Origin of the sequence: Curtobacterium sp. Curtsp57 (assembly GCF_047324335.1) — a bacterium.
Classification (GTDB): domain Bacteria; phylum Actinomycetota; class Actinomycetes; order Actinomycetales; family Microbacteriaceae; genus Curtobacterium.
Genome location: NZ_CP168511.1, coordinates 2,609,224 through 2,663,501, shown reverse-complemented (window position 1 = coordinate 2,663,501; position 54,278 = coordinate 2,609,224). Strand labels below are relative to the sequence as shown.

Below are 54,278 nucleotides of genomic sequence, written 5' to 3'. Positions count from 1 at the left end.
GCTCACGGAGGACCGCGATCCCCTGGTCCTCGGTCGTCGAGTGCGAGCGCAGCGGGTCCGAGAACAGCGCCGTCAGCCCGGGGTTGGCGAGCCCGAACGCGATGTGCGCGTCGAACGAGTCGCGGAGGTGCTCGACGGGGTCGACGTCGTCCGGAACCGTCTTGCCGGCGACGTACGCGGCGAAGACCCGGTCGGCGACGGCCTCGAGCAGACCGTCCTTGTCGCCGAACTGTCGGTAGATCGTCGGCGCCTGCACCCCGGCCGCGGCGGCGACGGCTCGGGTGGTGACCCCGGCCGGCCCGACGTCGGCGAGCAGATCGGCGGCGGCGTCGACGATGCGATCACGGACGGAGTCGGTCATGGATCAACGATAACGGGCGCTTGTTAGCGCCGTGTTCACAGTGTTACGCTCGCGGCGTTTCCAACGATAACGAAGGGTTGTCCCCATGATCATCGTCACCGGCGCCACCGGAGCACTCGGCTCCGCCACCGTCCGCGCACTGCTCGACCGCATGCCGGCGGACCAGATCGGCGTCAGCGTCCGCGACACCGCGAAGGCCGCCGACCTCGCCGCGAGGGGCGTGCGCGTCCGTCCGGGTGACTTCGCCGACCCCGCATCGCTGGCCCGCGCCTTCGAGGGCGCCGACCGCGTGCTCGTCGTCTCCGGCTCGACGCTCGGGCCCGACGGCGTCGACATGCACGCGGCAGCCGCTCGGGCTGCGGCGGACGCCGGCGCCGAACGCGTCTTCTACACGGCCCACCAGAACACGAAGGCAGACTCGCCCGTCGCGTTCTCGGTCGACCACGCCCACACCGAGGCCGCACTCGCCGAGATCGGCACGCCGTGGACCTCGCTCCGCAACGGCTTCTACGCGCACACCGTCGGCTGGCTCATCGCCGGCGCCACGGAGACGGGCGAGTTGCTCCTGCCCGAGGACGGCCCGATCTCGTGGACCGCTCGCGAGGACCTGGCCCTCGCGGACGCGGTCCTGCTCATCGACGGCCCGACGTTCGACGGGCCGACACCAGCACTCACGGCGGCCGAGGCCGTGACCTTCGAGGACGTCGCCCGGACCCTGTCCGAGGTCACCGGCACGACCGTCCGCCGCACCGTGATCGCCGACGACGAGTGGCTCGCCCGGCAGACCGCCGCCGGTATGCCCGACGCCGCTGCGCAGATGATGCTCGGCATGTTCCGCGGCGCCCGTGCCGGCGAGTTCGACGAGGTCGATCCACTGCTCGCCGAGCTGCTCGGCCGCGAACCGGTGTCGATCAGGACGATCATCGAGCGCACCCTGGCCTGACGCCGGACCGTCAGCCCTTGTTGTGGCCGGGGGCGTTCTCGGAGTTACCGGGGCCGCTGTTGCTGAGCGGGGTCTGCACCGGGAGCGTCGGCTGCACCGACGGCTCCGGCCCGTTCGAGGGCTCGGTGGGCTGCGACGGTTCGACCGGCTGCGAGGGCTCGGGCTCGACGGGCTCGGACGGCTGAGGCTGCACGGGCTCCTGCGACGGCTGCTCCTCGGGCTGCGACGGCTCGTCGCTCGGCTGCTGCTCGGTCGGCGCCGTCGAGCTCGACTCCGTCGGCGCGGGCGTCTCGTCGCCCCCGCCGAGCGCGAGCACCGCGGCCACGATACCGGCGAGGACGAGCACCCCGACGATCACGAGCGTGATCACCAGGCCGCGGCGGCGCTTCTTCGCCGGGGGCTCCGACGGCACGGGTGGGGCCGACACGGGTGCCCCGCCTCCGCCGGTCGGACCGCCCGATCCGCGTTGTGCGCCGAGCACGGTGGTCGCCACGTCGTCCGGACCAGACGGGCTGGAGGCCGTACTCGCCGGCAGCACGCGCGTCGCGTCGTCCGCGGGCCGGCGCGCGGGCATCGCCTGCGTCGCGACGTCGGCCTGCGCCGCCCGCGCGGTCTCGGCCCCAGCGGCAGCGCCGGCCACTCCGGCGGCCGCAGCCGCCGCCGTCAGGGTGCCAGGGCCTCCAGGCAGGAGCTGGGTGGCGGGCGCTCCGTCGTCGTACGAGAGTGCGCGCAGGCGTTCGGCCGCCTCCGTGGCGGACGGCCGCTCGGCCGGGTCGGTCGCCGTCATGACGTGCAGGAGCACGCGCCAGGCCGTGGGCAGGGCGGGGTCGATCTCCGGCGAGCGCGTGAGCCGCGCGGTGGCTGACTCGACGGCGCTGCCGGGGAAGGGCATGCGGCCCGACAGGCACTCCAGGAGCACGAGGCCGAGCGAGTAGACGTCGGACTTCCCGCTGATCCCCTGGGCGGTCACCTGCTCCGGTGCCAGGTAGGCGGCCGTCCCCATGACGGTGCCGGTCCCGGTGACCCGGGCGGCGTCGCGGAGCAGCGCGATGCCGAAGTCGGCGAGCTTGACGTGCGAGCCGTCGGCTTCGAGGAGCACGTTCGCGGGCTTCACGTCGCGGTGCACGATGCCCTGCGCGTGCACGGCGGCGAGGCCGTCAGCGACCTGGGCGCCGACGCGGGCGGTGGTGGGGCGGTCGAGGGGCCCTTCGCGGAGCCGGGTGGCGAGGTCGCTGCCGGGGACGAGCTCCATCACCAGGTACGAGTCACCGTCGGCGTCGTCGAGGGCCGCGTCGTACAGCGTGACGAGCGCCGGGCTCCTGAGGCCCGCGAGGACCTGGATCTCCGCCTCGGCACGCGCCCGCTCCCCGTGGTCGACGGGGCCCATCCGGAACACCTTGACCGCGACCTCGCGGCCGAGCTGCTCGTCGACCGCGCGGTACACGGACGCCATCCCACCGTGACCGAGCGTGCCCGTGACCCGGTACCTGCCGCCGAAGACCCGTTCTTCCATGCCGGGCAACCTATCGGCTGTTCCTGACGGACGGGGTGACTCCGGCTGCCCGGAGCCCCCCCCCCCCCGACCCTTGATCCTCGCGCGATCCGCGAGCGCTCACGAAGCCCTGTGGACGTCGCCCGACCCCCCGCGGTGGACGGCGGTGAGGTACAGCCGGTGGGCGGTGATCACGAGCGCGAGCCACGCCAACCCGAGGGCCCACGCCGCGAGCACGTCGGTCAGCCAGTGGTGCCCCAGGTACACGCGCGACAGCCCGATCGACACGACGAACACCGCACCGAGGACCACCGTCCAGACCCGGGTCACTCGCCGGGACTCACGGAGCAGCAGCAGGTACACGATCGTGCCGACGACGACCGTCGCGTTCAGGGTGTGCCCGGACGGGAACGACGGCGAGTGCTCGTACGGCGGGACGGCATCGGCGAGCGAGGGACGCGCACGCCCGATGAGGTCCTTGCCCGCGACCGTCATGAGCAGCGATCCGGCGCTCGCAGCGACGAGGAGCACCACAGGGGTCCAGGCCCGGCGCTGGATCGTGAAGCCGACGAGGAACCCGAGCGCGACGATCGGCATCCCGATCGTGCCCGCGACGTTGGTCCACCAGGTCACGGCGGTGTCGAGGCCAGGCGAACGGAGCGTCATCATCCAGTCGAGCACGGGGCGGTCGAGCACGGCGACGTCGTCCGCTTCCCGGACGGCGTCGTAGACCTCGGAGGCGATCCACGTGCACACCGCGGCGATGCCGATCCCGATGACGAGGGTGACGATCAGCAGGGGCAGCGCACCGAAGCGGTCGCCCAGTCGCGTCCACACGGTGGCGGACGCCCGCCCGGCGCGTGTCCGCCAGGTGGTCAGGTCGACGTCGCCCACCGACCGTTCCTCGGTACGTGCTGCTTCGTCCATCGGTCCACCCTGCCCTGCGCGACCGGAGGCTCTCAGCGAACTTCGGCCAGCCGGGACGGAATCGGATGGCTGCGTAGGGCGGCGGAGTCGCCTGGCACCGCGAGCATGTTTCGGAGGATCAGGCTAGCCCACTCATGTTTCTCGACCAGAAACCCCTGTCGAACCCTGTGGACGGCTCTGCGCTTCGGACGGATCGCGCGGACTGCGTCAATCGCAATGTTCAGGAGTTCGTCGTGTTGCCGCCCGGCCTTGTTAAGGTTGGGCCACCGCGGAACTTGCTCCCCATCCACACTGAGCGCTCGTTTCAAAGCTTGCGAGCCTGCGTCGATGATCAGTGACTCGAACATTCGATCCATACACAAAACCTGGACCATGCCGGGCCTCAAACTGCTGATGCCAGGCCTGGCGGCTGGAATCTCTCGGCTCTCCAATTCTTCGAGCCGCGCTTTGGCCACAGACTTCCACGACGCGGCCAAAACGTTAGACTCGGCCAACCCCCGATAGACATCGAGAGTCTCCTGCCAGCGGCAGTATTCCGCTGTGGGGTTCCAGCGAGGGTGCAAGTCCCATGCAACGACGGCCGCGTCAAAGCCAATTTCCGACTGCTTCCGGACGAGCAACTGGTCGAACGACTCGCCGACTCCTGAGAGAGTCTTGTTCCGCGGGTTCATCGCGACGAGGTGCTTCTTGGAGATCCCGACCACGCAATCAAACTCCGGGACACCAGCGATGCCGCAAACGACCTCGTTCCACAAGAGAGCCAGCGGGTCTCGACTTGCGCCTGATGTGCCTGACTGGTCGGTTCCCTCCACGAACAGCGCTACGCGAAGCTTAGTCATGGGCGAGGAAGCGCCAGATTCGCGTACACAGTCCCCGGCGGCAGACTCGGATCGAAGGCCTTGACCTCATCCAGGGACGAAAATCGTTGATATTGCGTCTCACCTTCTGTTCGCCGGACCAACAGGATCGACTGAAACGGCACGTGATCGAGCAACCACGGCGAGTGAGTTGTCATCAAGACCTGCGTTCCCGCGATGGCGCCACCCTGCAATCGCGCTGCGATCTGTTCAGTCGTCCATGGATCCAAACCGTTCTCGATCTCCTCCACGCAGATGATTGACGGGGATGGCTCGCGTTTGAGCAGCGCGAGCAGTGCCGTGATGCGCCGAGTCCCTTCCGACAACATCCACGATGGAATCGGGATTTGGAACCTTCCGGATCGTCCCCGATAGGGCATCCGCTCAAACAAGTTGTAGTTGACACGCTTGTCTTTGCGATCCCCCGATTCAATCACTTCCACGTTCCGGATACTGGGCAAGATCGTGCGGATGTCGTCGGCCAAGTCTGCTCGTTGGTCTGCCGTGAGTTCATACAGGAGGGCCGGGAGTTGCTGGCCCTCTTCGTCGAGGATCGGCTCGAACGAGCGCCGAGCCGCGGGCGACCCCTGGGCGAGGCGGTTGGGGCTGAGCCGGAGGAAGACGGCGCGCGCCCAGAACTCCTGCAGAGCGCGGACGATCGGGTCATCAAGCTGCGTGTCGCCGACAAGAGCGAGCGCCAACCTATCGGGGTCGACGACACGCACGGTCGATGCGCCTGAGCCGATTGTCCTGACACCGTCTTCGGTCCGGATGACCTTCCGCTCGACTCCGTTACTCCGGACGATCAACGACTCCGACTCGACCCGCGGAAGTCCGTTGTCGTCGATCACCTTGATCGCGTACATGACGGCGACGGAATCGTCCTCCAGATCCGTCCACTCCAGATCGATCCGGAAGTACGGTGGCACGCTCTGTGAACGGGCGTTGATGAGATCGCTCATTCCGAAGTACCGATCGCACGCCTCGCGTGCGTCCCGCCGGATCGCAGTGTCGAGCCATTGCAGTGCTTCGAGCAGGGTGCTCTTGCCACTGCCGTTTCGGCCCACCACCACATTAAACGGCTCGAGATCAATCGCCTTGGGCTTGAATGCCGCCTTGAACCTCTCAGGCCGGGCGGACACGAGTTGCAGTGTGAACGTGCGATCCGCTGGATGGGGAGCCCGGGAGTCCTCGGTCATGTTGCCAGTATGGTCGCGGCGCAGCCAGAGCCAGCGCGCTCGCGACGGCGAGCCTTCGGCTCCCACCGGGAGGTCTTGCGGCCCATCGAACACGTCTCCCTCGATCACCGTTGATACATTACATGCTGACTGTCGAGATTACTTCGCGCTGCCGTAGTCGTCGACCACCGCGACGGACAGCGGGAACGTGATCGGGAACGACCCGAACAGGATCCGCCCGGCGTCCGCGGCGGCCGCCTCGACCTGCTCGGCGGCCCACGCCGCGTCGGCTTCCGGCACGTGCAGCACGATCTCGTCGTGCACGAAGAACACGAGGTGCGCGCCGTCCCGGACCGGCCCGGGGTACCGCGCGGCGAGCCGGGTCCGCAGCGACGCCATCCACGACAGGGCCCACTCGGCCGCCGTCCCCTGCACCACGAAGTTCCGGGTGAACCGTCCCCAGCTCCTGGCACGCGACTCCACGGCGCGCTGCATCGCGGGAGTGCCGTCGACCGACCACGCGCGGTTCCGTGCTGCGAACCACGACGACTCCGGGATCGGCGACGTCCGCCCGAGCCGTGTCGTCACCGGTTCGCCGCGCTCCCCCGCTGCCGCCGCACGCGACACCAGGTCCAGCGCGCGCGGGAACGCCCGAGCGAGCCGTGGCACGAGCCGACCGCCCTCACCCTGGGTGGCGCCGTACATCGCGCCGAGCATCGCGCCCTTCGCCTGCTGCCGGGTCTCGACCGCTCCGGACGCGACGACGCCGTCGTAGAGATCGCGACCGTTCCCCGCCGCGGCCATCGCCTGGTCGCCGGCCATCGCCGCGAGCACCCGCGGTTCGAGCTGTGCGGCATCGGCGACGACGAGCTTCCATCCGTCGTCGGCGACCACGGCCGGCCGGACGAGTTTGGGGAGCTGCATCGCCCCGCCACCGTTCGCCGCCCAACGCCCGGTGACGACACCGCCGACCGCGTACTCCGGGTGGAACCGGCCGTCCTGCACCCACTCGTCGAGCCACGACCAGCCGTTCGCGGTGAGCAGCCGGTACAGGCGCTTGTACTCGAGGAGCGGTTCGATCGCCGGGTGTTCCAGGCGCTGGAGCTCCCACTTCCGGGTGCTGTCCACCACCAGCCCCGCGCGGCGGAGGGACCGCAGTACGTCCGCCGGTGAGTCGGGGTTCAGGGCGGGGTCGTCCAGCCGCTGCCGGAGGACCACGGCGATCTCCTCCAGCCGTCGTGGTCGGACGCCGTACGGCACCCGCGGGCCGAGGGCGTCCTGGAGCAGGCGTTCGTGCACGTCGGCGCGCCACGGCAGCCCGGCGAACCGCATCTCGGCGGCGACGAGCGCCCCGGCGGACTCCGCGGCGAGGAGCAGTCGCAGCGCTCCAGGATCGGACGCGCCGGCGACCGCCGCGAGTTGCGCACGGAGTTCCGCGACCGGGTCGGCGGCGTCGGCGGGGCGGGTCCCGTCGAGGAGTGCGTCGTCGAAGAGCTGCGCCTGCGTCGCGCGGACGACGCGTTCCTGCTGCGCGGGCGCGTCCCAACCGCTGACCGGCGCAGCAGCGAGGGCAGAACCGCGCGCGGCCAGCGCCGTGCGGAGGATGCGATGGCACAGCCGCAGGTCGACGCAGCGTGCGACCCGACCACCAGCGCGGAGCACGAGCGGGTACCAGCGCGCGGTGTCGTCCCAGACCCATCGGACGCCTCGTGCTTCCCGCGCGGCGACGAACGCCGGGAGTTCCGGGTCGGGAACCGCGACCGGCTCACCGTCCGGGTCGCCGGAGTCGGTCAGGGGCGTCGCGAGGACGCCGCCGTCGACACGGCTGAGGACGAGGTGCACGGAACGATCATGCCGTGCACCACCGTCCCCGCCGGACAGGTGGTGGCGGCCGTCGGTCGAGTCCGACGTCCTAACGCTCCTGCGTGCGCTCCGTTCCACCGGGTCGCACGGCAGCGGAGTCCGCGACGTCGATGCGCACGGTGCCGTCGGATTCCTCGGAGACCTCGACGCGCGGCGCTTCGTCGTGGGCGTCCGAACCGGACATCCGGCGCAGCGTGTCGTGTCGACGTTCCTCGAAGGACATGTCGACACCGTCGTCGAGGTGGTCGCGATCTGGCTCGGTCATGCCGACGACGGTACGCCCGGCGACCTGGTCCGGCTCACGCGATCGGCGCGGTCCCGGTGCGCTCGGTCCAGTGCCCGCCGCCCGCCCACCGGTCGTGGACCGCCTGTTGCACACGCCCGGCAGGACGTGCGGCACGCGCCGTGGCGAGCCCGGTCCCGAAGACGAACTTCGCCGCGCTGTCGTCGCCCTCGACCGCGTCGTGCGAACCGGGCGGGAGCAACCGGAACCGTCGGGCGAACCGGACGACGTTGGCGTCCGGTCCGAGCGCGGTCGCGAGCCCGGGATCGAGGAGCCACGACCGGCAGGACCACGACGTCGCGCCGTGGCCGGGTGCGAGCCGTCGGAGCAGGTCAGGAGCGTCGGCGAACGCCCGGTCGCAGGCGACCGGGTCGAGCGGCCCGGTCTCCGGGACATGGACACTCCATGTCGGCGTCCCGTCCGGCAGGTGGGCGCCGAGTTCGAACTGGAGGCGCCCCACGGCCACCACGCGTCCGGTCGCGACCGCGCAGAACCAGTCCAGCCCGGTCCCCCGGATCCCGTACCGGTCGCGTTTGCGTGCGACGTCGGCGACGCTCGCGGACGCCTGCTCGGCGGTCGCCCCGTGGGCGGCGAGCCACGTGGCGGTCTGCGGGAGGACCGCGTCCACGGCCGCCATCGCGAGCGCGTCCCGCTCGACCGGCGGGGCGTCGGCGACGCTCGCCGCGAGGTCCGCGGCGAGCGCCCCCGGGTCCTGGAGGCGACCGATCGCGGACGCGAGCAGCGCGACGGAGCCGGGGCGGGCCTCCCGGCTCACTTCAGGCCGGACGAGGCCAGCCCGTCGATCACGCGACGCTGCAGGACGATGAACATGATGAGCACCGGTGCCATCGCCATCAGGCTCGCGGCCATGAGTACCGGGTAGTCGATCGTCCGGTCGCTCGACAGCGTCGCGAGGCCGGCGGCGAGGGGCATGTCCTCGGCGCGGGTCGACACGACCAGCGGCCAGAGCAGCTCGTTCCACGACCACAGCACCGTCGTGATCGCGAGCACGCTGATCGAGGGCCGGGCGAGCGGCAGCATGATCCGCCAGAACACCTGGAACGGGTTCGCGCCGTCCATGCGCGCCGCCTCTTCGAGCTCAGGTGGCATGGTGAGGAACGCGGTCCGCATCAGGAACGTGCCGAACGCACTGAACAGACCGGGCGCGACGATCCCGGCGAGGGTGTCGAGCCAGCCGAGCCCCTGCACGATCTGGTACTGCGAGATCAGGTACACCTGCGACGGCACCAGGAGGATCGACAGGACGATCCCGAGCAGGACCGCGCGACCGCGGAACCGCATCCGGGCGAAGGCGTAACCGGCCAAGGTGCACAGGATGATCTGCGCGATCGTCCGGATGATCGTGACGTACACCGACGTGCCGAGCTGGCTGAGGAACGGCAGCCGCTCGAAGACCTCGGCGAAGTTGTGCCACTGGAGCTCGCCGGGCCAGAACGTCGGGGTGACGGACTGGACCTGCGCGTTCGTGGACAGCGCCATGATGATCTGCCACAGGAACGGGAACGCCATCGCGAACCCGCCGATGCCGAGGACGACGTGGATCCACCAGTGGGAGCCGCCGCGGCGGCCTGGGCGCTTCCCGGTCCTGATCGTGGTGGTGGTCATGACTGCACCCACTTCTTCTGGAAGCGGAACTGCACGAGCGTCACGATGCCGATGAGCACGAAGATGATCATCGCGATCGCGGCCGCGAAGCCCTTGTCGTTGTCGATGAACCCGGCGCTGTAGAAGTAGAAGACGAGTGACATCGTCTTCGGGATCACCGGGTTGGTGCTGCCGAGGATGGCGTAGAGCAGGTCGAACAGCTGGAAGCTGGAGATCGTCGTGACGATGACCACGAAGAAGATGCTCGGCGTCAGGAGCGGCACGGTCACGGAACGGAACTGGCGCCAGCGACTGGCGCCGTCGAGCTCGGCCGCCTCGTACAGCTCTGGTGGGATGTCCTTGAGGCCGGCGCCGAGGATGATCATCGAGAAACCGAGCGACGACCACAGGCCGACGAGGCTCACCGCGACGAGCGCGAAGCCCGGGGTCGAGATCCAGTACGGGCCGTCGATGCCGAACAGCCCGAGGAACCAGTTCACGATCCCGTAGTCGCCGTTGAACATGATCCGCCAGACCAGGGCGATCGCCGCGGGCATCGCGACGTAGGGCAGGAAGAACAGCACACGGTAGAACTGCGCGAACCGCAGACCAGGGGTGTTCAGCAGGCTCGCGAGCCACACCGCGATCGGGATGCCGACGAGCACGATGGCCGTGTAGATCACGGTGTTGAGCAGCGACTGGTACAGCTGCGGGTCGGCCAGCAGGCGACCGTAGTTGGCGAGACCCGAGAACGTCGCGCCGCCGAAGACGCCCCACGTGGTGAACGAGTACCAGAACGTCTGGAGGATCGGCCAGATGTAGAACGTGCCGACGCCGATGAGCAGCGGCAGGACGAACAGCCACGGCCATGCACCGTCGGTCCGGATCAGGCGGCGGGGGGCACCGCCGGGGGCGCCCCGCCCGGACGCGTGCTGCGTCCGGGCGGGGCCGACGGCGGGTGTCGCCGCCGTGTCGGGCTGCTGCTCGGTGTGGATCGTCATCGGGTCACTCCCTGACGCCGGGGCGTCACTTCTCCTTGCCGAGGGCGGCGTCCATCTTCTGGGCGAGGTCCTTCGCGACCTCGTCGACGGGCTTCGACCCGTCGAACGCACTCGGGAGCAGGTTCGTCTCGAGGGTGTTCCACGCGGCGGTGTTCTTCGAGACGGGCAGCGGCTTGGCGTAGTCGACGGCGTCGAGGAAGACCTGCAGGTCGGCGTCGGGCATCGTCTTCGTGAAGGCGTCCTGCGTGCCGGTGTAGGCCGGGATCACGGCGCCCATGTCGCCCTGCTGCTGCTGCGCGGTCTTGCCGGCGAGGTAGACCTGCAGCGCCTGGGCCGCTGCCTTGTTCTTGCTGCCCTCGGCGACCACGTTCGAGACGCCGTGGATGACCGTTGCCTGCTCCTTGCCCTTGGGCAGCGGGTAGACGACGACGTCCTTCTCCATGTCGGTGCCGGTCAGCGCCGAGCGGAACCAGCTGCCGCCCTGGTACATCGCGAGCTTCCCGGACGTGAACCACTGGTCCGCGGTCGTGTCGGTCAGCTGCTTGATCGAGGGCGACGCCCCAGACTTGATGAGGTCCGTCCAGAACTGCAGGCCCTCCTCGGACGCCTTCGACGCGTACTCGGACTTCGTGGCGTCGTCGTTCAGGACGGAGCCGCCGGCCTGGAAGATGGTGTCGTAGTAGGTCGTCTGCCCGTCCATGCCGCCGGCGGCACCGTACGCGCCCTGTGCCTTGAGCTTCTCGGAGAGTTCGGCGCCGGTCTTCTGGAAGTCGTCCCAGGTCCAGTCCTTCGACGGCATCGCGACGCCGGCCTGCTCGAACAGCGCCTTGTTCATCCAGACGCCGATCGTGTCGAAGTCCTTCGGGACGCCGTACTGGGTGCCGTCGTACGTGTACAGGTCGTTGAGCGCCGACGAGTAGTTCTTCGGGTCGATCGCGCCCGCCTTCACCTCGCCGGTGATCGGCGCGATCTTGCCGTTGGCCGCGTACAGCTGGAAGTTCGGGCCGTTCATCCAGAACAGGTCGGGGAGCGTGTTGCTCGAGCCCTGCGTCTGGAGCTTCGTCCAGTAGTTGGCGAACGGGGTGACGTCGACGTTGACCGTGATGTCGGGGTACTCCTCGTTGAAGCCCTTGATGTTGGCCTTGATCGCCTTGACCTGGTTCTCGTCCCAGACGGCGTAGTCGAGGGTCGCCTTGGTGTCCTTCGACACCTTCTCGTAGTCGCCGCCGGAACCCGCGGCGCCCGAGGAGGTCGAGCACCCGGCGAGCAGGGCGGCTGCGCCGAGGGCGGCGACGGCGCCGAGGAGGATGCGTCGGGCTCCTCGGGCGGGGAAGTGTGCGGTCATCGGGTGGTCCTTTCGCACGGCCGTCAGCGCGTGACGGTCTGGGTGGGGAGGGTGAAGTGGGAGATCGTCTCGGCCGGGAGGCTCGGGACGTCGATGGGCACGGAGCCGCCCCGCAGCGAGCGGGTCGCCAGGGCGCCGGCGGCGACCGCGGCTCGCGCCGCGACCGGGGACAGTGAGGTCGGTTCGCCGAGTGCGACGCTGCGCAGGAACTCGGTCATGGTGAGCAGGTCGGCGTCCGCATGGCCGGAGTCGACGCCGTCGATCGGGTACTCGCGGTCGCCCTGGACGTCCCACCCGCGGCGGTGGTTCCAGACCTTGACCACGCCGCCGCCGGTGTCGCCGATGTTCTCGAGACGGCCTTCGGTCCCGATCACGGTGTAGTTCCGCCAGTAGTCCGGCGTGAAGTGGCACTGCTCGTAGCTCGCCTGCACGCCGTTGTCGAGCGTCATCATCACCATCGAGACGTCCTCGACGTCGACGACGGGGTTCAGACCGGTCTGGTCGAGCGGCGGCCAGTTGTCGAGCGAGAACCAGTCCCCCATGAGCTCACCGCTGCGGTCGCGACGATCGGTGACGTCGCCGTAGACGGACAGCGAGCCCATCCCGACGACACGGCTGGTGTAGCCGCCGCCGAGGGCGTGGATGACGTCGAGGTCGTGGCTGGCCTTCTGCAGCAGCAGGGAGTTGACCTTGGTGCGGTCGGCGTGCCAGTCCTTGAAGTAGTAGTCGCCGCCGTTCCCGACGAAGTGGCGGCACCAGACGGCCTTGACCTCGCCGATCTCGCCGCGTTCGACGATCTCGCGCATGAGCCGGACGACGGCGGCGTGCCGGAAGTTGTGGCCGACGTACAGCGGGGTGCCCGTCTCGGCAGCGGTGTTGAGCACGGCGTCCGCGTCCTCCACCGTGATGGCGAGGGGCTTCTCGAGGTAGACCGCGATGCCCGCGCGGAGCAGGTCGATCGCGATCTCGGCGTGCGTCCAGTCCGGGGTCGTGACGATCGCCGCGTCCACCGCGCCGACGAGGTCACGGTGGGACTCCACCACCAGCGCGTCGGGGTACTCGCTGCGTCCGCGCTCCCGCCCGTCGGCGGTGACGTCCGCGACGGCGGTGACCCGGGCCTCCAGATCGGGGCCCGAGGCGACCGCCTCGGCGACGTGGCGGGCGATGGCGGACCGCTGGCCCATGCCGATCACCGCGATGCGGAGTCCTTCGTACGTGTCGACGCTCATCTCGCTCCTTTGCGTGATTGTGACGCCCATGATGCCGAATCGATCATGAATGCACAATAGGCGCTCACGGATCGCTCACGGAAGCGAGATGCGAGGGTTTTACACGCCGGTAACGTCCGGGCGCGACGTCGTGGTGCCGGCGGGCCCGTCAGCCCCGGTCCGGCTCAGTCGGCGACGACGAGCTCCACGCCGGCGGCGGCGAGGTCGGCCGCGAACGTCGGCGGGACGGACTGGTCGGTGACCAGGACGTCGATCCGGTCCAGCGGGCAGATCCGCGCGAACGTCGAGCGCTCGATCTTGGTGGAGTCCGCCACGACGATCACCCGACGCCCGACGGAGGCGAAGTGCCGACTGACCTCGGCCTCTCCCTCGTGCATGGTGGTGGCGCCGTACTGGCCCGTCAGGCCGTCGACGCCGAGCACGACGACGTCGAGCGCGAACTCGTCGAGGGTGTCGCGGACGAGCGGGCCGACGAGTTCGTAGGACTGACGACGTGCGACGCCGCCGGTGACGACGATCTTGACGTTGGCGCGCACCGACAGCTCGTACCCGATGTTCAGCGCGTTGGTGACGATCGTGACGCCGTACTCGCCGTCCGCCCGGATGAAGCGTTCGCTCTTGCCGAGCTCCCTGGCGACCTCGGTGGTGGTGGTCCCGCCGTTCAGCCCGACGGTGTCACCCGGGGCGATGAGCGCCGCCGTCGCACGGGCGATCGCCGTCTTGGCCTCTGCCTGCCTGGCGATCTTGTACTGCAGCGGCAGCTCGTACCCGGCGCCGAGCGCGGCGGCCCCGCCGTGCGTGCGGGTGACCAGCCGCTGGTCGGCGAGGGTCGCGAGGTCGCGGCGAGCGGTGGCCGGGGAGATCCCGAGCATCTCGCCGATCTCGGAGATCGACACGTTGCCCCGTTCGCTCACGAGTTCGAGCAGGGCGTTGAGCCGCTGTTGCGGAGTCATGACGGCCATCCTACGGGCGTGCCACACTCGGCTACTGATCGGAAATGACGTTTTCCTCTCGCATCGAGCACGATCGCTCGCTATGCTTCCGACCATCGATCACCCGGATCGAGACCGGACCGGAAGGCACCCATGACCGACACCTTCGTGAGCGAAGAGCTCGCGTCGCAGCCGGAGACCTGGCGCGCTGCGGCCGCCCTGCTCCCCTCCTTCGTCGACACCCTCCCCCAGCCAGGCGAACGCGTCGCCGTCGTCGGGTGCGGGACCAGCTGGTTCATCGCGATGAGCTACGCCGTGGCCCGCGAGCAGGCCGGCCTCGGCGTCACCGACGCGTTCGCGGGCTCCGAGTACCCGACCGGACGCGAGTACGACCGCGTCGTGACGATCAGCCGGTCCGGCACGACGACCGAGATCGTCTCGCTGCTCTCCGACCTCCCCACGCAGCGCACCGTGCTGATCACCGCCGTGCCGGACAGCCCGGCGGCGGCGGTCGCGGACGACACGATCGCACTGCCGTTCGCCGACGAGCGTTCGGTCGTCCAGACCCGCTTCGCGACGACGGCGCTCGCCCTGCTGCGCGCGTCCATCGGCGATGACGTCGATGCACTGGCCGTCCAGGCGGAAGCGGCGCTCGCGCTGCCCATCGAGGACCTCCTCGACGCCGAGCAGGTGACGTTCGTGGGTCGCGGCGCCGCCGTCGGCCTGACGTTCGAGGCCGCGCTCAAGACCCGCGAAGCCGCGCAGTTCTGGGCCGAGTCGTACCCGGCGATGGACTACCGGCACGGCCCGATCGCGATCGCGCAGCCCGGTCGACTCGTCTGGTCCCTCGGCAGCACGCCCGACGGTCTGCCGGACGAGGTCGCCGCGACCGGCGCCCGGTTCGTCCACCACGACCTCGACCCGATCGCGGGGCTCGTCGTCGTGCACCGTTTCGCGGTCGCGCTGGCCGAGCGTCGTGGGCTCGACCCGGACCACCCGCGTTCCCTGACCCGCTCGGTCATCCTCACCTGATGGCCGGCAGCGGGGCCGTGCTCGGGGTCGACGTCGGCGGCACGGGCATCAAGGCCCGACTGACCGATGCCGACGGGCAGGTCCTCGCCGAGTACCGGGTGCCGACGCCGAAGGACGACCCCGACGCGCAGCGGCTCGCGGAGACCGTCGCGGACCTCGCCGTCGGCGCTGTCCCGCTCGATGCCGACAGCACCGTCTCGCTCGATGCCGACAGCACCGTCTCGCTCGATGCCGTCGGGGTCGTCGTCCCCGGTGTCGTCGACGAGCGGGCCGGCACCTCGGTGCTCTCGGTCAACCTCGGCTGGCGGGACGTCCCGGTGCGTGCACGGGTGCTCGCGGCGTTGCTCGCCCGCGGCGTCGACGTTCCGCTCGCCTTCGGGCACGACGTCCGCGCCGGTGCCCTCGCCGAGGTCCGATCGGGTGGCCTCGACGACGGCTCCGCCGTGTTCCTGCCGATCGGCACCGGGCTCGCGAGTGCGCTCGTCGTCGACGGCACCGTGGTGGACGGCGGCGGATGGGCCGGCGAGGTCGGCCAGGTCCGGCTCGCACACGGGCCGCACGCCGGAGCCCGGGTCGAGGAGATCGCCTCGGCCGGCGCTGTCGCACGCCGGACCGGTGTCGAGAGCGCGCACGCCGCCATGCTCCTCGTGCAGCAGGGCGATGCGACGGCCGTCCGGGTCTGGCACGAGTGCGTCGAGGTCCTCGCTGACGTGATCGGGTGGACCACCGCGGTGGCCGGATGCCACACCGTCGTCGTCGGCGGGGGCCTGGCCCGGTCCGGCCCGCTCCTGCTCGACCCCCTCCGTGCGGCGGTCGCGGACCGGCTGGTCGGGCTCCGTGTCCCCGCGGTCGTGCCGGCCCGTCACGGAGACGCGGCGGGCGCGATCGGGGCCGGCCTGCTCGCACGCGATCTCCTCGAGCGTGGCACCCGCGTCGCCGAGGGCACGCGGTGAGCACGCTGGTCCGCTCCGCGCGGCTCGTCACCCCGACCGGGACGACCGACGGGGGTTGGCTGCTCGTCGAGGACGGGCGGGTGGCTGCCGTGGGTTCCGGGGACGCCCCTCCCCACGAACGCGTGGTCGAGACCGACGGCACGGTCGTGCCCGGTTTCGTCGACCTGCACGCGCACGGTGCGCTCGGTCACGACTTCGCGACCTGCACCACGGACGACGCCCGCGCCGTGGCCGCCTTCCACGCCGACCGCGGGACGACGTCGCTCGTCGCGTCGATCGCGACCGGTACCCCTGCGGACACCCTGTCGGCACTCCGTCGGCTCCGGCCACTGGTCGCGGACGGCACCCTCGTCGGACTGCACCTCGAGGGGCCGTGGCTCTCGCCCGCCCGACGGGGAGCACACGCACCGGACCTGCTGCACGCACCGACGACGGCCGAGGTGGACGAGTACCTCGACGCCGCGGCCGACGCGCTCCGGATCGTCACCCTGGCACCGGAGCTCCCCGGCGCACTCGACGCGGTCCGCCGACTCACGGACGCCGGGATCGTCGTGGCGATCGGGCACACCGACGCGGACGCCGACACGGTCCTGCGCGCCGTCGATGCCGGTGCGCGACTCGTCACCCACGTCTTCAACGGCATGCCCCCGCTGCACCACCGCGATCCCGGCCCGGTCGGCGTCGCCCTGACCGACGACCGTCTGTCCGTCGAAGCGATCGTGGACGGTCACCACCTCGACGCCGTCGCGGTGGACCTGGTTCGCCGCAGCGCCGCCGGCCGGATGGTGCTCGTGTCCGATGCGATGGCCGCGACCGGGTGCCCGGACGGACGCTACCGGATCGCCGGATCGGACGTCGTGGTGTCCGACGGTGTCGCGATGCTCGCGGACGGGTCGTCACTCGCCGGCAGCACGAGCACGATCGCGGACGCCGTCGCCCGCGTGCTCGCGAGCGGTCCGGACGCGATCGCCGAAGCCGTCGCCCTCTCCTCGGGGAACGCCGCGGCGTTGCTCGGTCTCCCGAAGCCGCTCAGCCCCGGGTCACGCGCCGACCTGCTCGTGCTCGACGCCGATCGGCTCCGCGCCCGTCCGCTCACCGAAGGGGTCCTCGCATGATCGTCGTCGTCACGCCGAACCCCGCGGTGGACGTCACCTACCGCGTCGACGAACAGCGTGTCGGCACGACCCAACGCGTCCGGAACGTGGACCGGCGACCCGGCGGCAAGGGGCTCAACGTCGCACGTGTGCTGCACGCCGAGGGTGTCCGGACCCACTCGGTCCTGCCACTCGGCGGCGCCGCAGGGGCCTGGGTGGCCGATGCGGTGGCCGCCCTCGGGCTCGATGCGACCACGGTCCCGGTCCCCGGCGAGACCCGCACCACCGTGACGGTGGTCGACGACCTCGCCCACCCCACGATGTTCGGCGAGCCCGGGCCGTCGGTGCCACCTGGGTCGTGGTCTCGGGTCGACGACGCCGTCCGGGCCGCCCTCGGGACGGCTGCTCCGGGCGGACCCGTCGCGCTCGTGCTCTCGGGCTCGCTCCCCGCCGGTGCCGAGCCGACCGTGGTCGTCCCCTGGGCGACCGACGCCATCGCGGCGGGGGTCCTCGTGGTCGCCGACCTCTCCGGCCCGTCCCTCCTCGCCGCGGCCGACGCCGGTGCCACCGTGTGCAAACCGAACCGCGAGGAACTCGCCGAGGCCACGGGCCTGCCGGACGAACGGGACGGCGCGCTCGACCTGCTCCGGCGCGGTGCCGGGCTGGTCGTGGTCTCACGCGGCGCCGACGGCATCGCGGCACACGCGCTCGACGACGTGGTCGAGGTGCCTGCCGTGCCCGGCGTCACCGGCAACCCCACCGGCGCGGGGGACGCCGCGACCGCCGGCCTGGTCCTCGCACTGTCCCGCGGCGCCGACACCGCCCTCGCACTGCGCACGGCCGCGGCCTTCGGCGCAGCAGCGGTCCTCCGTCCCGTCGCCGGCGAGATCGACCACGACGCCGCACACCGGTTCCTCTCCGCCCTCGACCCCACCAGGAGTCCCGCATGATCACCGACCTGGCCCTCACCGGGCTCCTCGACACCGCCCGATCGACCCGGCACGGCATCGGGGCGTTCAACGTCGTCCTGCTCGAGCACGCCGAGGCGATCGTCGCGGGTGCGGCCGCCGCCGGCCTGCCGGTGATCCTGCAGATCAGCGAGAACTGCGTCCGCTACCACGGCGGGCTCGCACCCATCACGACCGCGACCCAGGCGATCGCGCGCTCGGCCGACGTCGAGGTCCTCGTGCACCTCGACCACGTCGAGGACACCGACCTGGTCGCCGAGGGCATCGCGCTCGGGGTGGACTCGATCATGTACGACGGTTCGCACCTCGACTACGCCGCGAACGTCGCCGCCACCCGTGTCCTGGCGGACCGCTGCCACGCGGCCGGGATCGCGATCGAGGCCGAGCTCGGCGAGGTCGGCGGCAAGGACGGCGTGCACGCACCGGGTGTCCGCACCGACCCGGCCGACGCAGCGGCGTTCGTGGCCGCGACTGGGGTGGACGCCCTCGCGGTCGCCGTCGGGACCTCGCACGCGATGCAGACCCGCGAGGCCGCCGTCGACCGCGACCTGATCGGGCGGCTGCACGACAGCGTGCCGGTGCCCCTCGTGCTGCACGGGTCGTCGGGACTGTCGGACGACGAGCTCCGTGGTGCGGTGGCGGCGGGGATGACGAAGATCAACATCTCGACGCACCTCAACGGGCTCTTCACCCGGGCGCTCCGCGACGTCCTCGACGAGCGGCCGGAACTGGTCGACCCGCGGAAGTACGTCGCCGCCGGCCGCGACGCGATCACGACCGAGACCGCGAGACTCCTGACACTCCTGGCACGCTGACGCGACGAGGCCGTGGCGCTCAGCCCTTCGTCCTGGAGTGCCACCTCATCGTCGTCCCCTGCGCGAGCACCAGGTCACCGTTGGTCTGCATCCGCAACTGCATGTTCTTCCCCCCGTACCGCCACGTCGCGGTCGACCACTTCGCCTTGCCCACCGCGTCGTACAGCACAACGTTGCCGTCCGTCTGCACCCGCAGCGAGCTGCCCCGGCCACCGGAGACGGCGAACACCGTCTTCGATCCGAGGATGATCCGGAGCTGGCCGTCGTCCCGGACGATGAAACGACGGTGTCCGGTGGTGTCCCGGATCTCCTGTCCGGGGACGAGGCTGGCGCCGGGCACCAAGCGGTCGCGCGTACCAGGGACCTGCTGCCACAGGACCGTCGTCCCACGGACGAGCTGGACCACGCCGAGGTCGGTGACCTGCAGCACGGGAGCATCTCCCGCTGAGGGCTTGCCGGCGGCCCAGACGGTCGCACCGGTGGTCGACCGGATCGCGAGCGTGCCGTCGGTGCCGACCGTGAGGGTCGCCCGTGCGGACGCGACGTTCGACGACCACAGCGCCCGTCCGCCGCCCCACTCAACGAGGCGGCCGTCCGACTGCAGGTCGAGCCAGTACAGCCCGTGCGGTGACCGGATCGACGTGCCGGAGGGCACCGGCGTCGACGAACCCGTGATCCCCGTGGCCGTGGCTCCTGCCGCGGCCGGCCCGACAGCGGCAGGAGCACCGGCACCACCGCCCGCGCACCCGCCGGTCGGCAGCAGGGCCCCGAGCACGCCCCAGTTCGGCGTCCCGAGTCCTGTCGCCTGGTCGTACCCGGTGGTCGCCGCCGCAGTGCCGTTCGTCCCCGACGTCACGTCGCGGAACGCCGTCGGGTTCGAGTAGAGCGTCTGGTGCAGGTCCCCGATGCCGACGGTGCACCCGCGGGTCCCGAGTGCCGCGGCGAGCTGGCCGGCGACGACCGGCGACGCGAGACTCGTGCCGCCGCCGAGCGCGAAGCCGTGCGCCGTGCCGAGGTAGATCCCGGGCCCGGCCGCGGGGTCCGCGACCGAGGCGATGTCGGGGACGAGGCGCTTCGTGCCCGTGACACCGGTGCCGGACTGCCACGCCGGGCGGTCGTACGCCGCGGAGACGCCGCCCCCGCCTGCTCCGTACGTGTTCGACCATGCGGACTCCGAGGTGCCCGACGACGTGGTCCGCAGCGAGGTCCCACCGACCGCGACCACGGCGGGCGACGATGCCGGGTAGGTCACCGAGCGGACCGACGAGCGGGGTCCGGTCGGGCACATCGCGCCGTCGTCACCGGAGGCGGCGAACACGGTCGCCCCGGCGGCCACGATGCGGTCGAGCGCGTCGTCGAGCGCCCCGCGGGCTGCCGCGGACGTCAGCGACTCGCAGGAGCCCCACGAGACGCTGACGGCCGTGATGCCGGCACGCTGGACGTCGTCCGCGATGCGGCTGTAGGCGTCGTAGAGCCCCTGGAACGAGTTCGGTGCCACGTAGACGCGCTGCCGCGCCGAGGGCGCCGTGGCGAGGAGGGCCTCCTGGTCGAGCGCGACCTCGGTCTCGCCGCCGGAGCCGTCCGCCTGGTGGACGTCGGCGCCGTCGACGGCGATCTGGTCGAGCGCGGGGACCGGTCGCCCGACGGCCGCCGCGTAGGCGACGAGGTCGTTGCGGTCCCAGCCGGAGAGCTGCACGGTCGCGACGGTGGTGCCGGCTCCGGCGCTCGCCGCACTCGAGGAGCCGTAGGCCCTGGCGAGGTCAGCAGGGGCGTAGCCGCCCGGGAGCGCCGCGTGCGATGCGGCGGGCCGGGCGTCGAGCCCGAACACCGTGGTCACGGAGTCGCCGAAGGACGCCGGGATGACGACGTCGCCGGTGGGGTGCATGCCGTCGCCGCTGCCCACCAGTGTGGTCGCGAAGAGCGCCTCGGCCTGCGCTGCCGTTCCGGTGGCCTCGAGCTCCCAGGTGTCCAGGTCGGTGACCGTGAACCCCGCTGCGGCGAGCGCCGACCGGACCGTTGCGCCGTGCGGCTCCTCGGGCGCCAGGGCGTCGACCGCGTCGCTCCGTTCGTCGGGACCGGCTCCGGCCGTGGTGGCCGGCAGGTCCCGCAGCGCGGTCTGGTCCGTCGGGCGCAGCACGACGGTGAGGTCGACCGGGGTGTCGGCGGGGGTCTTGCCGTCCGTCGGGTCCGAGGACGTCGGCACGGACCCCGAGGACGCGACGGTCGACGGGACGGTCGGCGTGGGGGCCGTCCCGGCCGAGGCGGGTGCGGCGACACCGACGGCGAGCGTCGCCCCGAGGGCGGCCGCCGTCAGGAAGGCGAGGGTGCGGTGGTGCATCGGCGTCACTCCATGACTCTGCGCGGCGCCCGATCCGTGGGCACCGGTCCGCTCGGTGATCGAGCGGACGCGAGCACGCTAACCCGCGGAGGCGCCACTCCGACAGCGGTGACGCCGGAATGCGCGCCCCCAGTTGTGGAGCGTCGTACCCCGCCCGGTCCCCCACGCGTCGAACTGGAGGCCCGGCTCGGCTCCGGTACGCCGGTCACGTCAGCAGAGCGGGACGTTCACCGCCAGACCGCCCATCGCGGTCTCCTTGTACTTGGTCGACATGTCGGCACCGGTCTGCCGCATGGTCTCGACGACCTGGTCCAGCGACACGTGGTGCACGCCGTCCCCGCGGAGCGCCATCCTGGCCGCGTTGACCGCCTTGTTCGCGGCGATCGCGTTGCGCTCGATGCAGGGGATCTGCACGAGCCCCCCGATCGGGTCGCAGGTCAGCCCGAGGTTGTGTTCCATCGCGATCTCTGCGGCGTTCTCGACCTGTTCCGGGGTCCCGCCGAGGACCTCGGCGAGCCCGGCGGCCGCCATCGACGCGGCGGAACCCACCTCGCCCTGGCAGCCGACCTCGGCACCGGAGATCGAGGCGCGCTCCTTGTAGATCGACCCGATCGCGCCCGCGGTGAGGAGGAAGCGGACGATGGCCTCGTCGCGGTCGAGCCCGTCGACGTAGTGCAGTGCGTAGGCCAGGACCGCGGGGATGATGCCCGCCGCACCGTTCGTCGGCGCCGTCACGACGCGTCCGCCCGATGCGTTCTCCTCGTTGACCGCCATCGCCCAGAGGTTCACCCACTCCATCGCGAACAGCGGGTCGTGGTCGGGGTCGTCGCGGGTGAGCTGTCCGAACCAGTCGGCTGCACGTCGCCGGACCTCGAGCCCGCCCGGCAGGGTTCCGGTTCGCCGGACGCTGCGGTCGACGCACGACTCCATCACGCCGTGGATGCGGAGCAGCTCCTCGCGGACGCTGTCCTCGGAGCGGGTCGCGACCTCGTTGGCGAGGGCGATCCCGCTGACCGGGAGACCGGTCTCGGCACAGGCGGCGAGCAGTTCCGCGCCGCTGGAGAACGGGTGCGGCACGGTGTCGTCGACGGGGATCGCAGCTTCGGCGACGGCCGCGGGCTCGTCGTCGCCGTCCCGCGTGATGAACCCGCCGCCGACCGAGTAGTAGGTCTCGACGGCGATCTCGGAGCCGGATTCGTCGAACGCGCGGAGCCGCATGGCGTTCGGGTGTCTGGGCAGCATCGTCAGGGGGTGCTGGACGATGTCGCGGAGCCGGAACGGCACACGCTGCCCGCCGGACATCCGCAGGACGCCGGTCTCCTCGAGCGTGTCGAGCGCCGCCGTCATCGCGTCGGGGTCGACGTCCTCCGGCAGCTCGCCCGTGAGCCCGATCGCGACGGCGCCGAGCGTTCCGTGTCCCTGCCCGGTGGACGCGAGCGAGCCGTAGAGGTCGACGCGGATCGTCACGACGGGCAGTGCCCGGACGCGATCGGCGAACTCGGCTGCGGCGCGCATCGGCCCCACCGTGTGGGAGCTCGACGGGCCGACACCGATGCTGAACAGATCGAAGACGGAGACCGGCACGTCGCCACCCTAACCCGTCCAGACGGACGGAGCCCGTCCAGACGGACGGAGCCCGTCCGGAGGGACGGAGGCTCAGCGGCGGTTGCCCTCGGCGGGCATCAGGAACCACAGCACGACGTAGGCGATCCAGAGCGGACCGGGGAAGAAGCTCAGGATGACCCAGGCGATGCGGACGAAGGTGCGGGACCAGCCGAAGCGGTCGGCGATGCCGGCACAGACGCCGGCGAGGACACGGCCGTTGCGGGGACGGGTGAGTGCGTTCATGTCCATGACGCTACGCACCCGACGACCGCCGCAGAAGGTGGTCTCCCTCCGGATCCGGGGTGGGGAGAACCCCCGGGTCAGGGAACGAGGACGATCTTGCCGCGGGTGTGCCCCTGCTCGAGCTCCTCGACGGCGTCCTGGACCCGGTCGAGCGGGTAGGTCGCCGCGATCGGCACCTCGATCGCGCCCTCTGCCACCATGTTCGCCAGCGTGCCGAGGATCTCGGGGTCGGCGGTGTCCGAGCTGCCGGATGCGTGCGCACCGACCTCGGCCGCCGCCTCGAACGCGATGATCGTCTCGATGCGGTCGGCGGGGATCCCGAGCGCGATGCCGAGGTGGACGTACTCGGCGCCGTGCGTGTCGACGAGCGCGTCGACCCCGTTCGTCGCGAGCTCCTCGATGCGCTGCTGCAGTCCGTCCCCGTAGGCGACCGGACGTGCCTTCTTGGATGCGAGCCACTCGTGGTTCGACTCCGAGGCGACGGCGATGACGTCGATGCCCTCGTTCGTGAGGAGCTGCGTGACGAACCCGCCGACGCCCCCTGCGGCACCGGAGACGACGACGGTCTCCCCCGGCCTCGGGTCCACGGCACGGACGGCGGCCGCCGCGGTCGTCGCGATGACGTCCAGCCCACCGGCCACGGTCCAGTCGAGCAACCGCGGCTTCTGCACGACCTGCTCGGCCGGGACGGACACGTACTCGGCCTGGCTCGACCGGTCCCACGACCAGCCGATGACCTCTTCGGCCTCGTCGACGCCGTCGACACCCTCGCCGACCGCGACGACGATCCCGGCGAAGTCGGTGCCCTGGCCCGACGGCAGGTCCCCGCCGAACACCCCCTGGCGGATGGCGGACTCCCCCGGGTTGATCCCGGCGGCCCGGACACGGACGAGGACGCGCCCCGGCAGGGCGACGGGGACGGGGACCTCGGCGACGCGGAGCACGGTCCGGTCGCCCCACTCGTCGAAACGGACGGCACGCATGGTCTCAGGAAGATCGGTCATCTCCGGAGACGCTACGCCTCGTCGCCACCACGACGCATCCCAAGCGGGGAGTGGACCGCTCCATCCCCGGCAGCAAGCGGACCCGGGAGCATGCGACACTGGCCACATGCCCATCCTCAACAAGGACATGCAGGTGTGCATGTCGCTCGCCGCCCGTCCGAGCAACATCGGCACCCGGTTCCACAACTTCCTCTACGACGAGCTCGGGCTGAACTTCCTCTACAAGGCGTTCACCACCACCGACCTCCCCGGAGCCGTCACCGGCATCCGCGCCCTCGGCATCCGCGGGTGCTCGGTGTCCATGCCGTTCAAGGAGGCGGTCATCCCCCTCGTCGACGTCGTCGAGGAGTCCGCCGCGGCCATCCAGTCCGTGAACACCGTGGTCAACGACGGCGGCGTGCTCACCGCCTCGAACACCGACTACGAGGCCGTTGCAGCACTGCTCGGCACGCACGACGTCGACCCGACGTCCCGCGTGCTGCTCCGCGGGTCCGGCGGCATGGCGAAGGCCGTCACCGCGGCGTTCCGTGGCGCCGGGTTCGACCACCTCACCGTCGTCGCGCGCAACGAGGACACCGGCTCGGCCCTCGCATCGCAGTACGGGTTCGACTGGGTCCGCACCGAGGACGAGGCCGGCGACGCCGACCTGCTGGTCAACGTCACGCCGCTCGGCATGGACGGAGACCAGTCGGACACCGTCGCGTTCGCGGCGGACCGGATCGCCGCGGCCCACACCGTGTTCGACGTGGTCGCCTTCCCCTCCGAGACGCCGCTCGTGCGGGCCGGACGCGCGGCGGACAAGCACGTCATCACCGGCGCCGAGGTCATCGCGCTGCAGGCGGCGCGCCAGTTCGAGCGCTACACGGGCGTCGCCCTCACCGACGACCAGGTGGCCCGGGCAAGCGAGTTCAGTCGCGCCGAGTAGGGCGCGTCAGCCGTTCCGGGCGCGACCCGTCGCGACCCAGCGGAGGCGCCGCAGGGTCTCGCGGTTCCTGATCCACAGCAGCGGCTGCAGCAGGAACCCCGGGACGTACGTGGCCGGGCCGGCCACGGCGTCCTCGACGATGGTGACCTTGCAGCCGCGGGGATGCGGCTCGACGGTCAGTTCCACGCGCGCCTCACCGAGGGGCCAGCCCTTCGGCTGCATGACCATCCGCCGGGGCGCATCCCACACGAGCGACGTCGTCACGTCGTCGATCACGAACGGCCACACCCCGAACGAGTGGTGCAGGCGTTTCCCGACCGCTGGCCAGCCCGGCTCCTCAGCGCGCATCCGGGACGCGCCGACCACCCAGGTCGTGAAGAGCCAGCCGTCGCCGAGCACGTCGAAGACGTCCTCGGGCGTGCAGTGCATGATGCGGACGTTCTTCGCCATGATCAGTCCTCCGGTGTCAGGTCGACGTCGTCCGGCAACCCGAAGGTGTGCCGCAATGCGCTCTTCGCGGCCCGCCAACCGGCCATGCCGTGCACGCCGGGGCCCGGGGCAGCGGCCTCGGAGCAGAGGTACATCCCGCCGCCCATCCGCCACGGGTCGTTCGACAGCAGCGGACGCTTCACGAGCTGCCAGAAGCTCGCCGCACCCGAGGCGATGTCCCCGCCGACGTAGTTCGGGTTGTAGGCAGCCATCTCCGCGGCGGTCCGGGAGCTCGTCGCGAGGATCGTGTCGCGGAACCCCGGCGCGAACCGCTCGATCTGGCGGGTGACCACCTCGGTCTGGTCGACGTCGGACCCGGCGGGGACGTGCGCGTACGCCCAGAACACGTGCCGGCCATCCGGCGCACGCGACGGGTCCACGACGGTGGGCTCCGAACCCAGGACGTACGGGCGTTCGGCGTGCCGTCCACGCGCCACGGCCCCCTCTGCGGCGGCGATCTCGGCGCGCGCGCCGCCCACGTGCACGGTGCCGGCACGTCGCAGGCCCTCGTGCGCCCACGGGACCGGATCCGACAGGGCGAAGTCCACCTTGGCAGCGGCGTTGCCGAACCGGAACCGTCGGAGCGCACCCCGACGCGGCGTCGGGATCTGCGAGCCCGCGATCCGGAGCATCCCCGGCACGCTCGTGTCGAACAGCACCGCCTTGGCCGGGGTGAGGTCCCCGAGCGATCGGACGTCCTGCCCGGTGACGATCCGCCCGCCGTGCGCCAGGAGATCGGCGGCGAGCGCGTCGACGATCGCCTGGCTGCCGCCGATCGGCACCGGCCAGCCGCGTGCGTGCGCGTAGCTGCCGAGCGACAGGGCCGCTGCGGCGGTCGAGAGGGACGGCATGTGCTGGATCGAGTGCGCCGCCACCCCGGAGACCATCGCGGGTGCGACGTCGTGCCGGAAGCGGGCGTTCCAGGCGCTGGTCCCCTGCTCCAGCGCCCGCAGGCCGAACCGCAGGACGGTGAGCGGGTGTCGCGGGACGTTCAGCAGCGCGTTCGTGGCGAAGTCCGACACCTGGTCAGCGTTCCGCGAGAGCGGGGCCATCAGGTTCCGGAACGCGGGGCCGTCGACACCGAGTTCCGCGGCCGTGCGATCGAGGTCCTGGTGGGCGATCCCGGCGCGGCCGCCGTCGAGCGGGTGCCCGTACTGCACTTCGGGGAGTCGCAGCTCGGTCCGTTCGTCGAGCCGGAAGCGACGGAAGAACTCCGACTGCAGCGCCATCGGGTGCACGGCCGAGCAGACGTCGTGGTGGAAGCCGGGCAACGTGAGCTCGGCGGTGCGTGCTCCTCCGCCGATGGTGTCGTTCCGCTCGACGACCTCGACGGACAGGCCGGCCCGCGCCAGGGTCACCGCTGCGGCGAGCCCGTTCGGCCCTGCCCCGACCACCACTGCGTCCACCACGCGTCGAGCCTACGGACGCGCGGTGTCCGCACTCGCAGGGTCGGTGCCCTCGTCGCCGTCGGTGTCGGCATCCGTGGGCTCGTCGGCGTCCACCGCGACCGCACTCGGGCCGGACCCGAGCGGATGCTCCGCGAGCAGCGCAGCGAAGTCCTCGTCGAGCATCTGCTGTACCCGGTCGTCTCGACCGATCTCGTAGCCCTCGGTCGGGCGCTGCGCCCACCCCAGACGCCCGACGACGGTCGTGCCGATGTCGTCCCATGCGCGGGCGCGGGCGGCGAGCACGATGCCGTCGACGAACACCTGGTCGTCCCGGCGGCGATCGAGCATCGCCGCGAGCTCTTCGTAGGTGGCTTCGCGCGTCCGGAGCTTCAGGTCGTCGCCGCGCTTGTAGTCGTGCTGGTGCTTCGACCGGCCCTTCTGCTTGATCGCCTTCGAGCGGATCTCCCGCATGCGCTCGGCGTCGCCGCGCTGCTCCTCCGCCATCCGGTGCAGCTCTTCACGCACGGTCTCGGCAGCGACGGCGTGGTCGAAGAACCCCTGGTCACGGAGCGAGTTGGTGATGATGCGGTTGGCGACGGCGATCGTCACGGCGGCCTTCGAGATGAGGAATCCCTCGTCGACGGCACGGCGGAGTTCCACCTGGCTGACGGGTCGCTCGGTCGAGGTCTTGCTGCGCCGTCCGAACAGAGCCATGGCATCGACGATACCGGCGACGGGTGACCATCAGCCCGCAGGTGGACCCGGATCACCGCCTGGAGGGACGACTCGCCTCCGCAGCGTCCCTAGCGTTGAGCGCATGGTCACCACCACGACATCTCCCAGGACCGGACTGGGCACCGCCAGTCTCGTGCTCGGCATCTGCTCGCTGCTCGCCGGCTGGACGTTCTTCGCGCCGGTCGTCGGGCTCTTCCTCGGCATCGCGTCCCGCAGCCGCGAACCGCTGGCGCGTGGTCGTGCCGGCTGGGGCATCCTCCTGAACGTGGTCGCACTGGCGATCTGGATCGTGCTCGTCGTCGTGTTCATCGCCGCTGGCGCCCTCGCCGCCTGGCAGCACGCGACGCAGGGCTCCTGACCCGACGCGTCCCTACTCGTAGCGGAGGGCCTCGATCGGGTTCTGGCGTGCAGCCCGGCGTGCGGGCAGCGTGCCCGCGAGGAACGCGATGAACATCACCACGAGGATGATCGTGATCACCGAGGACGGCGCGAACTGCATGATCTGCAGGCCAGGTAGGTCCTTGAGCACCGTGCCGGCCAGGATGTTCGAGATCCCCGTGCCGAGCGCGATCGCCACGCCGGCGCCGATCGCACTGCCGAGGAAGCCGATGAACACCGCCTCGAGCGAGAACAGCGTGTAGACCTTGCCGCCGCCCATGCCCATCGCCTTCATCAGGCCGATCTCACGGGTCCGCTCCTGCACGCTCATCAGCAGCGTGTTGATGATGCCGAAGCCCGCCGCGATCAGGGCGATGACCGCGAACGCGTTGAGCACGCCGACGATGCCGTTGATGACGGTCTGGAACTGGCCGAGCTGGTCCTGGATCGTCTGCCCGGTGTAGCCGTCCTTCGACAGGGCGCTCTTCACGTCGGACGCGGTCGCGCCGCTGTCGAGGGTCGCCGAGGCACTGGCGTACGAGGTCGCGATCGACGCGGGCTTCCCCGTTTCCTGCGCGGACTGCATCGCGTCCGTCAGTGCCGCGTTCGCACCGGCCCCGCCGCCGAAGAGCGACTCGTTCTGCACGCCGACGACGGTCGCGGTCAGGGTGTGCTCTGCGCCCTGGTAGTCGTCCACCGCGAAGGTGAGCTCCTTGCCGACAGCCGCCTTCTCGCTGCCGAGCCCGAGGTTCTTCAGGTAGTTCGTCGGCAGGATGACCTGGTTCGCGTCCGTGTGGTCGTCGAGCTGCTTGCCCGATGCCAGGTCGGCCTTCAGCTCCCCCGCGTTGGCGGACAGCGTGACGACGTACTTGCCCTCGTTGCCGTACTCCGCGTACTTCGGGCTCAGTGCGACGGCCGGACGGACGGTGTCGATGCCCGAGACGCCCTTGATCTTGTCGACGTCGGACTGGGACAGGTACCCGAAGGACGCCGGCCCGCGGTCGACGCTCTGCGTGGACGCGTCGGGGTCGTACTTCGCGGGGCCGCTGTCGGTCGACGACGAGTCGACGGTCTTCGTGATCGTCAGGGTCCCGGTGTCGCCGATCGAGGCCACCTGGGTGTCGATGTAGTTCCCGACGCCGGTGCCGATCGCCGAGGTGAGCGTGATGGTGAACGCGCCGATGAAGATCGCGATCACGGTCAGGGTGGTGCGGAGCTTGGACCGGAACGTGTTGCCGACCGCGGTCCGCAGGAGGTCGAGGAAGTTCATGCGGAGTGCCTTCCGTGCTCGTGGGCACCCGGGGCGGGCGCATCGGTCTCCGTCGACCCGCCGACGATCAGCCCGTCGCGGACGTTCACGCTCCGGTCGCAGCGTGCCGCGAGTTCGTCGTCGTGGGTGACGACGACCAGGGTGATCCCCCGCTCGCGCTGCAGTCCGAAGAGCATGTCCTCGACCACCTCGCCCGTGTTCGTGTCGAGGTTGCCCGTCGGCTCGTCAGCGAAGATGACGCTCGGCTCGCCGACGAGCGCTCGGGCGATGACCACGCGCTGCTTCTGTCCACCGGAGAGGTCGTTCGCGTCGTTCCCGGCCTTGTCCGCCAGCCCGAGCGCGTCGAGCGCCGCCATCCCCCGGCGCTTCCGCTCGGCCCCGGAGACGCCGGCGATCTTCAGCGGCAGCACGACGTTGTCGAGCACCGAGGTCTTCGGCGTCAGGAAGAACTGCTGGAACACGAACCCGAAGGTGCTGTTCCGCGTGCGGTTCACGTCGCGGGCGCTGAGCGTCGCGGCGTCCGTGCCGTCGAGCAGGATCTGCCCGGTGGACGGCTTGTCGAGCAGCGCGAGCAGGTGCATCAGCGTCGACTTGCCGGAGCCGGACTTGCCGACGATCGCCAGGCTCTCCCCCTGGTTCACGGCGAGGGACACCCCCTTGAGCGCATCGAACCGGGTGGATCCTCGGCCGTAGGTCCTCGTGAGGCCCCTGGCCTCGAGCACGGGAGTGGTCATGCGCCCGAGCGTACTGTCCGTTGCACGACTGAAAGTTTGCGTTTGCTGCAAACGATGTGACGTGCCGGTTACAGTCGAGCCATGCCCGACAGTGCCACCCCGTCCGAGATGGGTCTGCGCGACCGCAAACGCATCGAGACCCGCAGCCGCATCGCCGAGGCCGCGCGGTCACTCGCGCTCGAGGACGGCATCGACCACACCACGATCGAGCAGATCGCCGCGCGCGCGGACATCTCGCCGCGGACGTTCTTCAACTACTTCGAGAGCAAGGAGGACGCGGTCCTCGGGCACACCGAGCTCGACCTCTCCGCCGAGACCCTCGAGTCGCACGTCCGGGCGGTCGCTGGAGAACCGGCGGCGCAGGCGGTCGTCGACCTGGCGTTCCTGGTGTTCGGCGAGACCTTCGGGGACGAACGACACCGCCACGAGCGCAAGGAACTCATCGTGCGCTTCCCGCAGCTCATGCGCCGCCAGGTCACGCGCATGTCGAGCGTCGCCGAGGCGATGACCGGCGCCGTCCGCACCGTGCTCGAGCGCGACCCGGCGTGGGGGCCGGAGGCGGCGACGCCGCAGGCGGCGGAGATGCTGCTCGGCATGGTGATGACGGCGCTCCGCAGCTCCGCCCGGAACGAGGGCACGGAACCCGAGCAGGTGCGCACCCAGGTGGTCGCGTTGATGCGCGACACCGCGGCCCGGATCGCAGCAGGATGACGGACGGGAGGCTCGGTGCCAGCTGGCACCGAGCCTCCCGTCCGTCCGCGGTCGCGTCGCGACCCGTCAGGACTTCGAGATGAAGCCCTCCTTGACCATCCAGTCGAACGCGACGTCCGCGGGCTCGCGGCCCTCGACGTCGACCTGCCGGTTCAGTTCCTGGAGGACGGCGTCGGTCAGCTTCGGGGAGATCTGGTCGTAGACGTCCTCGAGCTGCGGGTACTCCTCGAGCACCGCCGTGGAGAGCACCGGGGCGACGTTGTACGCCGGGAAGAAGCCCTTGTCGTCCTCCAGCACCTGCAGCCCGAGCGACTTGATGCGACCGTCGGTGGTGAACACCTCGCCGAAGTTGCACGTGCCCCGGTCGGTCGCCGTGTAGACGGTGCCGGTGTCGAGGATTTCGACGTTGCCCTTCGGGATCGCGGAGTCGCCGGAGCCACCGAGCTGCAGGCCGTACTTCTCGAGCATCGGCTTGAAGCCGTCCGACCGCGAGTTGAACTCCGACTCGACGCAGAACGTGCGCTGGTCGGCCGGGAGGTCGGCGATCTGCGACAGCTTCGTGATGCCGCCGAGCTCCTCGACCGCTTCCTTCCGCACCGCGAATGCGTACGTGTTGTTCATCGGGGCGGGCGGCAGCCAGGTCAGTCCGTTGCCGGCGTCCTCCTTCTTGACGGCCTCGTACTGCTCCTGCTTGTCCGGGATGCCCTCCTTGTGGCCCATGTAGGTGAGCCAGGCGGTGCCGGTGTACTCGTACGTCATGTCGGCGTCGTGGCTCGTCATGAGCTGCCGCACCGCCACGCTGCCGGGGACGTTCGTCTCGTCGGTGACCTGGAAACCCGCCGCCTTCGCCGCGAGCACCCCGATCTTGCCGAGCACGAGCTGCTCCGTGAAGTTCTTCGCTGTCACGGTGATGTGCGCGTCGGCGGGCAGCCCGTCGATCTTCTTGATCGTGCCGGGCGCTGCCGCCGGGACGAACGACGTCGCGGGTTGCAGGCCACAGCCGGTCAGCGCGAGCGCTGCGGCACCGGCGACGACGACCGCGGCGATCCCCCGGCGTCGGGTGTTCGTCTTCTTCGTCATCGGAGTCCCTTCGGGCGGGCGACGGTCTCGACGATGCGGCCGAGCCAGTCGATGGACAGCGCCAGGAGCGCGATGAGGAGGGCGCCGGACACCAGCACCTTCGGCAGGAACAGGTTCACGCCGGTGGTGATGAGGAGCCCGAGCCCGCCGGCACCGATGAAGGTCGCGAGCGCGGCGGAGCCGACGAGCAGCACGAGCGCGGTGCGGATGCCGGAGAGCATGACCGGGACGGCCAGGGGCAGTTCGACCCGCATCAGCACGGAGAACGCGCTCATGCCCATGCCGCGACCGGCCTCGACCGTGCGCTGGTCCACGCTCTCGATGCCGATGATCGTGTTCCGCAGCACCGGCAGGATGGCGTAGAGCACGAGGGCGATCACCGCTGCCCAGAACGAGAACCCGAGCCAGAACGCGAGGAGCACCACGAGGCCGACGGCCGGTGCGGCCTGCCCGAAGTTCGCGACGGCGAGGATCACGCCGCTGGCCCGGCGGAGGGGTCCTCGGGTGAGGACGATGCCGAGCGGGATGCCGACGACCAGCACGATCACGGTCGAGACGATCGTCAGGAGCAGGTGCTGCCAGGTCAGCGACACGAGGTCGGCCGGGTTGAGCGTGGAGCGCTCGGTGGCGGTCAGGTCGGCGGTGTTCAGCCAGACGGCGAACGCGGCGAGCACGACGAGGATCGCGACGGGCTGGATGACGAGCCCGCGCCAGCTGGACTTCGCGGGCTTCGCGACGGGATCGGCGACGACGTCACTCATCGACGGTCTCCTCTGCGCGGACCGGAGACGACGGCAGCGTCTCGATCGGGTTCGTGTTCGTCCCGACCGGGGTGTACGCCTGCTCCTCGGCCGCGGCGGCACGGGAACGGGTGATCGCGTCCATGACCGTCTCCACCGTGATGACGCCCTGGAAGGCGTCGCGGCGACCCGTGACGAGCGCCGCACCCGCACTGGACACGAGCATGGTGTCCAGCGCGTCGTTGAGCGTCGCGGCCTCGCCGACGACGGGCAGGTCGGGGTCGGTGCCGTCCGGGATGCGGTCGAGGCGCTCGAGCTGGCGACGGGTCGGCCAGCCGATCGGACGCTGGCGGGCGTCCACCACGACGGCGTGCCCGTGGCCGCCGGCCTCGCGCATGCGCTGCAGGACGGCCTTCGCCTCTTCTCCGGGCGAGCAGGTCACCGCTGGGGCGAGTTCGACGTCGCGCACGCGGTTCAGTGTCAGCTGCTTGAGGCCGGCACCCGAGCCGATGAAGTTCTCCACGAACTCGTTGGCGGGCTCGGCGAGGATGCGCTCCGGGGTGTCGTACTGCACGATGTGCGCGCCCTCGGAGAAGATCACGATCCAGTCGCCGAGCTTCACGGCCTCGTCGAAGTCGTGCGTGACGATGACGATCGTCTTGTGCAGCTCTTCCTGGATGCGGAGGAGCTCGTCCTGCAGACGCTGGCGGGTGATCGGGTCGACGGCGCCGAACGGCTCGTCCATGAGCAGGACGGGCGGGTCGGCGGCGAGCGCCCTGGCGACGCCGACGCGCTGCTGCTGCCCACCGGAGAGCTCACGGGGGAAGCGGTCGCGGTAGGTGTCGGGGTCGAGGGAGACCAGGTCGAGGAGCTCGTCGACGCGGGCGGCGATCTTCTCCTTCGACCAGCCGAGCATCTTCGGCACGATCGCGATGTTCGCCGCGACGGTCATGTGCGGGAAGAGCCCGCCGGCCTGGATGACGTAGCCCATGCGGCGGCGGAGCTCGTCGCCGTCGATCGAGGTGACGTCGTCGTCGCCCACCACGATCTTGCCCTCGGTGGGCTCGATCAGGCGGTTGATCATCTTGAGCGTCGTCGTCTTGCCGCAGCCGGACGGGCCGACGAGCATGACGATCTTGCCTGCGGGGATCTCGAGCGTGATGCCGTCCACGGCGGGCTTCGACTGGCCGGCGTAGCGCTTGGTGACGGTGTCGAGCAGGATGCCGCGACCGGTCACGTCGCTCTCGGCGGGGGAGCCGTCGGTGTGGGACAGGGTTGCGTCAGTGCTGGACACGGATACCTCGCGAGATGGTCAGGCGGCCGAGGCCGAGGAGCAGGAGATCGAGGACGAGGGCGAGCAGGACGACGCCGACCACGCCCACCACGACCGAGTTGAGGGAGTTCGCGCCGCCGAGACGCGAGAGTCCGGAGAAGATGAACCCGCCGAGCCCCGGGCCGAGCGCGTACGCGGCGACCGCGGCGACGCCCATCACCATCTGCGCGGAGACCCGGACGCCGGTGAGGATGATCGGCCACGCCATGGGCAGCTCGACCTGCACCAGGGTGCGGAAGCGGCTCATCCCGATGCCACGGGCCGACTCGACGACGGCGGGGGAGATCTCGGAGAGCCCGACGACCGCGTTGCGGAGGATCGGCAGGGCGGCGAAGAACGTGACCGTGACGACGGACGGCACGACGCCGAACCCGAGCGGGACGAGCAGCAGGCCGATCACGGCGAACGACGGCAGTGTCAACCCGATGGTCGACACCTCGTTCGCAACCGATCTCAGCCGCGGGATGCGGTAGACGAGTGCTGCGAGCAACACGGCGATGACGGTGGCGAGCACGGTGCACTGGAGGACCAGCGAGAAGTGCTGCCACGACGCGAACCAGATCTGGTCCCATCGCTCCGTGACGTAGTTGAAGAACACCTGACGCTGGTTCCCCTCGGGTCGGTCGTTCTGCCCACGGGTCGGGGCACAAGTGCCGCCCAACGTACGCAATGGCACGGCCACTTGTACAACCGCAAATGTCGCGAACGCAGGGTTCCTGCGGATTCTTCAATCACGAAACCCCAGATCAGCGCCGTGTGCCGTCCGTGATCCTGGGAGAACGGTAACGATCGAGCCGGCCGCCCGACTACAGGCCGGCTTCGCGGAGCCCTGCCTGCTCGGCGATCGAGACGAGCCGCTCCCGCCACTCGATCCACTCCTCGGGCGTCTTCTCCGCGAGGTTCCCGTCGCCGTCGCCCGCGAGGCCGTCGAGCATCTCGCGCACGATGTCCGCGTGCCCGGCGTGCCGAGCGGTCTCGTACGCCATGTGCACCAGCACACGGTGCAGCGTGACGTCACGGTGCTCGGGTGCCCACCACGGAACCACCCCGCGCGCGTCGAGGTCGAGCGCCTCGATCGTGGCATCGGCGTGGGCGGCGCTGGCGTGGTGGAACGCCACGATGTCCGCCATCGTCTCGTCGAGCGTCGCGTACATGTCCCGGTCGTCGTCGGAGTCGAGCCATGCCGGCGGATCGGGGAGCGGCCGGTCGAACACCCGCCCGAAGTACTCGGACTGCACGGCGGCCACGTGCTTCACGAGCCCGAGGACGTTCGTGCCCGTCGGGGTCACCGGCCACCTGGCCTGCCGTTCCGCGAGTCCGTCGAGCTTCGCGAGCAGCGCTGCCCGGTGCTTCTGCAGGTAGCGGTGCAGCGTCTGCTTCACGAGTGCCTGGTCGGTGACCGGAGACGCCCCCTCGTCGGTGAGCAGGGAGTTCCGGGTCGCGCCGATGGTGCCGGACGGCGGTGCAGGTCGCACCGCCGGCGGCTCCGCGGTGATGTCGCTCATGCCCTCGATCGTGCCACCGCGCGCTCGCGGATGCGCTCCGACTCGGCCACGGCGACGCGCTCGGCGGTGAGCAGCAGCCCGGCGACGTCCGCGGCGTTCCGCGACGGTGCGTCGTTCCAGCTGGTCAGGTCGCGCACGCGGCCCATCCGGACGTCCGGGGCTGGGCACCAGAGGACCGGCGCCCCTTCTTCGACCGCGAGCGCGTGCCAGACGACGTCGAGGGCGCGCTGGACCGGCTGGGAGTGCACCGCGTGCGGACCACCGGCGGCGTAGACCACGGCACCGACGAGGCACGCACCGACGAGCGGGCGCCCGGCGACGTCCATCGCCGCGGCACTCGACGCCTTGCGGGTGCGGCCCTTCTCGTCGACGTAGGAGAACCACGCGTGCTGGATCCAGCCGCGTTCGACGACACCGCGCGCACCAGACAGCAGCCGCTCCACGTCGGCGAGGTCACGGAGCTGCGCTTCGGCTCGACGGACCCTGGCAGCGGCACGACGTTCGGCGAGCCGGTCGAGGAGGCCGCGGAACCCGGAGCGGGTGGGCGTGGGGAGGGAGGGAGAGGCGTCGGTGTCGACGTCGTGCTGGACGCGGAACTCGAGGGTCATCAGGCCCCTCCGATCTTCACGTGCACGGATGGTGTGGAGAGACGATAACCCCGTTCGGGTCAGCCGTCGAGAGCGGCGTCGATCCCACGCTCGGCGACGGTCCGGAACGCGCTGTCGTCGCTGAGGTGCATCGCCGAGGCGATGGACACGGCCCAGCCCCGTGCCCTGGTCCAGGTGGCGTCGTCGGCGGGCACCAGCGCGCGGAAGGTGCGCCGGGCCTCCTGGTCGAGCGTCAGCCAGGCGGTCGCGAGGTCCACTGCCGGATCGCCCGCCGTCACGTCCCCGAAGTCCACGACCGCCGACAGGCGGTCACCGGTGCCGCCCGGCGCGGGTTCGACGAGCAGGTTGAAGGGGTGCAGGTCGCCGTGCACCCAGACGGGAGGCCCGGCGTACGCGGGCAGGGCGGCCGCGGTCCGCCAGAGCGCGGCCAGCTCCACGGCACGTGGTACGTCCGCGGTGGCGAGCCGTTCCAGGACGGCCTCCGAGCGGGTGCGCAGGGGGACGGCGCGCACCGGGTTGACCGGCGCGTCCGCCGGTGCGGGCACGTGCAGCAGCCGGACGAACGCGGCGAGCGCCTCGGCCACCGCCGTCCCGCCGGCGCGTTCGCCCGCCGGGACGCCGGGGAGCCAGCGCACGACGCTCCACGACCACGGGTACCCCGGTGTCGGACGACCGGTCCGCACCGGATCGGGGACGGGCACGATCGCGGCGACCCGGTGGGCGATCTCGGGCAGCCAGCGCTGCTCGTGCTCGATGAGCCGGGCGGCGGCGGCACGGCGGGGGAGCCGGACGGCCAGCAGCTCCCCGAGCCGGACGACCACGTTGTCCCAGCCGTTCGCGACGACCTCGAGCGGCAGGTCCGCGAGGTCGGGGTGCTGGTCGGCGAGCAGCGCGCGGACGAGGTCGGCGTCGACGTCGATCTCTGCTTCCGGGGTGGGCATCGGGTCAGGCTAGCCGGGGCGGCCCCTCCCCGCGAACGGGGGCTCTCGGGGCGAACCTACCGCTTGGTATCTTCATAGGGTCGGAGGCGTGGGTGTCGCTGGGGGGACTCACGACCCGTGGTCGTGTCGGACCGGCGTCAGGGCGCCTCGGTCCGCGCGACGTGCTCGTGAGATGCGTCTGGCTCGTGAGATGCGTCGGGTGCGTCGTCCTCGTCCGGGGCGATGAGGGCCACCAGCCGCTGGATCTCCGGGCGCATCCGCTCCGTGACGATCGCGGCGAGCAGGACCGTCCAGAGATCGCGGAGCCGTTCGAACAGGTCCGCGCGGCCGGCCAGCACGTCGGAGACCGTCTGGACGCCGGTGTACGCGGGGATGATCACCCGCCCGAGCATCTCCGCGTCCCAGGCATCGTCGACCTCGCCCGCGGCGACCCCCTGCCGCATCAGCTCGGCGACGACCGCCATCCAGTCGGTGTACGGGTTCTGCCGTGCCACCTCGGCCGTCGCGGCCTCGGTCGACAGCCGGATGCCGGCGCTCACGACGACCTCGGACACCATCTGCGTCGCGAGTCCCTGCGACATCCACATCATCGCCTCGAGCGGGGACGTCGCCCGGGTGGACGCCGCTTCGCCGTACCGCCTGGACACCTCGTGCTGCTGGGCGATGACCGCCCCCGCGAGGTCGCGCTTCGACCCGAAGTGGAAGTAGAGCGCGCCCTTGGTCAGCCCGGCTCGCTCGGCGACGGCGTCCATCGAGGCGCCGACGTACCCGTGGTCGTCGAACTCGTGGGCCGCGGCCTCGAGGATCGCCGCCCGTGTCGCCACCGCACGCTGCTGCCGCGACCGTCCGTCCTCCGCCATGTGGGTGCCTCCGAGGCCGATCGTATCGGCGGGTCCCGGGCGGTGTCGGGCAGATCCCCGGCAACCGTCAGGTGACGTGTCCTACGGTTCCCGGCATGGACGGATGGCGGAACCCGACACGGTGGGCCCGGGCGGGTCGATGGCTGCTCGTGCCCATCGCGGTCCTCGACTGGTTCGCGCTGCCGGCCCAGGGGGTCTTCGTCGCCGCGTTCCTCATCGCGGTCGTCGGGCTCGTCGGGATCGCCGCCGCGCTCGTCGTGCGGATGCTCCGCGGCAGCCGTGGCGCGATGGCGGCCCTCGGCGTCGTGATGCTGCTCGGCGGTCTCGCCGTGTTCGGGCTCGACCCCTTCCCGGGGTCCTTCCCGCTGATCGACTCGTGGTGGCCGGACGCCATCACGCAGCCGCAGCACGTCGGCAGCGCCTACTGGCAGCTCGCCGGACTCGGGATCGAGCTGTGCGGGTTCGGCCTGCTCGCGACGCTGCTCGTCGTCACGCTGACGCGTCCGACCCTGCACGGCGGGTCAGCACCGCGACGCTGACGTCGGCGTCGGGTGCGGCCTCGCGCAGTGCCCGGATGCGGTCGACGAACGCCGTGGCCTCCTCCGCTGCCGCCAGGGCCGCGACGGCACCGATGTCGTCGAGCCCACCGAGCGACAGGAGCCCCGCGGTGAACAGCACGAGGCGGTCACCAGGTGCGAGGTCGACCTCGACGTGGGTCCGCGCGGTGCCCTCCGGCTGCAGCCCGATCGGCAGGTCGATCGTCCTGAGCACCGTGTGGGTGCCGTCGGCGCGGACGTGCAGCGCCAGGCCGTGGCCGGCGTCCACGGACGTGACGTGACCGGTCGTCGGGTCGATCCGTGCGTGGAAGAGCGACCCGACGGCACCGGCGGCCTCCAGGTCGGCGCCGATCTGGGCCTCCAGTGCCTGGCCGTCCGCTCCCAGCTGCACGTCGGTGCGTGCCACGACGGCGGCGCGGAGCGTCGACGCGAGCAGGCCGGCCGCACTGCCGGCGGCGGACACCGAACCGATCGTCAGTCGGATGGTCCCGTCGGCCGCGAGGCGCCAGTCCGCGACGTCGCCTGATCCCTCGCGTGACGAGGACACGGCGGCGAAGTCGTAGCCGGGGACGTCGATCGGATCGGGGACGAGTGCGTCGAGCACCCGCCGCACGCGGTCCCGGTCGATCGCGTGGCCCAGCTCCCGCTCCGCCCAGCGGGCGAGGTCGCGGAGCAACTCCACGTCCTGCGGCGAGAGCTCGCGGGGCTTCGCGTCCATGATGCAGAGCGTGCCGACACGCGTGCCGTCGAGCATGGACAGCGGCGCACCCGCGTAGAAGCGGATGCCCGGCTCGCCCGTCACGGCCGGGAGTCCGCTGAACCGCGGGTCGAGCGCGGTGTCCGGCACCACCATCGGCCCGTCCTGCAGCACGGTCGTCGAGCAGAACACGTCGCTCGCGGCGGCGCTCCCGCCCTGCTGCCAGCCCTGCGCGGACTGTGCCGTGACGAGGTCGCCGTGCACGAGGTTGAGGAAGCTCAACGGCACCCCGAACGCCGCCTGCGTCATCCGGGTGATGCGGTCGAACCGCTCCTCGGGACCGCTGCCGAGCACCCCGAGGGCCTCGACGAGCGCGTTCCGCCGGTCCGCCTGGGTGTCAGTCACGCGTCCTGTCTACCGCACCCTCGGCGAGGAACCAGTCGCGGGGGTGCTCGTCGGCCGTCAGCACCCGGCGCGGCGTGGTGGGAGCGGCCCACTCCGCGGCGTTCGAGAGCACCCGCTGGATGTCCGGGTGGTGGTACACGGGGTACTCCTGATCGCCGGGCGAGAAGTAGAAGACCCTGCCGCGGCCACGACGGTAGGCGACGCCGGAGCGGAACACCTCGCCGCCGGTGAACGTCGACAGGAAGACCTCTTCGTCGGGGCGGGGGATGTCGAAGTACTCGCCGTACATCTCCTGGCGGTCGATGACGATCGGGTGCGGGACGCCCTTCGCGATGGGGTGGTCGGGCGCCGTCGTCCAGACGAGCTCCCGCTCGCCGTCGTTCCGCCACTTCAGCGAGCACGTCGTGCCCATCAGCCGCTTGAACGGCTTCGAGTAGTGCCCGGAGTGCATCACCACGAGGCCCATGCCGGCGTGCACGGCGTCCACGACGCGCTGCACGACCTCGTCGCTGACCTCCTCGTGGGCCGCGTGGCCCCACCAGAACAGCACGTCCGTGGCGTCGATGCGCTCCTGCGTCAGACCGTGCTCCGGCTCCTGCAGCGTCGCCGTGCCGACCGAGGCCTCCGGCAGGTGCTCCTGCAGCGCGGCCGCGACGACGGTGTGGATGCCGTTCGGGTAGTGCTCGACGACCGTCGCGTCACCGCGGGTCTCGTGCACGTTCTCGTTCCAGACGACGATGTTCTTCACTGCTCGATCTCCATCTCGTGTCCTGCCTGTGCCGACGCGTAGATCGCGTCGACGACCCTGCTGCGGTGCAGCGCGAACTCGCCGTGGTGTCCGTCGTGGAGGCCGCTGCGGATCGTGGCGATGAACTCCTCGATCACCCGCTGGTGGTGCCCGCCGGGGACCTGCACGCCCGGCCGGGTGACCGTCGGGATGCCCTGCTCGTCGGAGTAGAGCGTCACGGTGCCCTCCGTCGCGTAGTCGCGCACGAACAGCCGTGCACCACCCGTCGACCCGAGGAGCTCGACCTCGATGTCCTCGACGTCCTTCGAGTAGCTCGCCCAGCTCGCCTGCAGCAACAGGCTCGACCCGTCGTCGAACCGGAGCAGCGCGCTCGCGAAGTCCTCGACGTCGAACGGACGGTCGGTCGCCGCCGACACCGGGGTCCGCTCGCTGCCGCCACGGCCGGCGCTGCCGAGCTCGTTGTACGTGACGGCGCTCGCCGTGACCACGCGCGGTTCGCCCATCAGGTGCAGTGCGATGTCGAGCACGTGCGACCCGAGGTCGATCAGGGGGCCACCGCCGGCGGTCTCCTTGTTCGCGAACCAGCTCCGGATCCCGGGGATGCCGGCGCGGCGGAGCCAGCTCGCGCGGGCGTGGTAGACGTGGCCGAGCGGGTTCGCTGCGCCGCCGTTCCGCAGGTGGTCGGCGAGGAACTGCACGTCGGCGCGACGGCGGTGGTTGTAGGCGACCTCGAGCACGCGGTCGTTCCGGACGGCGGCGTCGACCATCTCCTGCGCCTGGGCGCCGGTCGTCGCGAGAGGCTTCTCGCAGAAGACGTGCTTGCCGGACTCGAGCGCGGCGACCGCGATGGGGTGGTGCAGGGCGTTCGGGACGCCGATCGACACGATGTCGAGGTCGTCCCTCGCGACGAGGTCCTGCCAGTCCTCGTACGTGTTCGGCACGTGCCGGGTCTCGGCCAGCTCGGCCAGTCGAGCCGTCTCCTGTCCCGCGAGCGCCACCACCTCGACCCCCGGGAGTGCGGTGTAGGCATCGAGGTGCGTGGTCCCGGCGAACCCGAGACCGACCACCCCGACGCGGAGCGTGCGTGCTGCATCCGTGGTCGTGTTCGTCGTCATCGACATGACACCGACGCTACCGGAGGCTCGGGTCGAATCGATACGACAGGCGGCGTGTTGCCGTCCCGGGGGTGGTGGTAGGCGGACCGCGCGGAGGAGGTCGAATCGCGCGTAGGACGCCGAATCGCGCGTAGCACGCCCGAAGTTCTGACCCCCGACGCGCGATTCGGCTCGCTATCGCGCGTGTGAGGGGAAGGAACGCGCGCGGAGGTCTCCCATCCGTGGTCCGCGACGATGGAGGCATGACGCCTCGATCCCTGTTCCGTGCCCTCGCGGTCGCCGAACTCGTGACCTGGACGATGCTCCTCGTGGGCATGCTGATGAAGTACGGCTTCGGGCTGGGGGACCTGCCCGTGCGCATCGGCGGCAGCGTGCACGGCTTCGTGTTCCTCGCGTACCTCGTCGTCACGACGGTGGTCGCGGTGAACCAGCGGTGGTCGTTCGGCACGCTGGCGCTCGGATGGGCGAGTGCGGTGGTGCCGTACACGACGCTGCCGTTCGAGGTCGGTGTCGCACGCCGGGGCATGCTCGACGGCCCCTGGCGGCGCTCCGCTCCGGCCGGGACGCAGCCCGGCATCTGGGACCGCCTGCTCTTCTCCGTGGTGCGTCGCCCGGCGGTCGCCGTCGTGGTGGGCGTGGTGCTCGTCGTCCTGGTGTTCGTGGTGCTGCTGACGATCGGCCCGCCGGTCCCGTCCCGCTGACCGGTCACAACACCCCGCTCACTTCCGCCGAGCCCGTCCCGCTGACCGGTCACGACACCCCGCTCACTTCCGCCGAGCGGTCGTGAGTCGTCGGTGCGGAAGCACCGGAGCGACGGATGGCGACCAGTCGGCGGAACCGGGCGGGGTGTCGTGGCCGGTCGCGAGCGCTGCTTGGTCCGGACAGGCAGACGGACAGACCGACAAGCAGACAGACGGACGGGAGGGCACGGTGCCAGCTGGCACCGTGCCTCCCGTCGGTGGACCGCCTGCGTTACAGGGCGGCCAGGACCGCGTTCAACGTTGCGGACGGGCGCATGACCGCGCTCGCCTTGGCGTCGTCCGGACGGTAGTAGCCACCGATGTCAGCGGGGGAGCCCTGGACGGCGATCAGCTCCTCGACGATCTGCTGCTCCTGACCGTCGAGCTGCTTCGCGATCTCGGCGAACGCCGCAGCGAGCTCGGTGTCCTCGGTCTGCGCCGCGAGCTCTTCCGCCCAGTACTTCGCGAGGAAGAAGTGGCTGCCGCGGTTGTCGATCGTGCCGAGCTTGCGCCCGGGGGACTTGTCCTGCTCGAGGAACGTCCCGGTGGCCCGGTCGAGGGTCTCACCGAGGATCTTCGCGCGTTGGTTCCCGGTCACGCCGGCGAGGTGCTCGAGGCTGACCGCCAGCGCCAGGAACTCGCCGAGGCTGTCCCAGCGCAGGTAGTTCTGCTGGACGAGCTGCTGCACGTGCTTCGGCGCGGAACCACCGGCCCCGGTCTCGAACAGGCCGCCGCCGCCGAGGAGCGGCACGACCGAGAGCATCTTCGCCGAGGTGCCGAGCTCCATGATCGGGAACAGGTCGGTGAGGTAGTCGCGGAGGACGTTGCCCGTGACCGAGATCGTGTCCTCGCCGCGGCGGATGCGCTCCAGTGAGAAGCGCATCGCGTCTTCCGGCGAGAGCACCTCGATCTGCAGACCGTCGGTGTCGTGCTCGCCGAGGTACCGGTGGACGAGCTCGATGAGCGCTGCGTCGTGCGAGCGGGTCTCGTCGAGCCAGAACACGGCCGGCGTCGCGCTGGCGCGGGACCGGGTGACGGCGAGCTTCACCCAGTCGCGGATGGCGACGTCCTTGGTCTGGCACGCACGCCAGATGTCACCCTGCGCGACCTGGTGCTCGATCACGACGTCACCGGCGGCGTTCGTCACGCGGACGGTGCCGTCGGCGGGGACCTCGAAGGTCTTGTCGTGGGAGCCGTACTCCTCGGCCTTCTGCGCCATCAGGCCGACGTTCGGCACCGAGCCCATGGTCGCGGGGTCGAAGGCGCCGTTGGCACGGCAGTCCTCGATCACGGTCTGGTAGATGCCGGCGTAGCTGGAGTCCGGGATCACGGCGAGGGTGTCGTGCTCGTCGCCGTCCGGGCCCCACATGTGGCCGGATGTGCGGATCATCGCGGGCATCGAGGCGTCGACGATGACGTCGCTCGGGACGTGCAGGTTCGTGATGCCCTTGTCCGAGTCGACCATGGCGAGCTCGGGACCAGCGGCGATGCCGTCCGTGAACGCCTGCTTGATCTCCGCACCGTTCGGCAGCGCGTCGAGCCCGGTGAGGATCGAGTTCAGCCCGTCGTTCGGGGTGAGACCGGCCGCGGCGAGGTCGGCGCCGTAGCGGTCGAACACGTCGGGGAAGAAGGCGCGGATCACGTGCCCGAAGATGATCGGGTCGGAGACCTTCATCATCGTGGCCTTGAGGTGCACCGAGAACAGGATGCCTTCGTCCTGGGCGCGCTTGATCTGCGCGCGCAGGAACTGCTCGAGCGGACCGACGTGCAGCACGGTGCCATCGATGACCTCGCCGGCGAGGACCGGGATCGACTGCTTGAGGACCTGTTCCTGACCGTCGGCACCGACGAACGTGATCGTCAGCGTGTCGTCGGCGGGAGCGACCCATGACTTCTCGTTCGAGCGGAAGTCGTCGACGCCCATGGTCACGACGTTCGTCTTCGACTCGGGGCTCCACGCACCCATGCGGTGCGGGTGCTTGCGGGCGTAGTTCTTGACCGACAGCGGCGCACGGCGGTCGGAGTTGCCCTCGCGCAGGACCGGGTTGACGGCGCTGCCCTTCACCTTGTCGTACCGGGCGCGGGTCTCGCGCTCGGCGTCCGTCGACGGCTCGTCCGGGTAGTCCGGCAGGTCGTAGCCCTGCGACTGGAGCTCCTTGATCGCCGCCTTGAGCTGCGGGATCGACGCCGAGATGTTCGGCAGCTTGATGATGTTGGCTTCCGGCGTCTTTGCCAGGTCGCCCAGCTCCGCGAGCGCGTCGTCGAGGCGCTGCTCGTCGGTGAGCCGCTCCGGGAACAGGGCGATGATGCGGCCGGAGAGCGAGATGTCCCGCGTCTCGACGTCCACACCGGCGGTGCCGGCGAACGCCTGGATGACGGGGAGGAAGGAGTGGGTGGCGAGGAACGGTGCCTCGTCCGTGAGCGTGTAGATGATCTTGGCCATGCTGGCGGGTACTCCCTTGTTCGCGCGTCGGTGGTTCCACGCTACTCGTCGTGAGCGATATCTCGACATCAAGATACATGGGCTGTGGAGAGAGGTCGCCGAGACTCGAACTGTGGACAGACATCGCGCAGGCGACGCCCAGGCGCGTCACTGCGCGCACATAGGAACCGGCCGTGCACTGGAGGGGTCGAGAGGAGCACACCATGTCCACTGCACGTCGCCGCCCCGAGGACTTCGGGTGGACCGCCGAGGACCTCCGCTCCGCGTACGCCTCGGACGGCAGCGGTCCGTTCCGCTACGCACCGGACGGATCCGGCCCCTTCTCCTACGACGCCGACGGCAGCGGCCCGTGGCTCGTCGGCCCCGAACCCGCCCGCGGTCTCGCGGTGTTCGCGCCGCGGAACCGCGGATCCGCGTCCCGCCTGCGCCGCATCGGGACGGCGTGCACGGCCGGAGCGCTCGCACTGACGCTCATCGCCGGGAGCATCGCGATCGTGGACGTCGTGGCTCCTCCACACCATGCGGTGAACGCCGCTTCCGTCCACGAACCCGGGCACGACGGAGACTGACCCGCCGAACGGTGCCACGCTGGGGGAGTGACAGAACTCCTCGTCGTGGGCGTGATCGCCCTGCTGGTCATCGCGGCCGCCGCCGTACTCGGCCCGCGCATCGGCATCGCCGCGCCGCTCGTCCTGGTCGCGGTGGGCATCGTCGCGAGCCTGGTGCCGTGGATCCCGAACGCCGAGATCGACCCGGAGTGGATCCTCGCCGGGGTCCTGCCGCCACTGCTGTACTCGTCGGCGGTGTCCATGCCGACGATGAACTTCCGGCGCGAGTTCGGTGCGATCAGCGGCCTGTCGGTCGTGCTCGTCGTCGCGAGCTCGCTCGTGCTCGGACTCTTCTTCGCGTGGGTCATCCCGGGACTCGGGCTCGCCTGGGGCATCGCCCTCGGCGCGATCGTCAGCCCCACGGACGCCGTCGCCACGTCGATCGTCAAGCAGACCTCGGTGTCCCGTCGTGTCATCGCGATCCTCGACGGCGAGTCCCTGCTCAACGACGCCACGGCGCTCGTGCTCCTCCGGACCGCGATCGTCGCCGGTGCCGCGTCGTTCTCGTTCTGGGGTGCCGTCGGGGACTTCGCGTTCGCGGTCGTCGTCGCGGTGGCGATCGGGCTCGTCGTCGGCTGGCTGAACCTGCGGGTCCGGTCGCGCATCACGAACCCGACCGTCAACACCGCGCTGTCGTTCGCGGTGCCGTTCGTCGCGTCGATCCCGGCCGAGCACGTCGGAGCGTCCGGACTGGTCGCCGCCGTGGTCGCCGGGCTGGTCACGGGCATCCGGGCGCCACGGGTGCTGCCGCCGAACCACCGACTGTCAGACGCTCAGAACTGGGGCACCGTCGAGTTCGTGCTCGAAGGCGCGGTGTTCCTGGTGATGGGTCTCGAGCTCGCCTCGATCGTCTCGGACGTGCAGTCCGACCACGCCGGGATCGGTCCGGCGCTGCTCATCGCGGTCGGGGCGCTCGTGCTCACGATCCTCGTCCGCACGGCGTACGTCGTCCCGTTGCTGTTCGGGCTGTCCAAGAGCGCCCGGCGCGGCGCACGGATGCAGGAGCGCCTGCAGGGGTTCCAGAACGCGGACACGCAGTCCACGACGCAGGCGCTGACCGACCACCGGTTCGGCAACCGCGCACCGTCCGAACGCGACCTCGAGCGCTTCGGCACCCGGGTCCGCCGGATGCTCGCGGACATCCAGTACTTCACGAAGGCGCCGATGGGGTGGCGCGAGGGCACGGCGGTCGTGTGGGCCGGCATGCGCGGTGCGGTCACCGTCGCGGCAGCACAGACGCTGCCGCACGACACCCCGCAGCGGTCCCTGCTGGTGTTCATCGCGTTCGTCGTGGCCGGGCTCTCGCTGCTGATCCAGGGCGGCACGATCGGCCCGCTGCTGCGGAGGATCAGTCCGCCGACGGCCGACGCCTCGAGTGGGGATGCCGAGGAACGCGGTCGCCTGATGGCCGTGATGCGGACGGCCGCCGAGTCGGTGCGGGCCGACGACGCGAACGAACTCACACCACGGACCCGCGAAGAACTCGAGGCGACCGACCCCGCCGAGCTCCGCGCGTGGTTCGGACGCGAGAAGGTCCGACGGCTGCAGGTGCTCGATGCACAGCGTTCCGCGTTGCTCGACGCCCGTGACGACGGTGTGTTCGATGCCGAGGTGCTCGAGTCGGTGCTGCGGAACCTCGACGCGGAGCAGATCGCCCTCGAACTCCGGGGCGGCCCGACGGGCTGACCGCGCGTCGGGCCCGCTCAGCACCCGACCGTGAAGCGTCAGTGCCCGTCCGTGATGCGCCAGTGCACGTCCGTGATGCGTCAGTGCCCGATCGTGATGCGGAACACCCGGACGCCGGCCGTCTGCAGCGCGGCGAGCCCCAGCCGCATGCGGAGGTTCCGGAACGGCGCCTTGAAGGCGTTCGGCGCCGATGCGGAACCGATCTGGTGGAGCACCTCGGCGGTGAGCGTCCGTTCGAGCTTGGGCGCCAGACGCGTGAGCCCGGACACCGTGACGACGATGCGTACCGCGTTGGGCGCGAGCAGCGGGTCGATGCGCTCGGCCGCCTCTTGCGCACGGTGGAACGCCGGGTCGTCGCCAGGACGCCGGATCGCGATGACGGCCAGCTCCGCCGCCCCCGAGCCCTCCGGCTCCGGCAGGTCGTCGACCCCGATCACCCGCATCCGCCTGGCGTCCACCCCGGCACGGACCGCGGCGACCCTGAGCACCGGGAGGAGCTCCTGGGTGCCCGCCAGCACGACGTCCGCCGTCCGGAGATCGACTGGTTCGTGCCGCTCTCGCGACGATCGGGCCATGAGGGTCCTTCCGCTCGCTCTCCTCGGACCCTACTGAAGTGCCGAGGAACACGCCGCCCGGATCAGTCGTCTCCCAGGCCGGCCCCGAGGCTGCTCGACTCGTCGGACATCGCCGCCCGCAGGACGACCTCGACCGCCGAGACCTGTGCTGCGACGGGCCACGACTCCGGATCGGCCGCGGCGAGCGCCGAGATCCCCTCGACCGCACCGGCGAGTGCGCCCACCCTTGCTGCCGTGTCCGTCGCCGACGGCGCCACCCGGTGGAGGAGTCCGGTGAGCCGTTCCCGGAACGCCGCATTGTGCGCCGCGTGCCGTTCGGCGAGCGTCTGGTCGGCGAGTGCTGCGGCGAGGAAACCGATCCAGACGCGCGAGTTCGCGAGCCGCTGCTCGTCGACCGGCAGGGCATCGAGCACGATCGCGCGGAGGGCCTCTGCCGGGCCGGTGGCGGAGCGTTCGCTGGCGTCCATCCGGGTTCGTGTCCGCTCGTGGAGCAGGTCCCTGGCGTGCAGGAGCAACGCGCGTTTGTCCCGGAAGGTGTGCAGCACGAGGCCCGTCGTGCACCCGGCGCGCTCGGCGACCGCGCGGAGGGTCAGGCCGGGCGCACCGCGGTCGGCGAGGACCTGCCAGACCGCTTCGGACAGGTCCCTGCGCTGCGCGTCGACGTCCCGGGTTCGCGGCATGCACCTACCGTAACATCTGTTACCGTAACGATCGATACGGATCACGACACCGCCGGGAGACGCCATGTGGACAATCGACCTCGTTCCCTTCGACCACGAGGACGCAGCCGCCCTGCGCGCCGCGCAGCGCGTCGAACTCGACTCCCGGTACGGATCGGACGACCACGAGCCGGGGACCGTGCCGAGCGCGGTCGACGTCCCCGTGTTCCTCGTCGCGAGGACGACCGAGCCCCCGGCGACCGAGACCCCGACGATGGACACCCCGACGACGGGCACCCCGATCGCCTGCGGCGGGCTGCGCCCCCTCGGACCGGCGCTCTTCGACGGCACCGCGGTCGAGGTCAAGCGGATGTACGTCGCCCCGGCGGCCCGGGGATCCGGTGTCGCCGCCGCCGTGCTCCGGGAACTCGAACGGCACGCGGCGCGACTCGGCGCCGAACGGGTCGTCCTCGAGACCGGGACGATGCAGCCGGACGCGATGCGGTTCTACGAGCGCGAGGGGTACACCGCGATCCCGCGCTACGGCCACTACGCCGACTCCGAACTCTCGGTCTGCTACGAGCGGGTCCTGCAGCCCTAGGCTGGCGCCATGGCGCGGATGCTGCGGACGGAACGGGGCCTCGACCGGCTCGTCAACTTCTCCGACGCGACCGTCGCCATCGCGATCACGCTGCTGCTCCTGCCGCTGGTCGACGTCGCGGGCGAGATCGACGAGAAGCCACTCGGCGACCTGCTGTCGGACAACATCGGCACCGTCATCGCCTTCGTCGTGAGCTTCGTCGTCATCTCGCGGCTGTGGCTGTCGCACCACCGACTGTTCGAGGCGACACAGTCGTACTCGACCCTGGTGCTGCGGGTGAACTTCGTCTGGCTCGCGAGCATCGCCTTCCTGCCGTTCTCGTCGAACCTCATCGCCCACGAGGCCCAGGACGCCGGGGTGAACGCGTTCTACATCGGCACCATCGCCCTGTCGAGCCTGAGCATGTCCGTGATGCAGTGGGCCGTGTGGCGCGACCCCGAACTCATCCGGCCCGGTGGTCGGCAGATGCTGCACCCGATCGACGGCACCGTGACCTTCGTCGCGCTGATCGTCGCGCTCGTGGGCGCCACGATCCTGCCGGCGCCCGGTCCGTTCTGGCTCTTCATATTGGTGCCAGCCGGGTGGGTCTCGGCGCGGCTGGAGCGGCGGTACAGCGCCCGCGAGAAGCGGGCACAGCACGACACGTGACGCCGAGGGGGGCTGTACAACCGGACAGGTTCGTGCAGAATGGTCTGCGGCCATGACGACTCTCCGCGACGCAGACCAGCACCCCGGCACCCCTGTGGTGCACACTTCTCGTCGCGCTGCCCTCGAGGCCGAGCGCGCCGCCGCCAAGGCGAAGCCCCCGAGACCCGTGAAGCCCGCGAAGCCCGTGAGACCCGCGAAGCCGACCTCCCGCTTCACCCGCGTCCCCCGCCGCAGTGTCGCCACCACGAAGCCGCCACTCACCACGAAGCAGCGCACCAGCCGCCTCACCGTGACGAGCGCCCTCGCCGCCATCGTGATGTTCGCCGCGTCCGCGATGCCCGCACACGCGAGCCCCACGACGTCCACCGCGACCACCACGCTCGCACCCACGGTCCGCACCCAGGACTTCGCCGTCACGCAGGCCGTCGCGACCGCGACCACGAACCGAGACGGTTTCACGGTCGGCGGCAGCGGCGGCGCGACCGCCGGCGCCGAGGTCACCTTCGGCGGCGACGTCCGTTCCCCGTTCCCGAAGCCGGTCAGGATGAGCTCGGGCTTCGGGTACCGCTCCGCTCCCTGCGGCGCGTGCTCATCGCTCCACCAGGGCCTCGACTTCAACCCCGGCATGGGCGCACCGATCGGCGCGGTCGCAGCGGGGACCGTCCGGGTCTCCGGCACGTACTTCTCGTACGGCAACGCGGTCATCATCGACCACGTGGTCGACGGCCGGGAGGTCTCCACGCTCTACGGCCACATGATCCCCGGATCGTCGCCGCTGCAGGTCGGGGACGAGGTCACCGCCGGGCAGTTCGTCGGTCTGGTCGGCTCGTCGGGTGTCTCGACGGGTGCGCACCTGCACCTCGAGGTCCTGATGGACGGCACGCTGCCGGTGGACCCCCGCGCCTGGATCGAGTCCCACACAGGGCGCTCGCTCTAGGGATCCGTCCACATTCGCAGCCTCCCGTGGCGGGAATCCCAGCAGACCTGTGCAAGATCACAGGCATGGATGACTCCCACAGTCCCGGGCCCCGCTGATGGGCGCCGACACCTGGATCGCCTTCGGGCTGGTCGTGCTCTTCGTCCTCGTCGGCGGGGTGTTCGCAGCCGCGGAGATCGCACTGGTCTCGCTGCGCGAGTCGCAGCTCCAGCAGCTGGAGCACCGCGGCAGCAGGGGCGCCAGGGTCGCGGCTCTCGGCCGTGACCCGAACCGCTTCCTCTCCGCGGTGCAGATCGGCGTGACCGTCGCGGGGTTCTTCTCCGCCGCGTACGGGGCGTCCTCGATCGCCCCCGACGTCGCACCGCTGTTCCAGGGCCTCGGTCTCGCGCAGGGCACCGCCGAGACGGTCGCCCTCGTCGCGATGACCCTCGTGATCGCCTACCTCTCGCTCGTCTTCGGCGAACTCGTCCCGAAACGCCTGGCACTGCAGCGCGCGGAGGGCTTCTCGATGCTCGTCGCACCGACGCTCGACCGCTTCGCGACGCTGATGCGCCCGGCGATCTGGGTCCTGTCGAAGAGCACCGACGCCGTGGTGCGGCTGCTCGGCGGCGACCCGAACGCCCGGAGTGAGTCGATGAGCACCGAGGAGCTCCGCGGACTGGTCTCCGAGCACGACGCCATCGACGAGCAGGGCCGCCGGATCGCCCGCAGTGCACTCGACGCCCAGGGGCGGATCCTCCGGGAGTCGATGCGCCCGTGGTACGACGTCGCGACGCTCGACGCCGGGCAGAGCATCGCCGAGGCGACCGACCTCGCGCTCGACCTCGGCCACACCCGGTACCTCGTCACCGCGGGCTCGCGAGACGACGTGGTGGGGTTCGTGCACCTCCGCGACCTCCTCCGGCCAGCGGACGCGAGCGCCCCGGTGCACACGATCGCGCGCCCGCTCGTCGCGTTCCCCGAGACCAAGTCCCTGTCGAGCACGATCGCCGAACTCCGCACCGGCGGCCAGCAGATCGCGTTGGTCGTCGACGAGTACGGCGGCAGCGCCGGCATGGTCACGCTCGAAGCGCTGCTCGAGGACCTCGTCGGCCGCATCCGTGACGAGTACGACGAACCGCTCTCCGTCAGCGACGGTGTGGAGGGATCGACCGTGCTGGAGGACCTCGCCGCCGACGGTGGCCCGGTCCTGCCCGACGGCGACTACGAGACGGTCGGCGGCCTGGTCCAGGTCCACCTGGACCGCGTCCCGCAGGTGGGCGACGTCGTCGAGGTGGGCGAGCACCGCCTCACGGTGACCGCCATGGACGGTCACCGCGTCGCCCGGGTGACGATCGAACGGCAGCCGGCCAGCAGACAGGACGCGACCAGCTGACGGACAGGAGGCTCGGTGCCAGCTGGAACCGAGCCTCCAGTCCGACGGTCCGCAGTTGCGGACGCTAGAAGTCGGTGCCCCGGCTCACCGACTCCCACGCGTCCACCTCGGCGCGCAGCGCGTCGAGCGCCGCGCGGAAACCGTCGGACGCGTCGTTGCCGAGCAGCAGCATGTACGGGGTCTCGTCGGCCTCGACCGCGGTGATCAGCGCCTGCGCTGCCTTCGCCGGATCGCCCGGCTGCGTCCCGTGCACCGTGTCGTGCTCGATGCGGCGCTTCCCCGCGGTGTCGGCGTAGGCCTCGATCGGCGTGGCGGACTGCGTCAGGGACCGCCCGGCGAAGTCGGTGCGGAACGCTCCCGGCTCCACGACCATCACGTCGATGCCGAGCGGCTGGACCTCTTTCCGGAGCGACGCGGACAGGGCTTCGGTCGCGGCCTTGACCGCGGAGTAGAAGCCGGAGCCCGCGGGGGAGATCCGCGCGCCGATCGACGAGATGTTCACGATCGTGCCGGTCCCGCGCGCCCGCATGCCGGGCAGCACGGCCTGGACGAGCCGGGTCGGCCCGAAGACGTGTGTGTCGAACAGGCGCTGGACGGCCTCCGGCTCGCCCTCCTCGACGGCGGCGCGGTACCCGTACCCGGCGTTGTTCACGAGCACGTCGACCCGGCCGAACCGCTCCTCGGCAGCGGCGACCGCTGCGCTCACGGCGGACGGGTCGGTGACGTCGAGCGACAGGGCGAGGGCGCGGTCGGGTGCGGTGTCGGCGATGTCCTGCACGCGTGCGGCGTCCCGTGCGGTGACGACGACGGACCCGCCTGCGGCGAGGACCGCCTCGGCGAAGGCCCGCCCGAGTCCGGTGGAGCAGCCGGTGATGAACCATGTGGTGTCGGTCATGTCGCCCATGCTGGCGCGCAACGGGGGTCCGAGACGGGTTCCGCTGGTACCTGCCTCGCTCCCGGGTGCAGCACGTACCCTTCTCGCCATGGGTATCGACGTGCGCAGTGAGATCCGCGACTTCCTGTCCTCACGGCGGGCGCGGATCACTCCGGACCAGGCTGGCATGCCCTCGTTCGGCGGTGGGGTGCGTCGGGTGCCCGGGCTGCGGCGGCACGAGGTCGCGATGCTGGCCGGGGTCAGCGTGGACTACTACACGCGGCTCGAACGGGGCTCGCTCAAGGGTGTCTCGGACAGCGTGCTCGACGGCCTCGCGCGGGCGCTGCAGCTCGACGAGGACGAGCGGACGCACCTGTGGGACCTCGCCCGGCTCGCCAACTCCGGCGTGAAGACCATGCACAAGACGATGCCGACCCGGATCCGCCCTGGCGTGCAGCGACTCCTCGACGCGATCACCGGCGCGCCGGCGTGGGTCCGGAACGAGCGCGGGGACGTCCTCGCGGCGAACGAGCTCGGCCGGGCCCTGTACGCGCCGATGTTCGCCGGACCCGGTCGCCCGGTGAACTCCGCGCGCTTCACCTTCCTCGACCCGGCAGCCCGGACGTTCTTCATGGACTGGGCGCGGACGGCGCGGGACTCGGTCGCGATCCTCCGTGCGGCAGCGGTGGCGAACCCGTGCGAACCGGGGCTCGTGACGCTCGTCGGGGAGCTCTCCACCCGCAGCGAGGAGTTCCGCACGTGGTGGGCCGAGCACGACGTCCGCATGCACCGGACCGGCAAGAAACGGATCGACCACCCCGTCGTCGGTGCCCTCGAACTCGACTACGAGGCACTCGAGCTCGTCGCCGACCCCGGCCTGACGATGTTCACGTACAGCGCGGAGCCCGGTTCGCCGTCCGAGCGCTCGCTGGCGCTGCTCGGCACCTGGGCCGCGACGGAGCGGGCGGAGCAGTACGCCGCCCTGCGCGAGTCCGAGTCCGAGTCGATCGACTGACGCGGTCGCTGGTCGCCGCCCGCTACGCGGAAGGACCAGACGACGACGGTGCGTCGTCGTCGCCGTCGCCGTCGCCGTCGAACAGCGCCGGGTACTTCAGGCGCTCGATGCGCAGCTCACGCTCCTGCGCCGACAGCCGCAGCACCCGGATCGCAGCGAACACGAGCACGATGAGCGCCACGGTGAGCACGGCGAGTGCGAGCACGAAGAGCACGTACGGAATGAACACGATGCTGTAACCCCCGTCGATCATGCGTCGACCCTATCGGCACCCGCGTCGCGCCCCGCCGTAGGCTGAGCCCGTGACCAGGACTGCGGACGGCTCGGCGGGGGACGCCGACTACGGCACGATCGGCGCCGGGTACGGCAGGTACCGCCGCCCGGAGCCCACGTTCGCCCGTGCGATCGCGAAGGCCCTCGGCGATGCCCGCACCGTCCTCAACGTCGGTGCAGGAGCCGGTTCGTACGAGCCCAGGGACCGCGACGTCACGGCCGTGGAGCCGTCGGAGTCCATGCGGGCGCAGCGCCCCCCGGAACTCGCGACGGCGATCGACGCCACCGCCGAGGACCTGCCGTTCGCGGACGACACATTCGACGCCGCGATGACGACGTTCTCCGTGCACCAGTGGACCGACCTGGAGCGCGGCCTCGCCGAGGTGCGCCGCGTCACGAGGGGACCGGTCGTCGTGCTCACGTGCGACCCCGACCGCGTCGAGGACTACTGGCTCGCCGAGTACGCCCCCGACGTGATGGCGACAGAGGCCCGTCGGTACCCCGCGCTCGACCGCATCGCCAGCGCCCTCGGCGGCGACGTCGAGACCACCCGCATC

General features: G+C 71.0%; 57 protein-coding genes (2 of these 57 only partly in view). 19 read left to right on the top strand and 38 right to left on the bottom strand.

The genetic code is table 11. The features are described 5' to 3' along the window. Positions 1-361 carry the 5' portion of a TetR/AcrR family transcriptional regulator gene (locus ACEN9V_RS12690; protein ID WP_413600616.1) on the bottom strand. Its footprint begins 311 nt before the window's first position, so only the first 361 of its 672 coding nucleotides appear in the window; its start codon is at positions 359-361; its stop codon lies beyond the left edge, outside the window. A gap of 85 nt (positions 362-446) precedes the next feature. On the opposite strand from ACEN9V_RS12690, the gene ACEN9V_RS12685 reads away from it, so the two are divergent. Beyond that, complete coding sequence (locus ACEN9V_RS12685) at positions 447-1,304, top strand: NmrA family NAD(P)-binding protein (protein ID WP_413600615.1); 858 nt, start codon at positions 447-449, stop codon at positions 1,302-1,304. Positions 1,305-1,314: 10 nt separating this feature from the next. On the opposite strand, the gene ACEN9V_RS12680 is transcribed toward ACEN9V_RS12685, so the two are convergent. The 12 genes from ACEN9V_RS12680 to ACEN9V_RS12625 all read right to left on the bottom strand — a co-directional run bounded on the left by ACEN9V_RS12680 (position 1,315) and on the right by ACEN9V_RS12625 (position 14,037). Further along, positions 1,315-2,817 (bottom strand): protein kinase domain-containing protein, encoded by a 1,503-nt coding sequence (locus ACEN9V_RS12680; RefSeq protein WP_413600614.1) that lies wholly within the window; start codon positions 2,815-2,817, stop codon positions 1,315-1,317. A 99-nt stretch (positions 2,818-2,916) separates the two neighbouring features. Beyond that, positions 2,917-3,723 carry a phosphatase PAP2 family protein gene (locus ACEN9V_RS12675; protein WP_413600613.1) on the bottom strand — a complete coding sequence of 269 codons (807 nt, stop codon included), beginning with the start codon at positions 3,721-3,723 and terminating at the stop codon, positions 2,917-2,919. Between the two features lie 32 nt (positions 3,724-3,755). Then, positions 3,756-4,427 (bottom strand): hypothetical protein, encoded by a 672-nt coding sequence (locus ACEN9V_RS12670; RefSeq protein ID WP_413600612.1) that lies wholly within the window; start codon positions 4,425-4,427, stop codon positions 3,756-3,758. 131 nt (positions 4,428-4,558) lie between these two features. After that, positions 4,559-5,887 carry an AAA family ATPase gene (locus ACEN9V_RS12665; protein ID WP_413600611.1) on the bottom strand — a complete coding sequence of 443 codons (1,329 nt, stop codon included), beginning with the start codon at positions 5,885-5,887 and terminating at the stop codon, positions 4,559-4,561. A 30-nt stretch (positions 5,888-5,917) separates the two neighbouring features. Then, positions 5,918-7,600 carry a bifunctional 3'-5' exonuclease/DNA polymerase gene (locus tag ACEN9V_RS12660; RefSeq protein WP_413600610.1) on the bottom strand — a complete coding sequence of 561 codons (1,683 nt, stop codon included), beginning with the start codon at positions 7,598-7,600 and terminating at the stop codon, positions 5,918-5,920. Between the two features lie 70 nt (positions 7,601-7,670). Continuing rightward, a complete protein-coding gene (locus ACEN9V_RS12655) occupies positions 7,671-7,886 on the bottom strand; it encodes a multidrug transporter (RefSeq protein ID WP_413600609.1) in 216 nt (71 codons plus the stop codon). Positions 7,887-7,920: 34 nt separating this feature from the next. After that, positions 7,921-8,679: a hypothetical protein gene (locus tag ACEN9V_RS12650; RefSeq protein ID WP_413600608.1), complete on the bottom strand. Its 759-nt coding sequence runs from the start codon at positions 8,677-8,679 to the stop codon at positions 7,921-7,923. Beyond that, positions 8,676-9,530 carry a carbohydrate ABC transporter permease gene (locus tag ACEN9V_RS12645; RefSeq protein ID WP_413600607.1) on the bottom strand — a complete coding sequence of 285 codons (855 nt, stop codon included), beginning with the start codon at positions 9,528-9,530 and terminating at the stop codon, positions 8,676-8,678. The genes ACEN9V_RS12650 and ACEN9V_RS12645 overlap by 4 nt, the downstream gene beginning before the upstream one ends. Further along, on the bottom strand, positions 9,527-10,510 hold the full coding sequence (locus tag ACEN9V_RS12640; RefSeq protein ID WP_413600606.1) for a carbohydrate ABC transporter permease: 984 nt from the start codon (positions 10,508-10,510) through the stop codon (positions 9,527-9,529). Before ACEN9V_RS12640 ends, ACEN9V_RS12645 begins: the two co-directional genes overlap by 4 nt. Positions 10,511-10,535: 25 nt before the next feature. Continuing rightward, positions 10,536-11,855 (bottom strand): ABC transporter substrate-binding protein, encoded by a 1,320-nt coding sequence (locus ACEN9V_RS12635; RefSeq protein ID WP_281266138.1) that lies wholly within the window; start codon positions 11,853-11,855, stop codon positions 10,536-10,538. Between the two features lie 23 nt (positions 11,856-11,878). After that, a complete protein-coding gene (locus tag ACEN9V_RS12630; RefSeq protein WP_413600605.1) occupies positions 11,879-13,084 on the bottom strand; it encodes a Gfo/Idh/MocA family protein in 1,206 nt (401 codons plus the stop codon). Positions 13,085-13,248: 164 nt separating this feature from the next. Further along, positions 13,249-14,037, bottom strand: coding sequence for a DeoR/GlpR family DNA-binding transcription regulator (locus ACEN9V_RS12625; protein ID WP_413600604.1), 789 nt, complete (start codon positions 14,035-14,037; stop codon positions 13,249-13,251). Between the two features lie 132 nt (positions 14,038-14,169). On the opposite strand from ACEN9V_RS12625, the gene ACEN9V_RS12620 reads away from it, so the two are divergent. Genes ACEN9V_RS12620 through ACEN9V_RS12600 form a run of 5 tightly spaced genes read left to right on the top strand, consistent with a single transcriptional unit; the run spans position 14,170 to position 18,878 of the window. After that, positions 14,170-15,048, top strand: a complete 879-nt coding sequence (locus ACEN9V_RS12620) for an SIS domain-containing protein (RefSeq protein ID WP_281266141.1) — start codon at positions 14,170-14,172, stop codon at positions 15,046-15,048. Beyond that, entirely contained in the window at positions 15,048-16,001 is a 954-nt protein-coding gene (locus ACEN9V_RS12615) for an ROK family protein (protein ID WP_413600603.1), read from the top strand. The genes ACEN9V_RS12620 and ACEN9V_RS12615 overlap by 1 nt, the downstream gene beginning before the upstream one ends. Continuing rightward, positions 15,998-17,116, top strand: coding sequence for an N-acetylglucosamine-6-phosphate deacetylase (gene nagA / locus ACEN9V_RS12610; RefSeq protein WP_413600602.1), 1,119 nt, complete (start codon positions 15,998-16,000; stop codon positions 17,114-17,116). Before ACEN9V_RS12615 ends, nagA begins: the two co-directional genes overlap by 4 nt. Next, positions 17,113-18,045, top strand: coding sequence for a 1-phosphofructokinase family hexose kinase (locus ACEN9V_RS12605; protein ID WP_413600601.1), 933 nt, complete (start codon positions 17,113-17,115; stop codon positions 18,043-18,045). The genes nagA and ACEN9V_RS12605 overlap by 4 nt, the downstream gene beginning before the upstream one ends. Further along, a complete protein-coding gene (locus ACEN9V_RS12600) occupies positions 18,042-18,878 on the top strand; it encodes a class II fructose-bisphosphate aldolase (RefSeq protein WP_413600600.1) in 837 nt (278 codons plus the stop codon). Before ACEN9V_RS12605 ends, ACEN9V_RS12600 begins: the two co-directional genes overlap by 4 nt. A gap of 19 nt (positions 18,879-18,897) precedes the next feature. Here the strand turns inward: ACEN9V_RS12600 and ACEN9V_RS12595 are convergent, their stop codons facing one another. The 4 genes from ACEN9V_RS12595 to ACEN9V_RS12580 all read right to left on the bottom strand — a co-directional run bounded on the left by ACEN9V_RS12595 (position 18,898) and on the right by ACEN9V_RS12580 (position 24,068). Next, positions 18,898-21,216 (bottom strand): hypothetical protein, encoded by a 2,319-nt coding sequence (locus ACEN9V_RS12595; RefSeq protein WP_413600599.1) that lies wholly within the window; start codon positions 21,214-21,216, stop codon positions 18,898-18,900. A gap of 210 nt (positions 21,217-21,426) precedes the next feature. Beyond that, positions 21,427-22,800: an L-serine ammonia-lyase gene (locus ACEN9V_RS12590; protein ID WP_413600598.1), complete on the bottom strand. Its 1,374-nt coding sequence runs from the start codon at positions 22,798-22,800 to the stop codon at positions 21,427-21,429. 72 nt (positions 22,801-22,872) lie between these two features. After that, a complete protein-coding gene (locus ACEN9V_RS12585; protein ID WP_413600597.1) occupies positions 22,873-23,064 on the bottom strand; it encodes a PspC domain-containing protein in 192 nt (63 codons plus the stop codon). A gap of 77 nt (positions 23,065-23,141) precedes the next feature. After that, positions 23,142-24,068 (bottom strand): NADP-dependent oxidoreductase, encoded by a 927-nt coding sequence (locus ACEN9V_RS12580; RefSeq protein ID WP_413600596.1) that lies wholly within the window; start codon positions 24,066-24,068, stop codon positions 23,142-23,144. Positions 24,069-24,174: 106 nt separating this feature from the next. On the opposite strand from ACEN9V_RS12580, the gene ACEN9V_RS12575 reads away from it, so the two are divergent. Beyond that, positions 24,175-24,993 carry a shikimate 5-dehydrogenase gene (locus ACEN9V_RS12575; RefSeq protein WP_413600595.1) on the top strand — a complete coding sequence of 273 codons (819 nt, stop codon included), beginning with the start codon at positions 24,175-24,177 and terminating at the stop codon, positions 24,991-24,993. A 6-nt stretch (positions 24,994-24,999) separates the two neighbouring features. Here the strand turns inward: ACEN9V_RS12575 and ACEN9V_RS12570 are convergent, their stop codons facing one another. Genes ACEN9V_RS12570 through ACEN9V_RS12560 form a run of 3 tightly spaced genes read right to left on the bottom strand, consistent with a single transcriptional unit; the run spans position 25,000 to position 27,584 of the window. After that, positions 25,000-25,443 carry an SRPBCC family protein gene (locus ACEN9V_RS12570; RefSeq protein WP_413600594.1) on the bottom strand — a complete coding sequence of 148 codons (444 nt, stop codon included), beginning with the start codon at positions 25,441-25,443 and terminating at the stop codon, positions 25,000-25,002. 2 nt (positions 25,444-25,445) lie between these two features. Then, positions 25,446-26,891, bottom strand: a complete 1,446-nt coding sequence (locus tag ACEN9V_RS12565; RefSeq protein ID WP_413600593.1) for a phytoene desaturase family protein — start codon at positions 26,889-26,891, stop codon at positions 25,446-25,448. A gap of 9 nt (positions 26,892-26,900) precedes the next feature. Continuing rightward, on the bottom strand, positions 26,901-27,584 hold the full coding sequence (locus tag ACEN9V_RS12560; protein WP_413600592.1) for a hypothetical protein: 684 nt from the start codon (positions 27,582-27,584) through the stop codon (positions 26,901-26,903). A gap of 103 nt (positions 27,585-27,687) precedes the next feature. On the opposite strand from ACEN9V_RS12560, the gene ACEN9V_RS12555 reads away from it, so the two are divergent. After that, on the top strand, positions 27,688-27,963 hold the full coding sequence (locus tag ACEN9V_RS12555) for a hypothetical protein (RefSeq protein ID WP_413600591.1): 276 nt from the start codon (positions 27,688-27,690) through the stop codon (positions 27,961-27,963). A gap of 12 nt (positions 27,964-27,975) precedes the next feature. Here the strand turns inward: ACEN9V_RS12555 and ACEN9V_RS12550 are convergent, their stop codons facing one another. Both ACEN9V_RS12550 and ACEN9V_RS12545 read right to left on the bottom strand, forming a co-directional pair. Then, complete coding sequence (locus ACEN9V_RS12550) at positions 27,976-29,253, bottom strand: ABC transporter permease (protein ID WP_413600590.1); 1,278 nt, start codon at positions 29,251-29,253, stop codon at positions 27,976-27,978. Next, the gene (locus ACEN9V_RS12545; RefSeq protein WP_413600589.1) at positions 29,250-29,987 is read right to left on the bottom strand and encodes an ABC transporter ATP-binding protein; all 738 of its coding nucleotides are present in this window, start codon (positions 29,985-29,987) and stop codon (positions 29,250-29,252) included. Before ACEN9V_RS12545 ends, ACEN9V_RS12550 begins: the two co-directional genes overlap by 4 nt. Before the next feature lie 81 nt (positions 29,988-30,068). Between ACEN9V_RS12545 and ACEN9V_RS12540 the strand changes: the two genes are divergently transcribed. Then, positions 30,069-30,698 (top strand): TetR/AcrR family transcriptional regulator, encoded by a 630-nt coding sequence (locus ACEN9V_RS12540; RefSeq protein WP_402727384.1) that lies wholly within the window; start codon positions 30,069-30,071, stop codon positions 30,696-30,698. 66 nt (positions 30,699-30,764) lie between these two features. On the opposite strand, the gene ACEN9V_RS12535 is transcribed toward ACEN9V_RS12540, so the two are convergent. From ACEN9V_RS12535 to ACEN9V_RS12500, 8 genes are all read right to left on the bottom strand, one after another. Next, positions 30,765-31,778, bottom strand: a complete 1,014-nt coding sequence (locus ACEN9V_RS12535; RefSeq protein WP_413600588.1) for a glycine betaine ABC transporter substrate-binding protein — start codon at positions 31,776-31,778, stop codon at positions 30,765-30,767. Further along, a complete protein-coding gene (locus ACEN9V_RS12530; protein ID WP_413600587.1) occupies positions 31,775-32,539 on the bottom strand; it encodes an ABC transporter permease in 765 nt (254 codons plus the stop codon). Before ACEN9V_RS12530 ends, ACEN9V_RS12535 begins: the two co-directional genes overlap by 4 nt. After that, the gene (locus ACEN9V_RS12525) at positions 32,532-33,812 is read right to left on the bottom strand and encodes an ABC transporter ATP-binding protein (protein WP_413600586.1); all 1,281 of its coding nucleotides are present in this window, start codon (positions 33,810-33,812) and stop codon (positions 32,532-32,534) included. Before ACEN9V_RS12525 ends, ACEN9V_RS12530 begins: the two co-directional genes overlap by 8 nt. After that, complete coding sequence (locus ACEN9V_RS12520) at positions 33,799-34,449, bottom strand: ABC transporter permease (RefSeq protein ID WP_281266161.1); 651 nt, start codon at positions 34,447-34,449, stop codon at positions 33,799-33,801. The genes ACEN9V_RS12525 and ACEN9V_RS12520 overlap by 14 nt, the downstream gene beginning before the upstream one ends. Positions 34,450-34,657: 208 nt before the next feature. Then, positions 34,658-35,356, bottom strand: coding sequence for a DinB family protein (locus ACEN9V_RS12515; protein ID WP_413600585.1), 699 nt, complete (start codon positions 35,354-35,356; stop codon positions 34,658-34,660). Beyond that, on the bottom strand, positions 35,353-35,964 hold the full coding sequence (locus ACEN9V_RS12510; RefSeq protein WP_413600584.1) for a hypothetical protein: 612 nt from the start codon (positions 35,962-35,964) through the stop codon (positions 35,353-35,355). The genes ACEN9V_RS12515 and ACEN9V_RS12510 overlap by 4 nt, the downstream gene beginning before the upstream one ends. Positions 35,965-36,023: 59 nt before the next feature. Continuing rightward, positions 36,024-36,905, bottom strand: a complete 882-nt coding sequence (locus tag ACEN9V_RS12505) for an aminoglycoside phosphotransferase family protein (RefSeq protein WP_413600583.1) — start codon at positions 36,903-36,905, stop codon at positions 36,024-36,026. 137 nt (positions 36,906-37,042) lie between these two features. Continuing rightward, positions 37,043-37,765, bottom strand: coding sequence for a ScbR family autoregulator-binding transcription factor (locus tag ACEN9V_RS12500; protein WP_413600582.1), 723 nt, complete (start codon positions 37,763-37,765; stop codon positions 37,043-37,045). A gap of 95 nt (positions 37,766-37,860) precedes the next feature. Here ACEN9V_RS12500 and ACEN9V_RS12495 point away from each other — a divergent pair, with 95 nt between their 5' ends. Next, positions 37,861-38,304, top strand: coding sequence for a hypothetical protein (locus ACEN9V_RS12495; protein WP_413600581.1), 444 nt, complete (start codon positions 37,861-37,863; stop codon positions 38,302-38,304). Here ACEN9V_RS12495 and ACEN9V_RS12490 read toward each other — a convergent pair. Genes ACEN9V_RS12490 through ACEN9V_RS12480 form a run of 3 tightly spaced genes read right to left on the bottom strand, consistent with a single transcriptional unit; the run spans position 38,255 to position 41,293 of the window. Then, a complete protein-coding gene (locus ACEN9V_RS12490; protein WP_413600580.1) occupies positions 38,255-39,424 on the bottom strand; it encodes a PP2C family protein-serine/threonine phosphatase in 1,170 nt (389 codons plus the stop codon). The genes ACEN9V_RS12495 and ACEN9V_RS12490 overlap by 50 nt on opposite strands. Further along, positions 39,417-40,172: a ThuA domain-containing protein gene (locus ACEN9V_RS12485; RefSeq protein WP_413600579.1), complete on the bottom strand. Its 756-nt coding sequence runs from the start codon at positions 40,170-40,172 to the stop codon at positions 39,417-39,419. Before ACEN9V_RS12485 ends, ACEN9V_RS12490 begins: the two co-directional genes overlap by 8 nt. After that, entirely contained in the window at positions 40,169-41,293 is a 1,125-nt protein-coding gene (locus ACEN9V_RS12480) for a Gfo/Idh/MocA family protein (RefSeq protein WP_413600578.1), read from the bottom strand. Before ACEN9V_RS12480 ends, ACEN9V_RS12485 begins: the two co-directional genes overlap by 4 nt. 236 nt (positions 41,294-41,529) lie before the next feature. Here ACEN9V_RS12480 and ACEN9V_RS12475 point away from each other — a divergent pair, with 236 nt between their 5' ends. Beyond that, on the top strand, positions 41,530-41,988 hold the full coding sequence (locus tag ACEN9V_RS12475; RefSeq protein WP_413600577.1) for a DUF3817 domain-containing protein: 459 nt from the start codon (positions 41,530-41,532) through the stop codon (positions 41,986-41,988). Between the two features lie 271 nt (positions 41,989-42,259). Here ACEN9V_RS12475 and ACEN9V_RS12470 read toward each other — a convergent pair whose 3' ends face one another. Beyond that, a complete protein-coding gene (locus ACEN9V_RS12470; protein WP_413600576.1) occupies positions 42,260-44,470 on the bottom strand; it encodes an NADP-dependent isocitrate dehydrogenase in 2,211 nt (736 codons plus the stop codon). Positions 44,471-44,673: 203 nt separating this feature from the next. Between ACEN9V_RS12470 and ACEN9V_RS12465 the strand changes: the two genes are divergently transcribed. Next, positions 44,674-45,039 (top strand): hypothetical protein, encoded by a 366-nt coding sequence (locus tag ACEN9V_RS12465; RefSeq protein ID WP_402727397.1) that lies wholly within the window; start codon positions 44,674-44,676, stop codon positions 45,037-45,039. Between the two features lie 27 nt (positions 45,040-45,066). Beyond that, positions 45,067-46,764 carry a cation:proton antiporter gene (locus ACEN9V_RS12460; RefSeq protein WP_413600575.1) on the top strand — a complete coding sequence of 566 codons (1,698 nt, stop codon included), beginning with the start codon at positions 45,067-45,069 and terminating at the stop codon, positions 46,762-46,764. Between the two features lie 80 nt (positions 46,765-46,844). Here ACEN9V_RS12460 and ACEN9V_RS12455 read toward each other — a convergent pair whose 3' ends face one another. Together ACEN9V_RS12455 and ACEN9V_RS12450 are read right to left on the bottom strand one after the other, a co-directional pair. Continuing rightward, the gene (locus ACEN9V_RS12455) at positions 46,845-47,339 is read right to left on the bottom strand and encodes a hypothetical protein (protein ID WP_281266174.1); all 495 of its coding nucleotides are present in this window, start codon (positions 47,337-47,339) and stop codon (positions 46,845-46,847) included. 62 nt (positions 47,340-47,401) lie between these two features. Then, positions 47,402-48,019, bottom strand: a complete 618-nt coding sequence (locus ACEN9V_RS12450; protein ID WP_413600574.1) for a TetR/AcrR family transcriptional regulator — start codon at positions 48,017-48,019, stop codon at positions 47,402-47,404. Between the two features lie 64 nt (positions 48,020-48,083). On the opposite strand from ACEN9V_RS12450, the gene ACEN9V_RS12445 reads away from it, so the two are divergent. The 4 genes from ACEN9V_RS12445 to ACEN9V_RS12430 all read left to right on the top strand — a co-directional run bounded on the left by ACEN9V_RS12445 (position 48,084) and on the right by ACEN9V_RS12430 (position 51,559). Beyond that, positions 48,084-48,599, top strand: a complete 516-nt coding sequence (locus tag ACEN9V_RS12445) for a GNAT family N-acetyltransferase (protein ID WP_413600573.1) — start codon at positions 48,084-48,086, stop codon at positions 48,597-48,599. 9 nt (positions 48,600-48,608) lie between these two features. Further along, entirely contained in the window at positions 48,609-49,247 is a 639-nt protein-coding gene (locus ACEN9V_RS12440) for a TMEM175 family protein (protein ID WP_413600572.1), read from the top strand. Positions 49,248-49,299: 52 nt separating this feature from the next. Continuing rightward, complete coding sequence (locus ACEN9V_RS12435; RefSeq protein ID WP_413600571.1) at positions 49,300-50,184, top strand: M23 family metallopeptidase; 885 nt, start codon at positions 49,300-49,302, stop codon at positions 50,182-50,184. 97 nt (positions 50,185-50,281) lie between these two features. Beyond that, entirely contained in the window at positions 50,282-51,559 is a 1,278-nt protein-coding gene (locus ACEN9V_RS12430) for a hemolysin family protein (protein ID WP_413600570.1), read from the top strand. Positions 51,560-51,623: 64 nt separating this feature from the next. Here the strand turns inward: ACEN9V_RS12430 and ACEN9V_RS12425 are convergent, their stop codons facing one another. Next, positions 51,624-52,454: an oxidoreductase gene (locus ACEN9V_RS12425; protein WP_413600569.1), complete on the bottom strand. Its 831-nt coding sequence runs from the start codon at positions 52,452-52,454 to the stop codon at positions 51,624-51,626. Positions 52,455-52,542: 88 nt separating this feature from the next. Between ACEN9V_RS12425 and ACEN9V_RS12420 the strand changes: the two genes are divergently transcribed. Next, complete coding sequence (locus tag ACEN9V_RS12420; RefSeq protein WP_413600568.1) at positions 52,543-53,448, top strand: helix-turn-helix transcriptional regulator; 906 nt, start codon at positions 52,543-52,545, stop codon at positions 53,446-53,448. A gap of 22 nt (positions 53,449-53,470) precedes the next feature. On the opposite strand, the gene ACEN9V_RS12415 is transcribed toward ACEN9V_RS12420, so the two are convergent. Then, a complete protein-coding gene (locus ACEN9V_RS12415; RefSeq protein ID WP_413600567.1) occupies positions 53,471-53,701 on the bottom strand; it encodes a hypothetical protein in 231 nt (76 codons plus the stop codon). Positions 53,702-53,750: 49 nt separating this feature from the next. Here ACEN9V_RS12415 and ACEN9V_RS12410 point away from each other — a divergent pair, with 49 nt between their 5' ends. Beyond that, positions 53,751-54,278, top strand: the 5' portion of a protein-coding gene (locus ACEN9V_RS12410) for a class I SAM-dependent methyltransferase (RefSeq protein WP_413600566.1). It continues 258 nt past the right edge of the window; the window shows 528 of its 786 coding nt (coding positions 1-528); the start codon lies at positions 53,751-53,753; its stop codon lies beyond the right edge, outside the window.

Excerpts from the sequence above, each read along its gene's own strand:
- ACEN9V_RS12685 (WP_413600615.1), top strand. The coding sequence starts at position 447 with ATGATCATCGTCACCGGCGCCACCGGAGCACTCGGCTCCGCCACCGTC.
- ACEN9V_RS12680 (WP_413600614.1), bottom strand. The coding sequence starts at position 2,817 with ATGGAAGAACGGGTCTTCGGCGGCAGGTACCGGGTCACGGGCACGCTC.
- ACEN9V_RS12675 (WP_413600613.1), bottom strand. The coding sequence starts at position 3,723 with ATGGACGAAGCAGCACGTACCGAGGAACGGTCGGTGGGCGACGTCGAC.
- ACEN9V_RS12655 (WP_413600609.1), bottom strand. The coding sequence starts at position 7,886 with ATGACCGAGCCAGATCGCGACCACCTCGACGACGGTGTCGACATGTCC.
- ACEN9V_RS12645 (WP_413600607.1), bottom strand. The coding sequence starts at position 9,530 with ATGACCACCACCACGATCAGGACCGGGAAGCGCCCAGGCCGCCGCGGC.
- ACEN9V_RS12640 (WP_413600606.1), bottom strand. The coding sequence starts at position 10,510 with ATGACGATCCACACCGAGCAGCAGCCCGACACGGCGGCGACACCCGCC.
- ACEN9V_RS12635 (WP_281266138.1), bottom strand. The coding sequence starts at position 11,855 with ATGACCGCACACTTCCCCGCCCGAGGAGCCCGACGCATCCTCCTCGGC.
- ACEN9V_RS12630 (WP_413600605.1), bottom strand. The coding sequence starts at position 13,084 with ATGAGCGTCGACACGTACGAAGGACTCCGCATCGCGGTGATCGGCATG.
- ACEN9V_RS12625 (WP_413600604.1), bottom strand. The coding sequence starts at position 14,037 with ATGACTCCGCAACAGCGGCTCAACGCCCTGCTCGAACTCGTGAGCGAA.
- ACEN9V_RS12620 (WP_281266141.1), top strand. The coding sequence starts at position 14,170 with ATGACCGACACCTTCGTGAGCGAAGAGCTCGCGTCGCAGCCGGAGACC.
- ACEN9V_RS12615 (WP_413600603.1), top strand. The coding sequence starts at position 15,048 with ATGGCCGGCAGCGGGGCCGTGCTCGGGGTCGACGTCGGCGGCACGGGC.
- ACEN9V_RS12605 (WP_413600601.1), top strand. The coding sequence starts at position 17,113 with ATGATCGTCGTCGTCACGCCGAACCCCGCGGTGGACGTCACCTACCGC.
- ACEN9V_RS12600 (WP_413600600.1), top strand. The coding sequence starts at position 18,042 with ATGATCACCGACCTGGCCCTCACCGGGCTCCTCGACACCGCCCGATCG.
- ACEN9V_RS12595 (WP_413600599.1), bottom strand. The coding sequence starts at position 21,216 with ATGCACCACCGCACCCTCGCCTTCCTGACGGCGGCCGCCCTCGGGGCG.
- ACEN9V_RS12585 (WP_413600597.1), bottom strand. The coding sequence starts at position 23,064 with ATGAACGCACTCACCCGTCCCCGCAACGGCCGTGTCCTCGCCGGCGTC.
- ACEN9V_RS12580 (WP_413600596.1), bottom strand. The coding sequence starts at position 24,068 with ATGACCGATCTTCCTGAGACCATGCGTGCCGTCCGTTTCGACGAGTGG.
- ACEN9V_RS12575 (WP_413600595.1), top strand. The coding sequence starts at position 24,175 with ATGCCCATCCTCAACAAGGACATGCAGGTGTGCATGTCGCTCGCCGCC.
- ACEN9V_RS12570 (WP_413600594.1), bottom strand. The coding sequence starts at position 25,443 with ATGGCGAAGAACGTCCGCATCATGCACTGCACGCCCGAGGACGTCTTC.
- ACEN9V_RS12560 (WP_413600592.1), bottom strand. The coding sequence starts at position 27,584 with ATGGCTCTGTTCGGACGGCGCAGCAAGACCTCGACCGAGCGACCCGTC.
- ACEN9V_RS12555 (WP_413600591.1), top strand. The coding sequence starts at position 27,688 with ATGGTCACCACCACGACATCTCCCAGGACCGGACTGGGCACCGCCAGT.
- ACEN9V_RS12550 (WP_413600590.1), bottom strand. The coding sequence starts at position 29,253 with ATGAACTTCCTCGACCTCCTGCGGACCGCGGTCGGCAACACGTTCCGG.
- ACEN9V_RS12545 (WP_413600589.1), bottom strand. The coding sequence starts at position 29,987 with ATGACCACTCCCGTGCTCGAGGCCAGGGGCCTCACGAGGACCTACGGC.
- ACEN9V_RS12540 (WP_402727384.1), top strand. The coding sequence starts at position 30,069 with ATGCCCGACAGTGCCACCCCGTCCGAGATGGGTCTGCGCGACCGCAAA.
- ACEN9V_RS12535 (WP_413600588.1), bottom strand. The coding sequence starts at position 31,778 with ATGACGAAGAAGACGAACACCCGACGCCGGGGGATCGCCGCGGTCGTC.
- ACEN9V_RS12530 (WP_413600587.1), bottom strand. The coding sequence starts at position 32,539 with ATGAGTGACGTCGTCGCCGATCCCGTCGCGAAGCCCGCGAAGTCCAGC.
- ACEN9V_RS12515 (WP_413600585.1), bottom strand. The coding sequence starts at position 35,356 with ATGAGCGACATCACCGCGGAGCCGCCGGCGGTGCGACCTGCACCGCCG.
- ACEN9V_RS12510 (WP_413600584.1), bottom strand. The coding sequence starts at position 35,964 with ATGACCCTCGAGTTCCGCGTCCAGCACGACGTCGACACCGACGCCTCT.
- ACEN9V_RS12505 (WP_413600583.1), bottom strand. The coding sequence starts at position 36,905 with ATGCCCACCCCGGAAGCAGAGATCGACGTCGACGCCGACCTCGTCCGC.
- ACEN9V_RS12500 (WP_413600582.1), bottom strand. The coding sequence starts at position 37,765 with ATGGCGGAGGACGGACGGTCGCGGCAGCAGCGTGCGGTGGCGACACGG.
- ACEN9V_RS12495 (WP_413600581.1), top strand. The coding sequence starts at position 37,861 with ATGGACGGATGGCGGAACCCGACACGGTGGGCCCGGGCGGGTCGATGG.
- ACEN9V_RS12480 (WP_413600578.1), bottom strand. The coding sequence starts at position 41,293 with ATGTCGATGACGACGAACACGACCACGGATGCAGCACGCACGCTCCGC.
- ACEN9V_RS12475 (WP_413600577.1), top strand. The coding sequence starts at position 41,530 with ATGACGCCTCGATCCCTGTTCCGTGCCCTCGCGGTCGCCGAACTCGTG.
- ACEN9V_RS12470 (WP_413600576.1), bottom strand. The coding sequence starts at position 44,470 with ATGGCCAAGATCATCTACACGCTCACGGACGAGGCACCGTTCCTCGCC.
- ACEN9V_RS12465 (WP_402727397.1), top strand. The coding sequence starts at position 44,674 with ATGTCCACTGCACGTCGCCGCCCCGAGGACTTCGGGTGGACCGCCGAG.
- ACEN9V_RS12455 (WP_281266174.1), bottom strand. The coding sequence starts at position 47,339 with ATGGCCCGATCGTCGCGAGAGCGGCACGAACCAGTCGATCTCCGGACG.
- ACEN9V_RS12450 (WP_413600574.1), bottom strand. The coding sequence starts at position 48,019 with ATGCCGCGAACCCGGGACGTCGACGCGCAGCGCAGGGACCTGTCCGAA.
- ACEN9V_RS12445 (WP_413600573.1), top strand. The coding sequence starts at position 48,084 with ATGTGGACAATCGACCTCGTTCCCTTCGACCACGAGGACGCAGCCGCC.
- ACEN9V_RS12440 (WP_413600572.1), top strand. The coding sequence starts at position 48,609 with ATGGCGCGGATGCTGCGGACGGAACGGGGCCTCGACCGGCTCGTCAAC.
- ACEN9V_RS12435 (WP_413600571.1), top strand. The coding sequence starts at position 49,300 with ATGACGACTCTCCGCGACGCAGACCAGCACCCCGGCACCCCTGTGGTG.
- ACEN9V_RS12430 (WP_413600570.1), top strand. The coding sequence starts at position 50,282 with ATGGGCGCCGACACCTGGATCGCCTTCGGGCTGGTCGTGCTCTTCGTC.
- ACEN9V_RS12425 (WP_413600569.1), bottom strand. The coding sequence starts at position 52,454 with ATGACCGACACCACATGGTTCATCACCGGCTGCTCCACCGGACTCGGG.
- ACEN9V_RS12420 (WP_413600568.1), top strand. The coding sequence starts at position 52,543 with ATGGGTATCGACGTGCGCAGTGAGATCCGCGACTTCCTGTCCTCACGG.
- ACEN9V_RS12415 (WP_413600567.1), bottom strand. The coding sequence starts at position 53,701 with ATGATCGACGGGGGTTACAGCATCGTGTTCATTCCGTACGTGCTCTTC.